At 64.9% G+C, this 57,671-nt stretch carries 48 protein-coding genes (1 of these 48 running past the window's edge); 22 read left to right on the top strand and 26 right to left on the bottom strand.

Features of this window, described 5'->3' with window-relative positions; genetic code table 11:
- Positions 1-123, bottom strand: the 5' end (the start) of a protein-coding gene (locus tag VZ068_RS00240) for an ATP-binding protein (protein ID WP_349656500.1). Its footprint begins 1,266 nt before the window's first position; only the first 123 of its 1,389 coding nucleotides appear in the window; it begins with the start codon at positions 121-123; its stop codon lies beyond the left edge, outside the window.
- Entirely contained in the window at positions 120-785 is a 666-nt protein-coding gene (locus tag VZ068_RS00235; RefSeq protein ID WP_259166551.1) for a response regulator transcription factor, read from the bottom strand. Before VZ068_RS00235 ends, VZ068_RS00240 begins: the two co-directional genes overlap by 4 nt.
- A 300-nt stretch (positions 786-1,085) precedes the next feature.
- Between VZ068_RS00235 and VZ068_RS00230 the strand changes: the two genes are divergently transcribed.
- Together VZ068_RS00230 and VZ068_RS00225 are read left to right on the top strand one after the other, a co-directional pair.
- Entirely contained in the window at positions 1,086-1,760 is a 675-nt protein-coding gene (locus VZ068_RS00230) for a response regulator transcription factor (protein ID WP_259166550.1), read from the top strand.
- The gene (locus VZ068_RS00225) at positions 1,757-3,121 is read left to right on the top strand and encodes a HAMP domain-containing sensor histidine kinase (protein WP_259166549.1); all 1,365 of its coding nucleotides are present in this window, start codon (positions 1,757-1,759) and stop codon (positions 3,119-3,121) included. Before VZ068_RS00230 ends, VZ068_RS00225 begins: the two co-directional genes overlap by 4 nt.
- Before the next feature lie 71 nt (positions 3,122-3,192).
- Here VZ068_RS00225 and VZ068_RS00220 read toward each other — a convergent pair whose 3' ends face one another.
- The 3 genes from VZ068_RS00220 to VZ068_RS00210 form a co-directional block, all read right to left on the bottom strand.
- Positions 3,193-5,139: a MacB family efflux pump subunit gene (locus VZ068_RS00220; protein ID WP_349656499.1), complete on the bottom strand. Its 1,947-nt coding sequence runs from the start codon at positions 5,137-5,139 to the stop codon at positions 3,193-3,195.
- A gap of 71 nt (positions 5,140-5,210) precedes the next feature.
- Complete coding sequence (locus VZ068_RS00215; RefSeq protein WP_259166545.1) at positions 5,211-6,401, bottom strand: efflux RND transporter periplasmic adaptor subunit; 1,191 nt, start codon at positions 6,399-6,401, stop codon at positions 5,211-5,213.
- The gene (locus VZ068_RS00210; protein WP_349656498.1) at positions 6,398-7,792 is read right to left on the bottom strand and encodes an efflux transporter outer membrane subunit; all 1,395 of its coding nucleotides are present in this window, start codon (positions 7,790-7,792) and stop codon (positions 6,398-6,400) included. The genes VZ068_RS00215 and VZ068_RS00210 overlap by 4 nt, the downstream gene beginning before the upstream one ends.
- Positions 7,793-8,214: 422 nt before the next feature.
- Between VZ068_RS00210 and VZ068_RS00205 the strand changes: the two genes are divergently transcribed.
- From VZ068_RS00205 to VZ068_RS00195, 3 genes are all read left to right on the top strand, one after another.
- Positions 8,215-8,793 (top strand): methyltransferase domain-containing protein, encoded by a 579-nt coding sequence (locus VZ068_RS00205; RefSeq protein WP_349656497.1) that lies wholly within the window; start codon positions 8,215-8,217, stop codon positions 8,791-8,793.
- Positions 8,794-8,798: 5 nt separating this feature from the next.
- Positions 8,799-9,407, top strand: a complete 609-nt coding sequence (locus VZ068_RS00200) for a VTT domain-containing protein (protein ID WP_349656496.1) — start codon at positions 8,799-8,801, stop codon at positions 9,405-9,407.
- 501 nt (positions 9,408-9,908) lie between these two features.
- A complete protein-coding gene (locus VZ068_RS00195; RefSeq protein WP_259166538.1) occupies positions 9,909-10,121 on the top strand; it encodes a hypothetical protein in 213 nt (70 codons plus the stop codon).
- Positions 10,122-10,210: 89 nt separating this feature from the next.
- On the opposite strand, the gene VZ068_RS00190 is transcribed toward VZ068_RS00195, so the two are convergent.
- Positions 10,211-10,447, bottom strand: coding sequence for a hypothetical protein (locus VZ068_RS00190; protein ID WP_349656495.1), 237 nt, complete (start codon positions 10,445-10,447; stop codon positions 10,211-10,213).
- Here VZ068_RS00190 and VZ068_RS00185 point away from each other — a divergent pair.
- Positions 10,446-11,111: a VacJ family lipoprotein gene (locus tag VZ068_RS00185; protein ID WP_259166537.1), complete on the top strand. Its 666-nt coding sequence runs from the start codon at positions 10,446-10,448 to the stop codon at positions 11,109-11,111. The genes VZ068_RS00190 and VZ068_RS00185 overlap by 2 nt on opposite strands.
- A gap of 131 nt (positions 11,112-11,242) precedes the next feature.
- On the opposite strand, the gene VZ068_RS00180 is transcribed toward VZ068_RS00185, so the two are convergent.
- Positions 11,243-12,544 (bottom strand): DNA topoisomerase IB, encoded by a 1,302-nt coding sequence (locus tag VZ068_RS00180; RefSeq protein ID WP_349656494.1) that lies wholly within the window; start codon positions 12,542-12,544, stop codon positions 11,243-11,245.
- Positions 12,545-12,600: 56 nt separating this feature from the next.
- Between VZ068_RS00180 and VZ068_RS00175 the strand changes: the two genes are divergently transcribed.
- The 5 genes from VZ068_RS00175 (at position 12,601) to VZ068_RS00155 (ending at position 20,490) form a co-directional block, all read left to right on the top strand.
- Positions 12,601-12,981 carry an I78 family peptidase inhibitor gene (locus VZ068_RS00175; protein ID WP_046962772.1) on the top strand — a complete coding sequence of 127 codons (381 nt, stop codon included), beginning with the start codon at positions 12,601-12,603 and terminating at the stop codon, positions 12,979-12,981.
- A 202-nt stretch (positions 12,982-13,183) separates the two neighbouring features.
- Positions 13,184-17,656, top strand: coding sequence for a glutamate synthase large subunit (gene gltB / locus VZ068_RS00170; RefSeq protein ID WP_349656493.1), 4,473 nt, complete (start codon positions 13,184-13,186; stop codon positions 17,654-17,656).
- Between the two features lie 278 nt (positions 17,657-17,934).
- A complete protein-coding gene (locus VZ068_RS00165; protein WP_349656492.1) occupies positions 17,935-19,416 on the top strand; it encodes an FAD-dependent oxidoreductase in 1,482 nt (493 codons plus the stop codon).
- 17 nt (positions 19,417-19,433) lie between these two features.
- Positions 19,434-20,000, top strand: coding sequence for a hypothetical protein (locus tag VZ068_RS00160; protein ID WP_349656491.1), 567 nt, complete (start codon positions 19,434-19,436; stop codon positions 19,998-20,000).
- Positions 20,001-20,088: 88 nt separating this feature from the next.
- A complete protein-coding gene (locus VZ068_RS00155) occupies positions 20,089-20,490 on the top strand; it encodes a hypothetical protein (protein WP_349656490.1) in 402 nt (133 codons plus the stop codon).
- Positions 20,491-20,574: 84 nt separating this feature from the next.
- Here VZ068_RS00155 and VZ068_RS00150 read toward each other — a convergent pair whose 3' ends face one another.
- Entirely contained in the window at positions 20,575-21,633 is a 1,059-nt protein-coding gene (locus VZ068_RS00150; protein WP_259159025.1) for an NAD(P)-dependent alcohol dehydrogenase, read from the bottom strand.
- Positions 21,634-21,936: 303 nt separating this feature from the next.
- On the opposite strand from VZ068_RS00150, the gene VZ068_RS00145 reads away from it, so the two are divergent.
- The 4 genes from VZ068_RS00145 to VZ068_RS00130 all read left to right on the top strand — a co-directional run bounded on the left by VZ068_RS00145 (position 21,937) and on the right by VZ068_RS00130 (position 27,061).
- Positions 21,937-23,013: a glycoside hydrolase family 5 protein gene (locus VZ068_RS00145; RefSeq protein ID WP_349656489.1), complete on the top strand. Its 1,077-nt coding sequence runs from the start codon at positions 21,937-21,939 to the stop codon at positions 23,011-23,013.
- 757 nt (positions 23,014-23,770) lie between these two features.
- Positions 23,771-24,763: a glycoside hydrolase family 5 protein gene (locus VZ068_RS00140; protein WP_349657790.1), complete on the top strand. Its 993-nt coding sequence runs from the start codon at positions 23,771-23,773 to the stop codon at positions 24,761-24,763.
- A gap of 497 nt (positions 24,764-25,260) precedes the next feature.
- Positions 25,261-26,367, top strand: a complete 1,107-nt coding sequence (locus VZ068_RS00135) for a glycoside hydrolase family 5 protein (protein WP_349656488.1) — start codon at positions 25,261-25,263, stop codon at positions 26,365-26,367.
- A 250-nt stretch (positions 26,368-26,617) separates the two neighbouring features.
- Positions 26,618-27,061, top strand: a complete 444-nt coding sequence (locus VZ068_RS00130) for a PepSY domain-containing protein (protein WP_259159018.1) — start codon at positions 26,618-26,620, stop codon at positions 27,059-27,061.
- Positions 27,062-27,332: 271 nt separating this feature from the next.
- Here the strand turns inward: VZ068_RS00130 and VZ068_RS00125 are convergent, their stop codons facing one another.
- Both VZ068_RS00125 and VZ068_RS00120 read right to left on the bottom strand, forming a co-directional pair.
- The gene (locus VZ068_RS00125; protein WP_349656487.1) at positions 27,333-29,159 is read right to left on the bottom strand and encodes a M28 family metallopeptidase; all 1,827 of its coding nucleotides are present in this window, start codon (positions 29,157-29,159) and stop codon (positions 27,333-27,335) included.
- Between the two features lie 55 nt (positions 29,160-29,214).
- Positions 29,215-29,871 (bottom strand): hypothetical protein, encoded by a 657-nt coding sequence (locus VZ068_RS00120; RefSeq protein ID WP_259159014.1) that lies wholly within the window; start codon positions 29,869-29,871, stop codon positions 29,215-29,217.
- A 97-nt stretch (positions 29,872-29,968) separates the two neighbouring features.
- Here VZ068_RS00120 and VZ068_RS00115 point away from each other — a divergent pair, with 97 nt between their 5' ends.
- Together VZ068_RS00115 and VZ068_RS00110 are read left to right on the top strand one after the other, a co-directional pair.
- Complete coding sequence (locus tag VZ068_RS00115) at positions 29,969-31,267, top strand: peptidoglycan DD-metalloendopeptidase family protein (RefSeq protein WP_259159011.1); 1,299 nt, start codon at positions 29,969-29,971, stop codon at positions 31,265-31,267.
- A 500-nt stretch (positions 31,268-31,767) separates the two neighbouring features.
- Entirely contained in the window at positions 31,768-33,297 is a 1,530-nt protein-coding gene (locus tag VZ068_RS00110; protein WP_349656486.1) for a S41 family peptidase, read from the top strand.
- A 561-nt stretch (positions 33,298-33,858) separates the two neighbouring features.
- On the opposite strand, the gene VZ068_RS00105 is transcribed toward VZ068_RS00110, so the two are convergent.
- From VZ068_RS00105 to VZ068_RS00095, 3 genes are all read right to left on the bottom strand, one after another.
- Positions 33,859-34,845 (bottom strand): D-2-hydroxyacid dehydrogenase family protein, encoded by a 987-nt coding sequence (locus VZ068_RS00105; RefSeq protein WP_349656485.1) that lies wholly within the window; start codon positions 34,843-34,845, stop codon positions 33,859-33,861.
- Positions 34,845-35,162 (bottom strand): DUF1820 family protein, encoded by a 318-nt coding sequence (locus VZ068_RS00100; RefSeq protein WP_259159004.1) that lies wholly within the window; start codon positions 35,160-35,162, stop codon positions 34,845-34,847. The genes VZ068_RS00105 and VZ068_RS00100 overlap by 1 nt, the downstream gene beginning before the upstream one ends.
- Positions 35,163-35,248: 86 nt before the next feature.
- Positions 35,249-35,941 carry a rhomboid family intramembrane serine protease gene (locus tag VZ068_RS00095; protein WP_046962787.1) on the bottom strand — a complete coding sequence of 231 codons (693 nt, stop codon included), beginning with the start codon at positions 35,939-35,941 and terminating at the stop codon, positions 35,249-35,251.
- Between the two features lie 218 nt (positions 35,942-36,159).
- On the opposite strand from VZ068_RS00095, the gene VZ068_RS00090 reads away from it, so the two are divergent.
- Both VZ068_RS00090 and VZ068_RS00085 read left to right on the top strand, forming a co-directional pair.
- Entirely contained in the window at positions 36,160-37,500 is a 1,341-nt protein-coding gene (locus VZ068_RS00090; RefSeq protein ID WP_349656484.1) for an outer membrane protein transport protein, read from the top strand.
- A 284-nt stretch (positions 37,501-37,784) separates the two neighbouring features.
- Positions 37,785-38,486 (top strand): 2OG-Fe(II) oxygenase, encoded by a 702-nt coding sequence (locus VZ068_RS00085; RefSeq protein WP_349656483.1) that lies wholly within the window; start codon positions 37,785-37,787, stop codon positions 38,484-38,486.
- Between the two features lie 252 nt (positions 38,487-38,738).
- On the opposite strand, the gene VZ068_RS00080 is transcribed toward VZ068_RS00085, so the two are convergent.
- Complete coding sequence (locus tag VZ068_RS00080) at positions 38,739-39,833, bottom strand: PA0069 family radical SAM protein (protein ID WP_259158996.1); 1,095 nt, start codon at positions 39,831-39,833, stop codon at positions 38,739-38,741.
- Positions 39,834-39,972: 139 nt separating this feature from the next.
- Here VZ068_RS00080 and cls point away from each other — a divergent pair, with 139 nt between their 5' ends.
- From cls to VZ068_RS00065, 3 genes are all read left to right on the top strand, one after another.
- Positions 39,973-41,433: a cardiolipin synthase gene (gene cls, locus VZ068_RS00075; RefSeq protein ID WP_259166519.1), complete on the top strand. Its 1,461-nt coding sequence runs from the start codon at positions 39,973-39,975 to the stop codon at positions 41,431-41,433.
- A gap of 72 nt (positions 41,434-41,505) precedes the next feature.
- Positions 41,506-41,775 (top strand): hypothetical protein, encoded by a 270-nt coding sequence (locus tag VZ068_RS00070; protein WP_349656482.1) that lies wholly within the window; start codon positions 41,506-41,508, stop codon positions 41,773-41,775.
- Positions 41,776-41,786: 11 nt separating this feature from the next.
- Complete coding sequence (locus tag VZ068_RS00065; protein WP_349657789.1) at positions 41,787-42,554, top strand: pyridoxine 5'-phosphate synthase; 768 nt, start codon at positions 41,787-41,789, stop codon at positions 42,552-42,554.
- A gap of 527 nt (positions 42,555-43,081) precedes the next feature.
- On the opposite strand, the gene VZ068_RS00060 is transcribed toward VZ068_RS00065, so the two are convergent.
- The 12 genes from VZ068_RS00060 to dnaA all read right to left on the bottom strand — a co-directional run bounded on the left by VZ068_RS00060 (position 43,082) and on the right by dnaA (position 57,671).
- Entirely contained in the window at positions 43,082-43,489 is a 408-nt protein-coding gene (locus tag VZ068_RS00060) for a biopolymer transporter ExbD (RefSeq protein ID WP_349656481.1), read from the bottom strand.
- 671 nt (positions 43,490-44,160) lie between these two features.
- Complete coding sequence (locus VZ068_RS00055; RefSeq protein WP_039411682.1) at positions 44,161-44,574, bottom strand: biopolymer transporter ExbD; 414 nt, start codon at positions 44,572-44,574, stop codon at positions 44,161-44,163.
- Between the two features lie 3 nt (positions 44,575-44,577).
- Entirely contained in the window at positions 44,578-45,000 is a 423-nt protein-coding gene (locus VZ068_RS00050; RefSeq protein ID WP_005912447.1) for a biopolymer transporter ExbD, read from the bottom strand.
- Between the two features lie 46 nt (positions 45,001-45,046).
- The gene (exbB, locus tag VZ068_RS00045) at positions 45,047-45,808 is read right to left on the bottom strand and encodes a TonB-system energizer ExbB (RefSeq protein ID WP_029218134.1); all 762 of its coding nucleotides are present in this window, start codon (positions 45,806-45,808) and stop codon (positions 45,047-45,049) included.
- An 85-nt stretch (positions 45,809-45,893) separates the two neighbouring features.
- Positions 45,894-46,451 carry an energy transducer TonB gene (locus VZ068_RS00040; RefSeq protein WP_016901836.1) on the bottom strand — a complete coding sequence of 186 codons (558 nt, stop codon included), beginning with the start codon at positions 46,449-46,451 and terminating at the stop codon, positions 45,894-45,896.
- Between the two features lie 266 nt (positions 46,452-46,717).
- On the bottom strand, positions 46,718-47,914 hold the full coding sequence (locus tag VZ068_RS00035; protein WP_349656480.1) for a tetratricopeptide repeat protein: 1,197 nt from the start codon (positions 47,912-47,914) through the stop codon (positions 46,718-46,720).
- Between the two features lie 279 nt (positions 47,915-48,193).
- Positions 48,194-49,000: a M48 family metallopeptidase gene (locus VZ068_RS00030; RefSeq protein WP_259158917.1), complete on the bottom strand. Its 807-nt coding sequence runs from the start codon at positions 48,998-49,000 to the stop codon at positions 48,194-48,196.
- 204 nt (positions 49,001-49,204) lie between these two features.
- Complete coding sequence (locus VZ068_RS00025) at positions 49,205-50,041, bottom strand: CPBP family intramembrane glutamic endopeptidase (protein ID WP_259166516.1); 837 nt, start codon at positions 50,039-50,041, stop codon at positions 49,205-49,207.
- 67 nt (positions 50,042-50,108) lie between these two features.
- Complete coding sequence (gene gyrB, locus VZ068_RS00020; RefSeq protein WP_349656479.1) at positions 50,109-52,553, bottom strand: DNA topoisomerase (ATP-hydrolyzing) subunit B; 2,445 nt, start codon at positions 52,551-52,553, stop codon at positions 50,109-50,111.
- A gap of 254 nt (positions 52,554-52,807) precedes the next feature.
- Positions 52,808-53,914 carry a DNA replication/repair protein RecF gene (gene recF / locus VZ068_RS00015; protein ID WP_349656478.1) on the bottom strand — a complete coding sequence of 369 codons (1,107 nt, stop codon included), beginning with the start codon at positions 53,912-53,914 and terminating at the stop codon, positions 52,808-52,810.
- Positions 53,915-54,961: 1,047 nt separating this feature from the next.
- Positions 54,962-56,062: a DNA polymerase III subunit beta gene (gene dnaN, locus VZ068_RS00010; RefSeq protein WP_005991691.1), complete on the bottom strand. Its 1,101-nt coding sequence runs from the start codon at positions 56,060-56,062 to the stop codon at positions 54,962-54,964.
- 277 nt (positions 56,063-56,339) lie between these two features.
- A complete protein-coding gene (gene dnaA, locus VZ068_RS00005; protein ID WP_349656477.1) occupies positions 56,340-57,671 on the bottom strand; it encodes a chromosomal replication initiator protein DnaA in 1,332 nt (443 codons plus the stop codon).

Below are 57,671 nucleotides of genomic sequence, written 5' to 3'. Positions count from 1 at the left end.
CCAGGTACTTTCCAGATTGAGCGAGAGCAGCGTCAGCACCAGGGCAATGACCGCGACCCAGCACAGGGCGATGACGCTGACGATCACCATGAACAGCTGCGCGGTGATGGACTTCGGCCTCACGCGCCCGGCTGCCCCACCACATACCCCAGGCCGTGCACGGTCCTGATCAGGTCCTCGCCCAGCTTGCGCCGCAGCTGATGGACGAACACCGCGATGGTGTTGCTCTCCAGCTCGCTGCTCGGCCCGTACACCAGGTCCTGCAGGCGGTCGCGGGTGAGCACGTGCCCGGGCCGTTCGATCAACGCCAGCAGCGTGCGGTACTCGTGCGCGCTCAGCACCACATCGACGCCACCCCGGCTGACCGTGCGACGACTGCGGTCGACCTTGACCTCGCCGAAGCTGAAGATCGGCACCACGCTGCCCTGGCTGCGGCGGATCACCGAACGCACCCGTGCCCACAACTCATCGAACTGGAACGGCTTGACCAGGTAGTCGTCCGCCCCCGCATCCAGCCCGACGATGCGCTCGCTCAGCTGGCCGCGCGCGGTCAGGATCAGCACCGGGGTGGCATCGCAGCGCGCGCGCATGCCGCGCAGCACCGACAGCCCGGAGTCACCGGGAAGCCCCAGATCCAGCAGCACCGCCGAATACGGATGCTCGACCAGCACCGCGTTGGCCGCGGCCGCATCCAGGACATGGTCCACATCCCAGCCGCCCTGCCGCGCACCATCGCAGATGGTGTCGCCCAGCATCGCGTCGTCTTCGACAAGGAGCAGTTTCATTCCGTCCGCGTGCGTGCGCAAAGTGGGGGGCCAGCATTCCAGGGCGGGTTTAATTCTGCATTAAGACGCCCGGCGATCGGAGCGGCGCGCCGTGGCCCGGCTGCAGCGCGACAGGGCGCGCAGGATGTGTCCCCGCCAGCCGGCGCCGCTACGGCGAGCCCAGCGGCACTCCAGCACGCTTCCTGCCCGCCTGCCCGTCGCAGCGGCATCAGGGTAGCCTGGGGCTCCGGCGTGCCAGGACATGTTCAAGACAGGTCGCTGGTGTAGAAGGACGGGGCCACCGGCGGCGGGAGGAAGCTCATGAAGGTACTTTTGGTCGAGGACGAACCGGAGATGGCATCGGCCATCCGTGACGTCCTGGCGAACTACAGCATGCTGGTGGACCACGCGCCGACGCTGGCGGCCGCCGACAGCGCCGCCGCCCTGGGGAGCTTCGACGTGGTGATCCTCGATCGGCAATTGCCCGACGGCGATGGCCTGCGGTTTCTGAAAACCCTGCGCGAGCAGGGCAACGTCACCCCTGTCCTGGTGCTCACGGCGCTGGGCGAGTTGTCCGAACGCGTGGTCGGCCTGGACGTCGGCGCCGACGATTACCTGGCCAAACCCTTCGCCGTGGAGGAGTTGGTGGCCCGGCTGCGCGCACTGGCGCGTCGCCCGGCGCATCTGCAGACCGATATCGTCACCGCCGGTGCCTTGTCCTACGACTTCGTCAACCGGGCCGCGACCATCGATGGCGCCGTGCTGGATCTCAAACGCAGGGAATTGCTGGTGCTCGAAGCGCTGCTCAAGCGCTTCGGTCGCATGGTGCCGCGCGCGGCGCTGATGCAGGCGGTGTTCTCGATGGACGACGATGTGCAGCCGAACGCATTGGACACGCATGTCTCGCGCTTGCGCAGAAAGCTCTCCGATGCGCAAAGCGCGCTGGCGATCAATGTGGTGCGCGGGGTCGGCTACATGTTGAGCGCGCAGGCGTGACATCCCGCCCGCCCTCCTTGCGCTGGCGCCTGGTCCGGGGCCTGGCGGCGGCGCAGACCGCGATGATCGCGGTGGCAGGCCTGGTCATCTTCCTGCTGGTCATCAAGGCGACGGTGGAGTTTTCCAACGGCAATGTGGCCTACGAGTCGCAGACCCTGGAGACGCTCACGCAGTCGGTCGCGCGCGATCGGCAGGGCCGGCTATTCATGCGTGCAAGCGCCGACATGGCCGCGCTGCGCGCCAAGTCGACCGGTCTGTGGTTCGTGATCAGGGACACCCACGGGCAGAGCGTGTCCGAGGGCACGCCGCCGTCCAGGATCCGCGCGGCGCTGTCGCTGCTGCCGCTGGTGGAGTCGGCAACCTTCGATGTGGCCGGTGCTTCCAGCACCGACAATCGCGCCAGCGTGGGCTGGGTGGAGACCGACGCCGGACGCGTGCAGATCGCGTTCTGGGGGCAAGGGCCGGTGAGTGCGTGGGAACTCATGCGGCTGGCATCGCCGGTGTTGTGGCAGACCCTGCTGATCATCGCGCTGGTCGCCGTCTCGACCATGCTGGTGATGCCGTTGGCGGTCAAGCGCGGCCTCAGGGGTCTGGATACGGCGGCTCAGGAGGCCAGCACGATCGATTTCCATCGCACCGGACAGCGCCTGACCCTCAGCGAAGTCCCCGCCGAGGTCGCCCCGTTCGTCACCGCCATCAACGATGCGTTGCAGCGCCTGGACACGGCGCTGGCCAAGCACAAGCGCTTCATCGCCGATGCTGCGCACGAGTTGCGCACACCGGTGGCGATCCTGACCACGCGCCTGTCTGCGCTGCCGGCCGGCCCCTTGCGGACACGGCTGATGGAAGATGCCGTGCGGCTCGGCGCACTGACCGGGCAGCTGCTGGACATCCAGCGGCTCGACTCCGGAACCATGGTGTTTTCGCGTCTGAATCTGGCGGCGATCGCAGAACGGGTGGTGCTCGACCTGGCACCGCTGGCATTCGCAGCAGGCTACGAGGTGGCCTTCGAGACCGATTCTGCGGTGGTGCACGTGGATGGCGATGAAGTGTCCATCGAACGTGCGCTCACCAACCTGATCCAGAATGCGATCAGCTATGGCGGACGTCAGGGAACGATCACGATCCGGGTTTCGGCAGCAGGCACGGTGGATGTGGCCGACGAAGGACGCGGGGTCAAGGATTCCGAGCGCGAACGCATCTTCGAGGCGTTTCATCGCGACAGCAAGGACGGCCGTGGCGCGGGCCTGGGACTGGATCTGGTGCAAACCATCATGCGCCACCACGGCGGCAGCGTCCTGCTGGTCCCGGATACCGCCGCAGGCGCCTGCTTCCGACTGGTGTTTGCGGCGGCGGCGTAGCGCCGGCAGCCCTGCGCCATCTGACGTGGATGACGGCCGCGGCGGGCCGTCTTCGTCCACGTCACCGCATATCAGCTGCGCGCCAACGCCTTGATCGGATCCAGGCGTGCCGCACGCCGCGCCGGCAGGAAGCCGAACACCACGCCGATCGCCGTGGACACGCTGAACGCACCGATGATCGACCACTGCGAGAACACCATTCCGAAACCCGGACTCAACCAGCCAACGAGCACGCCCGTACCCAGGGCCAGCGCCACGCCCAGGGTGCCGCCAACCAGGCAAACCAGCGTCGCTTCGATCAGGAACTGGCGCAGGATGTCGGACTGACGCGCCCCTACCGCCATACGCACGCCAATCTCCTGGATCCGCTCGGTTACCGACACCAGCATGATGTTCATCACCCCGATGCCGCCGACCAGCAACGAGATGAGCGCAATGGAGGAGATCAGCAAGGTGATGGTGCGAGTGGTCTGCTCGACGGTCTTGCGCACGCTGTCGGAATTGGACAGGAAAAAATCCCGGCGCCCGTGCCGCTGCAGCAGCAGCGCGTCGATACCACGCTCGGCTACCTCGCTTGGCACCTGCGTCGACACGCGCACCGTCAGGCTGCGCACGCGCGTATCGCCGGACACGCGCGCCATCGCCGTGGTGTAGGGCAGCCACACATTGAGCGCGCTGTCGCCGGCAAACGCTGCGGTCGGCCTGGCGGCGACGCCGACGATCCGCAACGGCACCGATCCCAGCAGAATCACCTTGCCCAACGCCGATGCGCTGCCTGGAAACAGCGCACGCGCGGTGGCCTGGTCGATGACCGCCTCCGGCGCCCTGGCCCGGATGGCATGCGCATCGAAGCCACGCCCATGCGCGAACGCGTAACCACGTACCCTGAAAAACTGCTCGCCGACACCGGTGATGCTGGCGACATCGTGGCGCCCATAACGCAGACCAGCGCTGGTGGAGATCGATGGCGTAGCGCTGTCCACGTACTCCAGCCCGGCGATCGCTGCGGCATCGTCGGCGCTCAGCGTCCGCACCGCGTCGGCATCACGATCGCCGAGGCTGGTCCCGGGCATGACCTCGATCGTATTGGTGCCCAGCGCATCGATGTCGGACAGGATCGAGCGCCGCGAACCTTCGCCAAGCGCGACCACCGACACCACCGACGAAATGCCGATAATGATGCCCAGCATGGTCAGCAAGGTACGCAGACGGTGGTTGAACATCGAACGTAGCGCCATCTGGCCGGCTTCGCCAAAGCGTCCCAGCAGGTCCGCCAGGCGCCCCGCCCTGTCGGCGACCGGCGCGTCCCTGATCGCGGCGGCAGGGGTCGCCGGGCGCAGCTGGCGGTCGGCCACGATCCGGCCATCGCGAATCTCGATCACGCGTTGCGCGTGCGCCGCCACCTCAGGGTCGTGCGTGACCAGAATGATGGTGTGGCCTGCCGCATGCAGCTCCTGCAATATCGCCATGACCTCCTTGCCGCTGGCTTGATCCAGCGCACCGGTCGGCTCGTCGGCCAGAATGACTTCGCCGCCGTTCATCAGCGCGCGGGCGATCGACACGCGTTGCTGCTGCCCACCGGACAGCTGGCCGGGCCGGTGGTGCAGCCGCGTCCCCAACCCCAGGCGCTCCAGCAACGCCTGCGCGCGAGCACGGCGTGCATCGGCCGCGGTACCGTTGTAGATCGCAGGAATCTCGACATTGCCGATCGCATCCAGCTCCCCCAGCAACTGATAGCGCTGGAAAATGAAGCCGAAATGGGCACGCCGCAAACGCGCCAGGCTGTCCGGATCGAGTTGACCGATGTCCTGCCCGGCGACTTCGTAGCTCCCGCGCGTCGGGCGATCCAGGCAGCCCAGGATGTTCATCAGGGTGGATTTGCCCGAGCCCGATGGACCCATGATGGCGACCATCTCGCCGGCATGGATGCGCAAGGTGACATCGCGCAGGATCGCAACGCTGCCGTCGGCAGACGGAAACTCCTTGCAAAGCGCGCTGACTTGCAACAGGGCGGGCATGACTCAGGCTCCAGTGGATGATCGGGAACAGGCATGGGATGCGCGCCTGCCCGTTCCGGTACGGCGGCGCATCAAGGCGTCTGCACAGGCAGATCGACGTCGCTGGTGATTACCCTCTCACCCAGTTCAAGGCCTGCGGTCACCTGCGCGTTGATGCGGTTATTGAGCCCCACACGAATGCGTCGCACCTGCCGCTCACCATCGGCGGTCAGCACGTGGACCACGTAGCTTCCATCGGCAGTCCGCTCGCCCAGCGCGCCACTGGGGATCAGGCGTGCAGCGCGTGCGCGCGCCAGCACGATCGTGGTCTGCGCGGTCATGTCGATGCGCAGGATGCGCTGCGGGTTGGGCACATCGAAGATGCCATTGAAGTACACCGCGTTGTTGCCAGCGCTGGTCGCCTGGCCTGTCGATGCGCCGGTGGCATCGCTGGCGATCGTGGTCGGGCCAGGCTCCAGCGCAGACAGCACTGCCCGATAGCGGGTGTCGGGGTCGCCCAGCAGGGTGAAATAGACGCCCATCCCGGCCGACACCCGGGTGACATCGGCTTCTGAGATCTGCGCCTTGACGGTCATGGTGTCCAGACGTGCGAGCTTGATGATGGTCGGTGCGCTCTGGTTGGCGTTTACCGTCTGCCCCTGCTCGGTGACGATCGCCACCACCTCGCCATCCATTGGCGCCACCACCCGCGTGTAGCTCAGATTGAGCTCGGCGGTGCTTGCTGCAATCGTGGCTTGCTCGCGCTCCGCGCGTAATGCCTCCACATCCGCACGCACCGTCGCCAGTGCAGCTTCCGCCGCCTCGGCATCGACCCTGGCCACCGCATCGTCGGCCATCAATGCACGCTGGCGCCGGTCTGCCAGGGTGGCCTGACGCAGGCTCGCCAGCCGTGCGGTCAACCTGGCGTCCGCGCTGCGCACTTGCGCCTGCGCGGTGCGCAGCGCGTTCTGCTGCGGCAACGCGTCGATCTCGGCGATCGGCTGCCCTTTCTTGACCGAATCTCCGAGTTTGACGTGCAGCGCCACCACCTGGCCGGTGACCTGCGCGCCAACGCTCACCAACTGCGAGGCGTTGATTTTGCCAGTCGCCAGCACGGTCTCTTCGATATCTCCAAGCACCACTGCCGAACTGGCCACCTGCGGTGCGCTCGCTGGAGTAAGGAACTGCAGCTTCACCAGCCAGCCGACCAGCAGCAATGCAGCGACGATCAACCACCAGCGGTAGCGCCGCAGGCGCTGCAACCACGGCATCGGGCGGCTCATGGCGCGATGCCTCCCTGCGTGGATACCTGCATCCATTCACCACCCAGCACGCGATAGGCGGTCACCAGGTTGCTGTCGCGTAGCAGCGTGGTGTCCAGCATGCCCTGCTGCGCCGCATACAACGCTCGCTGCGCATTCAACAGGTCCACCAATCCGGTCTGCCCGCGCTCGTATCTGGCGGCGGCGATGCGCGCCTGCTTGCTTGCGGCATCGATCAGTTGCGTCTGTGCCTGCAGTCGCCCGGCAATACTGCTACCGATGGCCAACGCATCGGCCACATCGCGGAATGCGGTCTGCAGCGTCTTCTGGTACTGCGCCTGGGCTATCTGGGTATCGAGCTCGGTCACCTTCAGGTTGGCGCGATTGGCGCCGTGATCGAACAGCGGCAACGCTGCGGAGGTGGCGATGTTCCAGCTACCTGCGCCAAGCAGCGTGGACAACGCCGTGCTGGCAGTGCCATAGCTGCCGGTCAAGGCGATGCGGGGAAAGAACCGCGCGCGTGCAACGCCGATATTGGCATTGGCGCCGATCAACGCATGCTCTGCGGCCATGACATCGGGGCGACGCAGCAGCAATGATGAGGGAACGCCGGCCGGCAACGGACCGTTGAGCGATAGCACTGCCTCGCCACGCGCATCACGCGCGTCGGTATCGGGCAACAGCGTCTCGGGCACCTCGACACCGGCCAGCAGGGTCAGCGCATTGCGGTCCTGCTGGAGTTGCGCGTCCAGGCCAGCCTGTTCGGCGCCGATCTGCGCCAACGCGGTGTCCGCCTGCGCCAACTCCAGCCCACTGACCGCACCCTGGTTGTAACGGGCCAGCGTCAACTCGTACACCCGTTGCAGGTTGCCTGCGCTCTTGTTCACCAGCGCAAGGCGTTGCTGGTCCGCGTCCAGTCTCAGCCATGCAGTGGCCACTTCGGCGATCAGGCTCAGCGAGGCACTGCGTCGGTTCTCGTCGCTTCGCAGCACATCCTGCAGGGCCGCTTCTTTCAGGTTTTTCACCCGCCCAAAGAAATCCAGCTCATAGCTGGCAAACCCGAACGAGACCGAAAGTTGGGATTGCTGATGGCTGGCATCGGCCACGGTACCGTCCAGCGTCACTGTCGGCAGCGTGTCGGCATCACGCAACCGGTAGCTCGCCCTGGCGCGTTGCACATTGAGCATTGCAAGCGCCAGGTCCTGATTGCGCTCCAGTGCCAGCGCCACGGTATCGCGCAAGCGCGGGTTGACGAACACCTCGCCCAGCGCCTTGCCCGCGAAGCGATCTTCGGATGTCGCTTGCGGTTGCGGGAGTTGCGGCGATGGCCGCACGTAGCGCGGCGCCAGGTTGGCGCAGCCACCCAGCACCAGCAATACCATCGCCGAAGCGATGCTGGCTGAAAGTCTCATCGTGTTCTCATGGAGCGTTGTGCGGCAGCAACGCGCCCCGCTTCCATGCATGGCGAGGCGGCAGTGCAACGGCACAGGAAAGGAACTGATTGCCACGCATGCTGGCAGCGCTGTCTGTCGATAGCCTGTCTGCGGCCGTGTTCAGTTCAACGTTGCGCAGTGCATTCAGCCAACGTCAGCCAGCGTCGATCACTTGCAGCGTGGGTTATCTCGCGCAGTCGCAAGGGTCGAGCAGATGCAGCATTGCCGTCATGCGGTCGATGCTGATGCGTGGCTGAATTTCCGGCCATGGTCCGGCATTAACGACAGACTGCGGACAGATTGACGCCTTAGCGTTGTGGCGCCGAATGCGTGTCACCATCGAGCGGATGGCGATTGTGTCCCGCAGATTGGGCTCAACTCTTTCAACGCTGTGAGGATAGATGGCACGTTCGTATATGGCTTCGTTTTTTCGCGAATGGATCGCAGCTCCCTGCTCGGTTGCCGCGATCCTTCCCTCCGGGCCCGCACTCGCCTCCAGCATCACCTCCGAGCTCTCGGAACGTACCGGGCGCGTTCTCGAACTTGGCCCCGGTACCGGCGCATTCACCCAATCGATGCTCGACAAGGGCGTGCGCGAAAAGAACCTGTTCCTGCTCGAATACAACCAGACGTTCTCATCGTTGCTCACGCGCCGCTTCCCACACGCGACTGTGCTGCAGATGGACGTTTCCGATCTGGAAGCGTTACCCCGCTTCGATGGGGCCTACGTGGATGCCGTGGTCTGCGGTCTTGGCTTCTTGAACATGCGCGCACATCAGGTGGCCGCCATCGTGCGTGGTGCCTTCATGCATCTCAAGCCGGGCGGATGCATGTATCTGTTTACCTATGGCCTCAAATGCTCGGTGCCGGCGCATATTCTCGATGCGCTCGATCTGGAGGCGGTCAAGATCGGGCGGACCTATCGGAACATTCCGCCAGCGACGATCTACCGTCTGCAACGCCGCACCTACACGCGCTAGCCAACATGCAGACCAACGACGTATTGACGCTGGTGTTGAGCTTCGGCCTGCCAGGCGTGCTGGCGATGTCCTACATCGAAAAATTCATCCCGGTGGTGCCCTCCTATCTGATGCTGATGGTGATCGGCATGACTGCCGATGGCGTGCCGTCGCTGCTGGCGGTCTGGGGTATCAGCGTGACCGGATCGTTGCTGGCAACGGTCAGCTGGTACGAGATCGGCCGCGCGCTCGGCAACGATCGCGTGCGCACCCTGGTGCTCAACTATGGGCGTTTCGTGTTCCTGCGCATTGCGACCTACGACCGCCTTGCGCTGTCTTATCGCCGCAACGATTTCCGGGTCACGCTGGCCGGCCAGGCAATCCCGGTGGCGCGGATCTATCTGGCGTTGCCGGCGGGCGTGATCCGGGTGCGCTTCTGGACCTTTCTGCTGGCCGCAGCGCTTGGAATTGCCGGCTACAACGCGTGCTTTTTGCTGGTGGGCTTCTGTCTGCGCGGAACCGGACACGATCCGCTGGTCACCGGCATGGTGATCGCAGCAGCGCTGGTCGCACTGGAATGCGTGGTGTTCTTTTCGATACGCAAGAAATCACGCACCACGTCGATGAACGTCTAGCCGGTAGAGGTTGCGCTGCAGTGATGACATCGATCACTGGACTGGCTGCGCCCTATGTCCTTCCCCGCGCCAGCATCGATGGCCGTGCGTACGTACGGCGATGGAACGACGCACGGTGCTGACTCTGGCGTGCGCGCCGTAGCGGGGTTTCGGCAGCACCTCGAATGAAGCGTCTTTCCGGCCGTGCTGCGCGACGTCCATACGCCTTACGCGAATCCCGCACAGCGGCGCATCAGCGCTACCACCCCACGCCTCACCCATGGCGTCCATGCGTAGTGGATCGGGCCGTCCTGCGCCCGTTCGTCGAGGGGATTCGTGAACGCATACCTACCGGTGGCGAGCGATCAAAAAACTCTTAAAACGCGATCCGCAGTGAGTCCATAGGATCGCTTCCAGCAACTGCGCTGCAGTGCCCCAACCCGCTGCTTGCATCCATCTGGCCGCTCGCCAGATGCCGGTGCAGTGTCGGCCGACTGCAGCCTTCTCTCTTCGGAGCGCAGCATGTTTTCCCAACGCCCTTCCACCCTCTCCCGGCGGCCATCGCCCACCAGCAATCGGCAGGCATGGCACGACCTGCCGGACCTGCAGCATCACCACGCCAGGCGCCGGCGACTGACGCAACTGCGCTGGATGGCGGGCATTGCCGGCGGCGCAGTTGCTGCGTTGTGGGCCGGCCCGTTGCTGTGGTCGTGCATGTGCCGCCTGCTCGCATAGAGCGGTGACGCAGCTGGTCGCGGTTGTGTCGGGCGCCCCATCCCTTGCATCACTTCACCCTTCAAGGACCATGCAATGACGATTCCCCGTTACCTGGCGGCCGCCTGCACGCTGCTGTTGCTCTCGGCCTGCGCGAGCGGCCCCGCCGCGAAACACACATCGGTGCCGACGTCCATCGGCCCGGCACCGACGGCGACACTGGTGATGCCGCCAGCCTCGCCGCCTGCCTCCGGCCCATCCGCCCAGCCGATGGTGGCGAGCGCTCCCTCCCTCCGTCGCGACGCCGCGCAGGAGGTGCCGGATGCAGCGCGTACGGACCCTGCCATGTCCACGTCGGCCGCGGCGGCCACCGCCGCCGAGCAGGACGACCAAGCGCTGTACAGCGCGACACCGGTACGCGACCCGTGGGAGTCCTACAACCGCAAGATCCATGGTTTCAATCGCGGTGCCGACAAGGTGCTGTTCCGTCCCGTCGCGGTGGCCTACGACAAGGTCACACCCAGGCCGGTCAAGACCGGTATCAGGAACATGTTTGGAAACCTCGGCCAGCCAGGTACCGCCGTCAGCCAGGTGCTGCAGGGCCACCCGGTCAAGGCGGCGCAGTCACTCGGGCGCTTCGTGATCAATAGCACCGTCGGGGTCGCCGGGCTGTTCGATCCGGCCAGCCGCTTGGGCATGCCCAAATACAACGAGGACCTAGGACAAGCATTTGCGACATGGGGCTGGGATAACTCGCGCTACCTGGTGATGCCGCTGCTGGGACCCGGTACCGTGCGCGATACGCTAGGTCGTGTCGGCGATCAGCGGCTCACGCCGATCACCTACGTAGGCAATGCACGTATCGCCAACTCGCTGATCGGCCTGCAACTGGCCGATGGCCGCGCGCGCATGCTGCCGATGGACGCGATGCAACGCGATGCCGTGGACGACTACACCTTCGTGCGCGATGCCTGGGGCCAGCGCCGCCAGAAGCAGATTGCAGACGATTGATTGCTGCCAGTCCGCTGCATACGGCACCACGCGGCGGACGCGGCCACGCGCTGGATCCACCGCTGGCCAATCAGCGCCAGCAGTCTGTGGTTCGCGACCATCTCGCCAGCGCTCCGCACCCAACCGCAGCATCATGCAACACGCTTGCGGCGGCCGGGATTGCGTGTGGCTGGCGTACCTGGCGCGTTGGCCTTGCGTTGCTTGCTGCGCGAGTCGGTCAAAAAGCGCAGCGTGGCCGCCTCCCACTGCCGCTCGCCACGCACCCCGGTGGCCATCGCCTGCAAGTGGCCGGCGCGCCAGCCTTCGAATACGCAGGGGTCGATGTAGGCCTTGCGACACACCGATGGCGTGTTGCCCAGCGCATCGGCCACTTCGCGGATGACATCGTTCTGCACCTGCGTCAACGCACGTTCGCTCATGCGTTCGGGCAGCGGCAGCCGTGCCAGGCGTTGCAGCGCCGCCAGCGTGCCGCCCCAGGTGCGGAAGTCCTTGGCGGTGAAATCCTCGCCCATCGCCTCGCGCAGGTAATCGTTGACCTCGCCCGAATCCACCGGTTGCAGCTGGCCATCGTCGTCGCGGTACTGAAACAGCGATTGCCCCGGCAGTTGCTGACATTGCCGGATCAGTTTGACCAGCTGCTTGTCGTCCACTTCGATGTCGTGATCCTGGCCGCTCTTGCCGCGGAATTTGAGCCGCGCGCGTCCACCTTTCAAGAACTCCATATGCCGGTTGCGCAAGGTGGTCAGCCCATAGGAGCGGTTGCTGCGCGCATATTCGGCATTGCCCACGCGCACCAGCGTGTCGGCCAACAACGCCACCACGATCGCCAGGACCTTCTCGCGCGGAAATCCCGGCAACACCAGATCGCGGCGCAGCCGGCGGCGCAACTTGGGCAGCGCCTGGCCGAAGGCGATCACCCGTTCGAACTTGCCTTCGCCACGCACCTGCGCCCAATCGGCGTGGTAGCGGTACTGCTTGCGCCGCCGCGCGTCGCGCCCGGTGGCCTGCAGATGGCCATTGGGTTTGGCGCAGATCCATACCTCGGTGTAGGCCGGTGGAATGGCCAGCGAGCGGATACGCTGCAAGGTGTCCGCATCGGCGACACGCTGCCCGTCCGCACTGCGGTAACTGAAGCTCTTGCCGGCCTTGCGGCGGCTGATGCCGGGCTGCTGATCGTTGACGTAGGTGAGCCCGGCCGCGCGCGCGGTGGCCTTGGCCTGAGCGACGGCGGCCACGGTGGCGGCTGCGGCCGTGGCGACCACCGCACCGGTGGCGGCGGCGGCAAGCTTGCCGGCGGTGCTGGCCGTGGTTGCGGCATTGCGAAGAACACGTTTGGCTTTCATTGCGCACGGATCGAAGGACTGGCGCCGATTGTTGGGCCGCGCAGCGCTAGGCCGCGTCAACGCAACGACAACGCCGTGTGGGCAAGCCATGCCCGCAGCGCAACTTTGTGCTTATGCTTGGGCATCCCCCTTTGCTGGAGTCATCGATGCGCGCTGTCCTGCCTATTGCCCGCCTGGCTTGCACCTTGGTCGTGCTGACTGCATTGACTGCCTGCAACAAACCGCAACCCGATGAACAAGAAGCCGTTGCGGCCAACGCACAACAGGCGGCCGAGCAAGCGTCCGCGCCGGTGCCGGATGCAGCCCCGGAAGCGCCGCCGATCGGCAGCTGCGACGCCACCCAGGTGCAGTCGCTGGTTGGCCAGCCCATCACCGATGCAGTCGGCGAGCAGGCTCGCAGCGATGCCGGCGCCAAGTCGGTACGCGTGCTCAAGCCCGGCCAGATGGTGACGATGGAATTCAACGGCGAACGGCTCAATCTGGAAGTGGATGCCAAGAACGTCATCACCGCGGTGCGCTGCGGCTGAGCCTGCGCTGGCGCCTGTGATTGGACAGGCGCCAAGCCTGCTGGCACAAGGGATTGCAGCGGGTCTCGTTGCAGCTGTAACGGTGTATTGCGGCACCGCATCAACTGTGGTCTAGTCGATCATCCGGTGACCTCTTCGAAACGCTCCACGGATCGAGCGCTGCAACGTCGTCGCCGCTCTCCCAGATCGCAAAGAGGCAGACATGGCCCCCCGCACTCGCCAAGGGCTCAACGACTACGGTCTCTACAACAGCGCGCGCGACGAACGCGACGCCTGTGGTTTTGGCATGGTCGCCCAGTTGGACGACCAACCTTCCCGTTCGCTGGTGGACACCGCGATTGCGGCGCTCTCGCGCATGACCCACCGCGGCGGCGTGGCGGCCGACGGGCTCACCGGCGATGGCTGCGGCCTGCTGATCCGCAAACCCGATGCGTTCCTGCGCGGGCTCGCGCGCGATGCCGGCATCACCGTGGGCACGCGTTACGCGGCCGGCGTGGTGTTCCTGCCGCTGGAAGAGGCCGATGCCGCTCGATGTCGTGCCGAACTGGAAACCCAGCTGCACAGCGCCGGCGTGCACTTTCGCGGTTGGCGCGTGGTGCCTACCGACGACAGCGTCTGCGGCCAGCTGGCGCGCGACACCTTGCCGCGCATCGAGCAGGTGTTTGTCGATGCCGGCGCCGAGCAGAGCGAGGACGGCTTCACCCTGGCGCTGTTCCTGGCGCGCCGCCGCGCCGAGCAGCAGCTGCGCGAGGTCGAGAACTTCTACGTCACCACGCTCTCGCCCAACGGCATCAGCTACAAGGGCATGGTGCTGCCGGACAAGCTGAGCACGTTCTACCCGGACCTGCAGCGCAGCGACCTGTCCTCCAGCGCGATTGTCTTTCACCAGCGCTTTTCCACGAACACGCTGCCGCGCTGGCCGCTGGCGCATCCGTTCCGCCTGCTCGCCCACAACGGCGAGATCAATACCATCGAAGGCAACCGCCGCTGGGCGCAGGCGCGCAGCAAGGTCTGGCAGACCCCGCGCTTCGATATCGCGCAGTTCGACCCGGTGATCTCCATGCATGGCTCGGACTCGCAGAGCCTGGACAACATGCTCGAGCTGCTGATCGCCGGTGGCATGGACCTGCTGCAGGCGCTGCGCATCCTGGTGCCGCCGGCGACCCAGTCGCTGGAATTCAAGGACGCCGACCTGGCCGCCTTCTACGAGTTCTACGGCCTCAACACCGAGCCGTGGGACGGCCCGGCCGGCATCGTCGCCTGCGACGGCCGCTATGCCGCCTGCATGCTCGACCGCAACGGCCTGCGCCCGGCACGCTGGATGCTGACCTCCGACCGCCATTTCCTGGTGGCCTCCGAGGCCGGCGTGTGGGAACTGCCGGCCGAGCGCATCACCCGCAAGGGCAAGCTGGGCCCAGGCGAGATGATGGCGATTGATCTCAAGCGCGGCGACCTGCTGGACTCGGACGCCATCGACCGCATCAACCGCGCGCGCGCGCCGTACAAGCAATGGCTGCAGCAGGGCGTGACCTACCTGCAGACCGAACTGATCGACCCCTCGCTGGTGGAAGAACCCTTCAGCGAGCAGACCCTGCGCAGCTACCACAAGCTGTTCCAGCTCAGCACCGAGGAAGTGGAGCAGATCCTGCGCCCGCTGGCCGAGACCGAGCAGGAAGCCACCGGCTCGATGGGCGACGACACCCCGATGGCGGTGCTCAGCCGCCAGACCCGGCCGCTGTACGACTATTTCCGCCAGGCCTTCGCGCAGGTCACCAACCCGCCGATCGACCCGCTGCGCGAAGGCATCGCGATGTCGCTCACCACCCAGCTCGGCAAGGAGACCAACATCTTCCATGCCGGCGCCGAGACGGTGAACCACGTCATCCTCAACTCGCCGGTACTCAGCCAACGCAAGCTGCGCCAGCTGCTGAAGATGGAGCAGTACGTCGAGCGCAATCGCCTGATCGACCTGTCCTACAGCGTGGAGGAAGGCCTCAAGGCCGGCCTGGAACGCATCTGCCAGGAAGTGGAAGCGGCCGCGCGCGACGGCGCCGTCATGCTGCTGCTGTCCGACCGGTATCCCGTGCCGGACCGGCCGATGGCGCATGCGCTGCTGGCCACCGGCGCGGTGCACCACCACCTGTGCAAGGTGGGCCTGCGCTGCGACGTCAACCTGATCATCGAAACCGGCACCGCGCGCGATGCGCACCACATGGCCTGCCTGCTCGGCTTCGGCGCCACCGCGGTGTATCCGTACCTGGCCTACCAGACGCTGTTCGACCTGGGCCGGCGCGGCATCCTGCAGCTGAGCAAGGGCGGCGAGCAGTCGCAGATCGGCCGCCGCTACCGCAAGGGCATCTACAAGGGCCTGTCCAAGATCATCTCCAAGATGGGCATCTGCACCATTGCCAGCTACCGCGGCGCGCAGTTGTTCGAGATCGTCGGGCTGGACCCGGACGTGGTGGAGCTGTGCTTTGCCGAAACGCCCGCCCGCATTGGCGGCGTGGGCCTGGCGCGGCTGGATACCGAGGCGCGCGAGCTCACCGCACGCGCCTGGAACGACCAGCTCAAGCCGGAAGTGGGCGGCCTGCTCAAGTACGTGCACGGCGGCGAGTACCACATGTACAACCCCGACGTGGTTATGACGCTGCAGCGCGCCACCCGCACCGGCGATGCCGGCGACTGGCAGAAGTACGTCGACGCGGTGCATGCGCGCCCGGCCTCCACGCTGCGCGATCTGGTCCAGCTCAAGCGTGCCGATACCCCGACCCCGCTGGACGAGGTCGCCCCGGCCAGCGATGTGCTGCGCCGTTTCGATACCGCCGCAATCAGCCTGGGCGCGTTGTCGCCCGAAGCACACGAGGCGCTGGCCATCGCGATGAACCGCCTGGGCGGGCGCAGCAATTCGGGCGAAGGCGGCGAAGACCCGGCCCGCTACGGCACCGAGAAACGCTCCAAGATCAAGCAGGTGGCCTCGGGCCGTTTCGGCGTGACCCCGGAATACCTGGTCAATGCCGAGGTGCTGCAGATCAAGGTCGCCCAGGGCGCCAAGCCCGGCGAAGGCGGCCAGCTGCCCGGCCACAAGGTCAACGAACTGATCGCGCGGCTGCGCTATGCCAAGCCCGGCATCGGCCTGATCAGCCCGCCGCCGCACCACGACATCTATTCCATCGAAGACTTGGCCCAGCTGATCTACGACCTCAAGCAGGTCAACCCCACCGCACTGGTGTCGGTGAAGCTGGTCGCGCATGCCGGCGTCGGCACCATTGCCGCCGGCGTGGTCAAGGCCGGCGCCGACCTGATCACCGTGTCCGGCCACGACGGCGGCACCGGCGCCAGCCCGGTCAGCTCGATCCGTTATGCCGGCGTGCCGTGGGAACTGGGCGTGGCCGAGTCGCACCAGGCGCTGGTGGCCAACGACCTGCGGGCACGCACCATCCTGCAGACCGACGGCGGCCTGAAGACCGGCCTGGACGTGGTCAAGGCCGCGCTGCTGGGCGCCGACAGCTTCGGCTTCGGCACTGCGCCGATGATCGTGCTGGGCTGCAAGTACCTGCGCATCTGCCACCTCAACAACTGCGCCACCGGCGTGGCCACCCAGGACGAGCGCCTGCGCGCGAACTACTTCACCGGCCTGCCCGAGCGCGTGGAGCATTTCTTCCGCCTGCTGGCCGAGGAAGTGCGCCAGTGGTTGTCCTACCTGGGCGTGCGGTCGCTGGACGAGATCGTGGGCCGCACCGACCTGCTGGAGCAGCTGGACGTCGCTCCGCGCGCCGGGGTCAAGGTCGACCTGTCGCGCCTGTTGACGCATGCCCGCTACGACGGCAGCCATTGCGCGGCCCAGCGCCTGTACGAATCGCCCGACAGCCTGGCCACGCAGATGGACGGCCTGCTGGCCGATGCGATCGCCAACAAGACTGGCGGCGACCATCGCTTTTTGATCCACAACACCGACCGCTCGATCGGCGCACGCCTGTCCGGCGCCATCGCGCGCGTGCACGGCAACCACGGCATGAGCGATGCGCCGTTGAACCTGCGCTTCCGCGGCACCGCCGGGCAGAGCTTCGGCGCGTTCAACGCCGGTGGCCTGCAGCTGGAGCTGGAAGGCGAGGCCAACGACTATGTCGGCAAGGGCATGGCCGGCGGCCGGCTGGTGGTGCGTCCACCGCGCGGTGCGCGCTTCGAGGCGCGCAGCACGCCGATCGTGGGCAACACCTGCCTGTACGGCGCCACCGGCGGTGAGCTGTTCGCGGCCGGCCGCGCAGGCGAGCGCTTTGCGGTGCGCAATTCCGGCGCGCTGGCGGTGGTGGAAGGCGCAGGCGACCACTGCTGCGAGTACATGACCGACGGCGTGGTGCTGGTGCTGGGCAAGGTCGGCCTGAACTTCGGCGCCGGCTTCACCGGCGGGCTGGCGTATGTGCTGGATATCGAACGCGACTTCGTGGACCGCTACAACCACGAACTGATCGACATCCACCGCGTCTCCGCCGAGGGCTTCGAGAACCACCGCCAGCACCTGCACACCCTGATCAGCCGCCACCGCGAGTTGACCGGCAGCATCTGGGCGCAGCAGATCCTGGACGAGTTCCGCGACTACATCGGCAAGTTCTGGCTGGTCAAACCCAAGGCCGCCAGCATCGAGTCGTTGACCGAGTCGCTGCGCCGCGCCGCCTGAGTTGTGCTCCCCTCTCCCGTTCGCGGGAGAGGGGTCGGGGGTGAGGGCCGGTGGCCCGCAACCCTCATCCGCCCCTTCGGGGCACCTTCTCCCGCAGGCGGGAGAAGGACTGCAGTCGCAATGCTGGCAGCACATCGTCAGAGTCGTCGCAGTACTCCCCTCTCCCGCTGGCGGGAGAGGGGTCGGGGGTGAGGGCACAGGCCCCGCCGCCCCTTTTCCGCCCCTTCGGGGCACCTTTTTCCGCACGCGGGAGAAGGGAATCAGCCACGGATTTTCTTATGAGCCGCAAGCAAGCCTTCCAATTCCTCGACCTGCCCCGGACCATGCCCACGCGCATTCCGGTGGAGCTGCGTACCTCCGGCGACTGGGGCGAGCTGTACGGCAAGTTCGACAAGGCCGACGCGCAGTACCAGTCCGGCCGTTGCCTGGATTGCGGCAATCCGTACTGCAGCTGGAAATGCCCGGTGCACAACGCCATTCCGCAGTGGCTGCAGCTGGTACAGGAAAACCGCATCGAGGAAGCCGCCGCGCTATGCCATTCCACCAATCCGCTGCCGGAAGTGTGCGGGCGGGTGTGTCCGCAGGATCGCCTGTGCGAAGGCAGCTGCACGCTGGAGGAATTCGGCGCGGTCACCATCGGCGCGGTGGAAAAATACATCGTCGATACCGCCTTCAAGATGGGCTGGCGCCCGGACCTGGGCAACGTGCAGCCGAGCGGCTGGCGGGTGGCGGTGATCGGCGCCGGCCCGGCCGGCCTGTCCTGCGCAGACCGGCTGGTGCGTGCCGGGATCGAAGCAGTGGTCTACGACCGCTATGAGCAGATCGGCGGGCTGCTGCAGTTCGGCATCCCCAGCTTCAAGCTGGACAAGTCGGTGATCGGCAAGCGCCGCGAGATCCTGGAAGGCATGGGCGTGCAGTTCCGCCTGGGCGTGGAGATCGGCCGCGACATCAGCATCGAGCAGTTGCTGGGCGAATACGACGCGGTGTTCCTGGGCACCGGTGCCTACCGCTATACCGATGGCGGGCTGCCCGGGCAGGATCTGAAGAACGTGCTGCCGGCGCTGCCGTTCCTGGTGCAGAACAGCCGCATCGTCAGCGGCAACGACCCGCACGGCCGGCCGATCGCCGGCTGGGAAGACCAGATGGCGCTGCCCGACCTCAACGGCAAGCGCGTGGTGGTGCTGGGCGGCGGCGACACCGGCATGGACTGCGTGCGCAGCGCGATCCGCCTGGGTGCGGCCAAGGTCACCTGTGCGTACCGCCGCGACGAGGCCAGCATGCCGGGCTCGGCGCGCGAGGTGGCCAACGCGCGCGAGGAAGGCGTGCGCTTTTTGTTCAACCGCCAGCCGCTGTCGATCGAATCCGGCGCCGACGACGAGGCCATCGGCGTCACCGTGGTGGAAACCAGGCTCGGCGAACCCGACGCCAGCGGCCGCCGCAACGCGATGCCGGTGGAAGGCAGCGAATCGCTGCTGGAAGCGGACGTGGTGATCATCGCCTTCGGCTTCTCGCCGACCCTGCCGGACTGGTTGGCCTCGCAGGGCGTGGAAGCCGGCAGCAACGGCCGCATCGTCGCACCGTCCGACGACAACGGCCGCCTGCCCTACCAGACCAGCAACCCGCGCCTGTTCGCCGGTGGCGACTGCGTGCGCGGCGCCGACCTGGTGGTCACTGCCGTGGCCGAAGGCCGCGATGCGGCGGGCAGCATCGTGCAGCTGCTTGGGGTCAAAGCGCAGGTCAAGGAGCCGGCTGCGGCGTGAGTCGTTGAGGGCCATATATGGATCGCGCCTGGCTCAACGAGGCAAAGAGTCTTTCGTATAGAGATCCCGAAGTCGCGCTTCGAGAGCTGCGTGAGATCGAATTAGCAATTGGGCCGGACGTTCCGCCTCGTATTCGACATTTACGCACCAACGAGTTCAAAAGTGCACGAGAGTACAGGCAGGCTGCGCTCTTTAGCTTAGGCATGTCACGTAACCTTGGAGTGCACGTGCGCTTCAGTCCCATCGAGGCATCGGATTATGATTTCATTGCAACCTGGGAAGAGAGAAGTACACGACACTTTGCCCCGATTCAACTGAAGGAGCTGGTTCCGGAATCACTGAACAGCTCGTCCAACATTCAAGCAATCATCGATGGCTTGACAAAATACTCTTCAAGCTCACTTACTGTTGGCATATTCCTAAATCGCCGAGGCACCTTTGATCATCGGGAGCTGCGGATTCCAACTCTTCGGATCGGCGCGCTATGGTTTGTTTTCACAACAACACAAGATCAATCGCAGTGGATACTATACGGAGATATCTTGGGCCAAGCCCACGCGACTACGTTTGAGTATCCGACGTAATCTCTCGCTCCAACTGGGGTCCGCACGTTTGATCTTAATAAGAATCAGCACAAACCAAACCTAGGCTCGGGTCGATTTTAATTGAGACATGAAGAGATTGAGTTTACGTAGCTTGCCCAGCTCAGTTTTAACTGAATACACATCAGTTTCAAAGATTTTTTATGAGAAAAACAGCTGCATCGTGCATTTGACTGCCGCTGCCTCAAACAGGACTGTCCAAATTATTTTCAGTGATGTTGTCGGCGTAAAGATATTGGACGAACGAGACTTCTCCGAATTTTGGCGCTGCAACATGGAATCATTTGATGAGATAAAGGGAGCGATCGTCTCACAGGTTACTTCTGGTGGATGGAGCCAGCACGATGAAATACTTCAGTCGCATGTTCCAACAGGGTTTTACGGCGAAGTCATGGAATTTTTTATCGCGGACCACTATGAGTGCATTAACGTTCTATGCGCAAAGGAACCCTGTGTCCAAATCGTTGATTAAGCCATCGGCGAAATACCAGAACTACTACCGTCTGCATCGGACAACGACGCAGACGGTAGCATTACAGCTCTACGCAACAACTAATCAGGCCGCCTTGTCCAACGTCGCCATGTCGATCACGAAGCGGTACTTCACGTCGCTCTTGAGCATGCGCTCGTAGGCGGCGTTGATTTCGTCGGCGCGGATGGTTTCGATGTCCGAGACGATGTTGTGCTTGGCGCAGAAGTCCAGCATTTCCTGGGTCTGGCGGATGCCGCCGATCAGCGAGCCGGCCAGGGTGCGGCGCTTCATCACCAGGTTGAACACCGCCGGCGACGGGTGCGACTCCTCGGGCACGCCCACCAGCACCATCGCGCCGTCGCGCTTGAGCGCGTTGAGGAACGGGTCCAGGTTGTGCGGGGCGGCCACGGTGTTGAGGATGAAATCCAGGGTGTTGTACTGCGCCGCCATCTGCGCCTCGTCCTTGGAGATCACCACCTCGCTGGCGCCCAGGCGCATTGCATCGGCGCGCTTGCTCTCGGAGGTGGTGAACAGCACCACGGTGGCGCCCATCGCCTTGGCGATCTTCACGCCCATATGGCCCAGGCCGCCCAGGCCGACCACGCCCACCTTCTGCCCCGGGCCCACCTTCCAGTGCGCCAGCGGCGAGTAGGTGGTGATGCCGGCGCACAGCAGCGGCGCCACGGCGGCCAGATTGTCGGTGTGGGAGATGCGCAGCACGTACTTCTGGTCGACCACGATATGGTCGGAGTAACCGCCGTAGGTGTTCTCGCCGCCGCCGAACATCGGCCCGTTATAGGTGCCGGTGAAGCCGGCTTCGCAGTACTGCTCCTCGCCTTCCTGGCAGGAGGCGCAGCTGCGGCAGCTGTCGACCATGCAGCCGACGCCGGCCAGGTCGCCAACCTTGAAGCCGGTGACGGCGTCACCGACGGCAGTCACACGGCCGACGATCTCGTGGCCCGGCACGGACGGATACCGCGTGTTATGCCATTCGTTGCGGGCGGTATGCAGGTCCGAGTGACACACGCCGCAGTAGGCGATTTCGATCTGGACATCGTCGGGACCGGGCGCGCGGCGTTCGAACACGAACGGGGCAAGCGGCTGGTCGGCGGCTTGTGCGGCAAAGGCGTGGGCTTGGCTCATGGGGTCAGGACTCCGGTGTTGCGTCGTCCGCGCAGGAGTCGGACGACAAAAGCGGTGATTCGCCGGAACAGCGGCCTCTCGCACGCCTGTGGCGATGCATGTTGGCTGTTCTGCAGCGAACGCTACCGAGCCGGCATGATACCGGCTGCGCCCGTTTGCACGCGATCAACGCTGCGTTGCACGCGTGAATGGTCTGCTAACGCCCAAGCTCCTAGGCTGACCAGGCAGCGCCTTGCCCTGCACCATCCCAACTGGCCGTGCCCTCCCCCTGCGGCCACCACGTCGATGCCGAAGGAGGCTTCCATGTTCCGCGCTCCCCCGAAATTCCCGAGTCTGCGTCGCGTCGCACTTGCACTGACCTTGCTGGCTGCGATGCCGTTGGCGCACGCCAAAGAGCCCGATGGTCCGAAGAAGCAGTCCGCCGGCTTGAAATATGTCGGCGTCAACCTATCCGGCGCCGAGTTCAACTCGCGCAAGAAGCCCGGCACCTTGTTCAAGGACTACACCTATCCGGCCGCGTCGGATTTCGCCTATTTCGCCGGCAAGGGCATGAATACGATCCGCCTGCCGTTCCTGTGGGAGCGCCTGCAACCCGAACTCAACGGCGAGCTGGATACCGCGCAGCTCGGGCTGATCAAGAAGTCGCTCGAAGCGGCCAAGGCGAACAAGCAGTTCCTGATCCTGGATCTGCACAACTATGCCAAATACAACGGCAAGCGCCTTGGCACCGACGAGGTGTCCGCTGCCGCATTGGCCGATCTGTGGCGCCGGCTCGCGCTGGAATTCAAGGACGACAAGGCCGTGATCTTCGGGCTGATGAACGAGCCCAACGGCATCTCCGCAACCGACTGGGCGGGAGCCGCGCAAGGCGCGATCAACGCGATCCGCAAGACCGGCGCCCGCAATCTGATCCTGGTGCCGGGCACGGCGTACACCGGCGCGCACAGCTGGCGCAGCAATAGTTATGGCGGCTCCAACGCCAAGGCGCTGGCCATCCTCAAGGACCCCGGCAACAACCTGGCCTTCGAAGCGCACCAGTACCTGGACAACGACTACAGCGGCACCAAGCCGCAGTGCACCAGCGACAGCGTCGGCGAAGAAAAGCTGCGCGGCTTTACCGACTGGCTGCGCGAAAACAAGCAGAAGGGCTTTCTGGGCGAATTCGGCACCGCCAACAATCCGGTCTGCGACAAGGCGCTTGAAGGCATGCTGACCTACATGGAAAACAACAGCGACGTGTGGCTGGGCTGGACCTGGTGGGCTGCGGGCGCCTGGTGGAAGCCGGATTACTTCTTCACTGTACAACCGGGCAAGGACGGCAGCGACAAGCCGCAGATCAGGATTCTGAGCAAGTACGCACGCCGCGCCGGCAAGCACTGAGGGCAGCGGTCCAAGCGGCAGGACGCGGGCGATGCTGTGCAGGTCGCCCGCTTTTTTTTGCGCCGCGTTGGAGTGTCCACGGCTGGCGCTGGTTGTTGGGCGGCGCAGCAGCAGATCGATGGCATCCAGGCGGTGGACGAAAGTCGGCGCGATGGGGTCTCGGTGCATCGATGATGCACGTCTGGCTTCGATGGGGGTCTCGGTGCATCGATGCTGCACGTCTGGCTTCGGTGGATGCAGCTGTCGTTGTCACCGGGGGCGCTGACTCTTGAAGATGGACGCACCGCGATCGAACACGATCATGGCAGTGCATCGCGCGCTACACCCGCAACGCACGCTCACCCCACTGCGTGCGTCGTGGTTGCAGTGCTAGGCGCATCCGTGCAGGAACGTGTCATGCGTGTAGCTGCATGCGGTCGTTGGCGCAGCTCCTGTCATCGCATCAACGCCGATGCATTGATGCGACCAATACCATTGCGAAGTTGCAGCAGCGCTGCGGATTCAAGGCATTCTCGCGACGCGCGCGATGCATCGAGAAAACAGCTCGCAACTGCGAAGCACTGCACAGCTTGATGCAGTGATACCTCGCATCCGTAGTTGCGCGCCGCAGATGCGCATAGGCTGGTGATCGATGCGTTGTGCTTGCGAGCAACTGCGATGCAACGCATCTCCCCCCCGTAGATGCTTCAGGAGTTCCCCCATGTCCCTCTCCCCCACCTGGCCGCGCCAGCTGCTGTGCTGTGCGCTGGCCGCGCTATTGCTGGCCGCGCTTCCACGCGCGCAGGCGCAAAGCGGTGCACTGCGTTATGCAGGCATCAATCTCTCCGGTGCCGAAATCGCCTCGGCAAGACGTCCCGGCATCGTCAATGTCGACTATCGCTATCCAACTCCGGGCGAATACCAGCACTTCGCCGACACCGGCATGAATGTGGTGCGCCTGCCCGTGTTGTGGGAGCGACTACAACCCAAGAACCAGGGCGCGCTGGAGCCCGCACAGCTCGCGCTGATTCGACAGGCCGTGGCCAATGCCAAGGCAGCGCACATGGTGTTGATCGTGGATATCCACAATTACGCCAAGTATTACGGGCAGAAGATCGGTACCCAGCGCGTGCCGATCGCCACCTTCACCGACCTGTGGCGGCGGTTGGCCGTGGCGTTCAAGAACGATGACGCGGTGATCTTCGGGCTGATGAACGAGCCCTACGACATTGCGCCGCAGAACTGGGCTGCCGCCGCACAGGCAGCGATCGACGGCATCCGCGCCACCGGCGCCAACAACCTGATCCTGGTGCCTGGCGCGCTGTGGTCCGGAGCGCACAGTTGGTATTCCACCATCGCCGGGCAATCCAACGCAGTTGCGCTGGCCAGTATTCGCGACCCGCTCAACCGTTACGCCATCGAGGTACACCAGTATCTGGATACCGATTCCAGCGGCACCAGCGCCAGTTGCGTGAGCGCTACCATCGGTGCGGAGCGCCTGCGCAGTTTCACCGGTTGGCTGCGCAGCCAGCGCAAGCGCGGATTCTTGGGCGAGTTTGGGTCATCCAGCAATCGCACCTGCATGCTCGCGCTGGACGGCATGCTGCGTTATCTGGAAGCCAACCGCGATGTCTGGTTGGGCTCCAGCGTCTGGGCCGCTGGCGCATGGTGGCGCGCCGATTACCCGTTCACGCTGCAGCCGGATGGCAACGGACGCGACAAACCGCAGCTTCCCATCCTGAGCGCGCATGCGCGTCGCATCGCGCGCTGATTCACCCAAGCTCGCCTGGAGCGATCAGGAAAACCTGGTGAGAGGCTGCCAGGCCGTTGCCGGCACTCGGGAACCGGCGTGTAGAGGTGCTACACGCCGGTTCCGGCCGCAGGCCGCAGCGTCTTGCAGGCGCATCGCCACTAGGTGAATTGCCCTGTTCAGCGGTGCCCTCCCAGCGACGGCACCGCATTGATTGCGATGCGTCATGGCTGCGCCACTGCGATGGCGCCACGCAAATGACGCATCGCTTAATAACGCCGGTATCTCGGCACATACCGGTACGTATCCGGTAAACCCAACAGTTTATTGATAACCGGTATGCACGCATAAACGCGCGCTTCCTTATTAAGTGCGCATTGGTTCGCACTTTTCGGCTAAATCGCTGGAATACCGCGCTTTGGCACACGTGATGCATTGCAACACACAGATGCAGCGCAACTTGCGCCGATCGCACGCCATCGGGGCGGCGACGCATCTTCCCCGTCAGGAGTTGCTTCATGTCACGTCCGTCCTTCTCACTACGCCATCTTTCCCTGTGCGCCCTGTGTTTCATGTTGCTGGCCGGATTGTCGTCGGCGCATGCGCAAACACGCGCGCTGACTTACGCCGGCGTCAATTTATCCGGTGCAGAATTCGCATCCTCCAAAAAACCCGGCGTGCTCAACAAGGATTACATGTACGCCTCGGCCAGCGATTACACGTATTTCGCCGGGGTCGGAATGAATACGATCCGCTTGCCCATTTTGTGGGAACGTCTGCAGCCCAGCGCGCGCGGCGAGCTGGATCCGGCGCAGCTGGCGCTGGTGCAGCAGGCAGTGGCGCGCGCCAAGGCTGCGGGCATGTATCTGGTGATCGATATCCACAATTACGCCAAGTACTACGGTTACAAGATTGGCGGGCCGGAAGTGCCGGTGGCCACCTTTAGCGACCTGTGGCGCCGTCTCGCATTGGCATTCAATGGCGATAATGCGGTGATCTTCGGGTTGATGAACGAGCCCAATAATATTTCCTCCAGCCAATGGGCTGGTGCCGCGCAAGCCGCCATCGATGCAATTCGCAGAACCGGTGCCAACAATCTGATCCTGGTACCGGGCGCCTCGTGGACCGGGGCGCACAGCTGGTACTCGCCCACCAGCGATGGCTATTCCAACGCCGTTGCGCTGGCGTCCATCTACGACCCGCTCAACCGTTACGCGTTCGAAGTGCATCAATACCTGGACGCCGATTCCAGCGGCACCAGCAGCGTCTGCGTCAGTTCCACTGTTGGCGCCGGGCGTTTGCGCAATTTCACCGAATGGCTGCGCACCAATGGCAAGCGCGGTTTTCTGGCCGAGTTCGGTACCGCCAATAATCAGGTCTGCAACGAAGCGCTGCAGGGCATGCTCGGCTACATGGAGAGCAATGCAGACGTGTGGTTGGGTTGGACGTGGTGGGCGGCCGGTTCGTGGTGGAACCTGTCCTACGCCTACAACGTGCATCCGAACAAGGACGGCACCGACAAACCGCAGATGACCATCCTCTCGCCGCAGGCCGCACGCGCAACCCGTGCACCCGGCACCACCGCCGCACGTCTACCTGCCTCCACGGCACGCACCAAGCGCTGAATACGCGCCACGAGATGACAAGCCGCCGCAAGGCGGCTTTTTCGTTGGGGCTGCGCGAGCGGCCGCAGCCGCTACGTGTCCCGCAGTGCGGACTTGCTGGAATTGAAATGTAAATCCGCAGTGCAGAAGCGATGAAGGGCGACACCAGGTTTCAGTTAACTGAATTTCCCTGATCGAATCGTCCCTGTTTTCACCCGGCTACGATCCCGAGGCAGCCAGCATGGCGGCACTTCACAGCAGGAGCCTACCCATGGCACGTCGCATGATGACCACCGCGCTGATCGGCGCATTGACGCTTGTTTCGCAGGGCGCGTTCGCGCAGGACGCCGCCAAGCCGGCCAAGGCCCTCACCTCCAATGAGGTGACCAGCATGTTGACCGCCAAGGGCTACACCAAGGTGCACGACGTCAAGTTCGAGCACGGCGTGTGGACTGCCGATGCCCGCAGCGGCGATGGCAAGGATGTGGATGTCCACATCGATCCGGTGACTGGCCGCGTCTATGGCGACCAGACCACCTCGCGGCTGAGCGAAGCCGACGTCCGTGCGGCATTGTCCACCGGCGGCTACGCGGACGTGCACGATCTCAAGTTCAAGGATGGCCTGTGGAAGGCCGATGCAAAGCGCAACGGGCAAAAGGTCGAGCTGCACGTGGATCCCGACGATGGGCACGTGGTCAGTGTCGACAACGATTGAGTGCCTGAGGGCGCGCGTCGTCGGGCGGGTAGGGCAACGCGCTGGTTGAGCTGCGCGCCGAACAGCAGTTTTAGCCCGTACCGACCCTGATCTGGATCCCGGCGATGCCGCGAGTGTGTTTCAGCCAGCTCGCTACCGTTCCGCACGAAGCATGGATGAAAAGCAAAGGGCCTCCAATCGGAGGCCCTTTGTCATGCAGGCAGTCGCCTAGGCTGCGACCGCTCGCACAGCGGCGCGATCTGCATTGCCCACCGCAGCAGCGGCAAGCGCCTCACCGCGCAGGCGCGGCGTCGTTTGCGTCCGAATCCTTGGCCTTGTTCGGCTTGGCATTGTTCGGAGCGTTCTCGGCTGCGCCCGGCTGCGCTGCCGCCGTGCCGGTGCCCGGCTTGCCGGCCAGCATACGGTCGCGTGCAGCCTTGAACGGGTTGCCGGGGTACCAGTTCGGCCAGCGGTCGCCGGCGGCGACTTCCTTGCCCACGCCGTACACCGCTTGCAGGTCTTCGATGGTGCCGTCTAGTTTCCATGTGGCCGCATCGTACTCATCGCCGGGGGCGTGGTAGCGATGGCGCCCGTAGTCTTCGGCTGCCGCACGTCCGGCAGCGGTGCCACCCTCGCGCAGGTCTTCGCCGCCGTCGGCATACAGCGCCGGCACGCCGGCCTTGGCGAAGTTGAAGTGGTCCGAGCGGAAGTACGAGCCGCTTTCCGGCGTGGCTTCGGCGTGCAGCGTGCGGCCCTGCATCGCGGCGATCGGCTTGAGGATGTCTTCCAGCTCCGAGCTGCCCATGCCGACCACGGTGACATCGCGTGCGCGCCCGGCCACCGACATCGCATCCAGGTTGATCACCGCCGCGATCTTGTCCAGCGGAAAGCTCGGGTTGGCCACGTAATACTTGGAGCCGAGCAGGCCGGATTCTTCCAGCGTCACCGCCACGAACACCACCGAGCGGGCCGGCTTGGGGTCCTGATGCGCGAACGCATCGGCGATTTCGAGGATGCCGGCCACGCCGGTGGCGTTGTCCACCGCGCCGTTGTAGATGTTGTCGCCACTCTCGCCCGGATGCTTGCCCAGGTGATCCCAGTGCGCCATGTACAGCACCGCCTCGTCGGCATGGCTGCTGCCTGGCAGCACGCCGACCACGTTGCGCGAGGTCTTCTCGGCAATGCTGCTCTTCAGGTCCACCGACCAGCTGGCCTTCAACGGCACCGGCTTGAAGCCGCGCTTGCTGGCGTCCTTGTAGGCCTGGGCCAGATCCAGCCCGGCATTGGCGAACAGCTGCTTGGCGGTGTCGGCGCTGATCCAGCCCTGCACCGGCAGGCGCGGATCGGGGTCGTCCTTGGCCGGCAGATCGTATTGCGGGCCGGACCAGGAGTTCTTGACCACATCCCAGCCGTAGCTGGCGCCGAGTGTGTCGTGCACGATCAATGCTGCCGCTGCGCCCTTGCGCGCGGCCTCTTCGAATTTATAGGTCCAGCGCCCGTAGTAGGTCATGCGCTTGCCGTCGAACAACTTGGCATCGTTGGTATGGAAGCCGGGGTCGTTGACGAACATCACCACCGTCTTGCCTTTCCAGTCCTGGCCGGCGTAATCGTTCCACTGCTGCTCGGGCGCATCCACGCCGTAGCCGACGAACACCAGCTCGCTGTTGTCCAGCTTGACCTCGGCCTGGCCGGTGCGCGTGCCCACCACGATGTCGGTGCCGAAGGCGAGGGTGCGGGTCTGCTCGCCGCTGCGCAGGCTGGGCGCGGTGGCCGCATCGGCGGTGGTTTCCACCATCGGCACGTCCTGGAACCAGCTGTCGCCATTGCCCGGCTGCAGCCCGATGCGCTGCATCTGGTCGCGGATATAGGTCACGGTCTTTTCTTCGCCAGGCGTGCCCGGTCCGCGTCCTTCGAAGTCGTCCGAGGCCAGCGTCTTGACCAGTTCGGCAAAGTCGCCGCCGGTCAGCTCGGGCGAGAACGCGTGCCGGCTGACCGGTGCGCTGGGCGTGGCATCGGCCGGCGTCTGCTCGGCCGGTGCGGACGGCGTGTCGGCCGATTCGCGTTTGCAACCGGCCAGGGCCAGGGTCGCGGCCAGGCACAACAGGATCTTGCGGGGCATCGGAACTCCTCGTGCGACGGAGTTCCGATCTTAGAACGTGCGTGTGGTGAGCGCGTCAGTCCTTGGGTGCCACGTCCGAATCGAAGCTACGTGCGGTGGCACCGGTGACCGCGCCGACCTTGGCGGTGCGATGCACATACAGATCCACCTCACGCTCGAAGTGGAGCGGGCCATCGACCACTGCCTTGGGGCCGATCACCACGCGGGGTTTGCGCGAGGGCTTGAAGGAAAAGCCGAAGTTCGGCTTGGTCACCTCGATGCCGCCGCGCACATGCGAGCCCACCCCGACGGTGATGTCGCCATTGACCGTCTCGATGCCCTTGCCGAGGTCGGTTCCGACGAGGCCGATACTGCCGTTGACCGTTTCCACGCCGCCGCTGACCTGGCTGCCGCGCTCCACCAGCACGCTGCCGTTGACCGTTTCCAGCCCACCGGACACGATGACCTTCTGGCCCAGGGAAATCGCGCCGTTGACCGTGGACACATCGCCGGTGCGGGCGCCATCGCCGATCTTGATGCCACCGTTGACCGTTTCCACATCCTTGGTCTGCGCACCGGCGCCGATCTCGATGGAGCCGTTGACCGTTTCCAGGCCGCCGTAGGTCTTGCCGGCCTCGGCGCTGATGCGGCCGTTGACCTTGCTGATGTCATCATCGGCCCAGGCGGTCGAGCAGGCCAGGGACAATGCCAGAAGGAGAGACTGGGGCTTCATGCTGAACCTCGCGCGGTGGCGGCTGTCTTGGGCGTGGCGGCGATCACACCATGCTTGGCTACAATCGCGCACCTGCCTGAAGTCACTGGATCGTTCGTTGGCCCCTTCGCCCGCACCGCTGTCGCGTCCGCCGCTCGTCTCCGCCACCGGCGTGGGGCGCAGGTGGCTGGCTGCGAGCGTGCTGGCCTGCATGCTGCTCGGCAGCGTCGGCGCGGGCGCGCAGAACCAGCGCGAGACCGAGCGCAAGCTGCAGCAGCTGCGCGACGAGCTCAAGACCATCAGCGCCGACCGGCGCGAGCTGGAAGGCAAGCGCGGCACCGCGGCCCAGCAACTGCGCCAGGCCGACGAAAAGGTTGCCAAGACCGCGCGTGCCCTGAGCGAAACCGAAGCGGCGATGCGCGCACAGGAACACCATCTGTCCACGCTCCAGCAGGACCGTGCGCAATTGCAGCGCGGCCTGCAGAACCAGCGCACGCAGCTGGCCGCATTGTTGCGCGCCGCCGACCAGGTGGGCCGCAACGCACCGTTGAAGGTGTTGCTGTCGCAGGACACGGTCGGCGATGCCAACCGCATGCTCGCCGATCACCGCTATGTGCAGAACGCACGCGCGCAGCGGATCCATGCGCTGACCACGCAACTGGATGCCCTGGCCAAGGTGGAACAGGACATCGCCACCCGGCGCCAGGCGCTGGATGCCGCGCGCGCGCAGCAGAAGGCGCAGGCCGCCACCTTGCAGAAGGACCGTTCGCAGCAGGCGGCCACCGTGGCGCAGCTGGACGATCGCTACAAACAACGCGCCGAGCGCGAAAAGGCGCTGGGCCAGGATGCCAAGTCGCTGGAGCAACTGCTCGCCAATCTGCGTGCGGCCGCGGCCAAGGCCGAAGCCGAACGCCGCGCGGCTGCAAAGCGCGCCGCCGCCGAGGCCGCGGCGCAGGCCAAACGCGGCAAGACCGATCGCCCGGAGCGCCCCGGCAAAACCCCGCCCAAGGTCATCGCCAGCGCACCTGCACCCAAGGTCGGAGGGCTCAGCTGGCCGGTGTCGGGCAATCTGCTGGCACGCTTCAATGCCACCTTGCCCGATGGGCACACCAGCAAGGGCGTCTTGATCGGCGCGCCCAAGGGCAGCACGGTCACTGCGGTGGCCGACGGCACGGTGGTGTTCTCCGACTGGATGACCGGCTACGGCATGATCCTGATCGTGGACCACGGCAACGGTTACATGAGCCTGTACGCGCACAACGACACCTTGCTGCGCGATGCCGGCGCGGCGATCAAACGCGGCGAGGCAGTGGCCAAGGTCGGCAGCTCGGGCGGGCAGGGCGTGCCGGCGCTGTACTTCGAGTTGCGGCGCAATGGGCAGCCCGTCGACCCATCAAGCTGGTTGCAGCGGCGTTGACGGTGGCGTGTGGTGCGCGCGTGCAGACGCTGCGCATCGCACCGAGCGCAAACGTGCTGCAGGGCGTTGCCGAAGTGGTTGATCAGCGTGGATTGGTTCTGGCCCAGCGCCTGGTCATTGCATCGACCAGGCTTTGCCGGCCAGTGCGTGGCAGCGGTATTGCGCGGATGCGGCCTGCCTGGCCGCTGCGACAGGCCGACCGATCCCGGTGATCCGGCAGCGCCATGGTGTTCGCAGACATCGCGGAGCGTGCGTACACCGCGGTCGGTCGCTGACGCGCGGATGCGGAGTCAGACGCCATGGCGCTGGCCACACGCCAATGGCAGATGCCTGCCGGCGCCAGGGCGCCGCACATCCACCTTTCAAGTCGGCCGCCAGCTGGCCGCCACCGAACTGCCTCTGCAGCCGGCGCGCAATTCAACGCGGATTTACCGCTGCTTCGCGCATAATCCGGTCAGCTCCGTCGTGCGGGGCGTCTTGTCTCTTTGCCGGAGTGCTTCATGCGCGTAGCCGTTCTGTCCGTTGCCCTGTCGCTGGCGTTGTTCGCCTCACCCGGTTGGGCGCAGAAAGCCAGTCCCGCCGCCGCCCAGGCCACTGCGGACGATCCGGAAGCCAACGAAGCCGCCGTCTCCAAGGTGCCGCTGGACGAGATCCGCCGCTTCGTGGCGGTGTACAACGCAGTCAAGCAGGCCTACGTCGACCCGGTCGAAGACAAGAAACTGATGCATGCAGCCGTGCGCGGCCTGCTCTCGGACCTGGACCCGCACAGCACCTATTTCGACAAGGAAGATGCCGAAGCCTTCGACGAACAGGCCACCGGCGCCTACGACGGCATCGGCGTGGAGCTGTTGCAGCAACAGGACAACACGCTCAAGGTGATCGCGCCGATCGACGACACGCCGGCGGCGCGCGCCGGGATCCGCGCAGGCGATGTGATCGTGGCCATCGACGGCAAGCCGATCGATGCCAGCAAGGCGATGGAACCGCTGCGCGGGGAATCCGGCAGCAAGGTCACCTTGACCATCGTGCGCGACAAGGCGCCCAAGCCCTTCGATGTGACCCTGCAGCGCCAGACCATCCGCGTGGCCAGCGTGCGCAGCAAGTTGCTGGAGCCGGGCTATGGCTACATCCGCATCAGCACCTTCCAGGCCGACACCGGCGCCGACTTCCAGAAGAACCTCAAGCAGCTGCAGGCCGGCGGCAAGTTGCGCGGCCTGGTGCTGGACCTGCGCAGCAACCCGGGCGGGCTGCTGACGTCGGCAGTGCAGGTGGCCGACGACCTGCTGGACAAGGGCAACATCGTCAGCACCCGCGGGCGCATCTCGATCAGCGACGCCAAGTTCGATGCCACCCCGGGCGACCTGCTCGGCGGCGCACCGGTGGTGGTGCTGGTGGACGCCGGCTCGGCCAGCGCTTCGGAAGTGCTGGCCGGCGCGCTGCGCGACAACCAGCGCGCGCGCATCATCGGCAGCCGCACCTTCGGCAAGGGCTCGGTGCAGACCGTGTTGCCGCTGGATAACGGCGACTCGGTCAAGCTCACCACCGCGCGCTATTACACGCCCAGCGGCAAGTCGATCCAGGCCAGCGGCATCGTGCCTGAAGTGCAACTCGCGCCCGAACCGCAGCCGGGCGACGCCGACGTGCCGGCCAGCCTGACCGACTACAGCGAAGCCACCTTGCCGGGCCACCTGCGTGGCGACGACGAAGGCGAGGAGGGCTACAGCGCCGGCGACGTGCTGCCGGGCGATGGCCCGATCGCCGCGGCCCTGTCCGAACTCAAGCAGCCCGGCTCAGCCGCCAAGGCGCAAACCGCGCTCAAGGCAAAAGCCCAGGCCGCACAGAAGGCCAAGGCGGCCACCAAGGCAGCCGCCGAGCCCAAGCCGGCGGCAGCGCGCCCGGCGGCGACCGACAAGGCCAAGCCAGCTGACCCAGCCAAGCCGGCCGCGCCTGCGGACAAGCAGCCCCCTGCCGAACCGGCCAAGCCAGCCGCGCCTGCGGACAAATCGGCACCGGTCGAACCGAGCAGGTAAGCGCCGCCCGCAGATGCGCGTGCGATCGGCCGGATGCGGATCGCACGCGTGCCATCCGCAGCGTGTGCGCCCCTGTGCGCAGCGTGTCCGAGCAGACCTGCCGATGCGTCGCAAAACAGGCAATCCGTGCTGCGGTCATCGCGTTTGACGCTGCCTGCGCTGGCGACTGCAGTGCAGAACACGCCTATTACGCGTGGTGTGGGGAACGTCCGTAATCGTGTACGTGAAGGAGAGCACCAGCGGTATGCATGACGCCGCTTGCCAGAGGCTTGATCGCCATGCGGATGGAATGTCTTGGCACGCTACGCCCGGATGGGTCTGCGTGAGCAGGCGCGCGTTTGCAGCGTTCAATCGCTTGCTCAGACCTGCGTTGATCGCGCCATCATCGCTGCTTGAGGATTGGCCGATTGCGCGCGTTGGGTTGGGCATGCAGCGTTCGGCAGACGCCCTGAAACTCCCGCGCGCTTGCAAACCCGTCCATGCGTTCCCGTGCGAGTCGCTGACGGCATCCGTGTGTCTGGTTCTTCGCGCATGCATGCTGGGACTCACCGCGCAAACGCGCTAGCGCGTCATCGCCAGCACTTCCGGATTGACCAGATTGCGCGGCGTGCCGGCGGCGAACGCCAGCACATTGTCGAAGGCGGCGTCGAAATACAGCGCGTAGCTGTCGCGCTCCACATAACCCAGGTGCGGTGTGGCCAGCAGGCGCGGGTGCTGCAGCAGCGGGTCGCGCGGGTCCAGCACCGGCTCGCGCTCGAATACATCCACCGCCGCCTGCCCGGGCCGGCCGGCATCCAGCGCGGCCAGCAATGCGCCGGGTGCGAGTAATTCGGCGCGACTGGTGTTGACCAGCAAGGCGTCGGTGCGCATGCGGCCCAGATCCTGCGCAGTCACCTGGTGGCGCGTCTGCGCAGTCAGCCGGCGATGCAGCGACAGCACATCGCTGCGCTCGAACAGCTCCTGGCGACTGCCCGCAATTGCATACCCATCGCGCGCGGCCTGCGCGCACGACGCTTCGCCGCCCCACACCAGCACCTGCATGCCGAACGCGCGCCCGAACCCGGCCACGCGTTGGCCGATCCGCCCATAACTCCAGACACCCAGGGTGCGGCCATGCAGCGATCGGCCCAGGTCGGGGTCGCCGGTCGCCTGCCAGCGGCCCTGGTGCAGGGCGCGCTGATACTCGCTCAGGCGGCGACTGGCCGACAGGATCAGCGCCCAGGTCAGCTCGGCCGGCGCCACCGGCGAGCCAACGCCCTCGGCCACCGCCACGCCGAACTCGGTGCAGGCGGCCACATCCACATGCGTGCCCACGCGTCCGGTCTGGCTGATCAGCTTCAGCCGCGGCAACCGCCGCAACAGCGTCGCATCCACGCGGGTGCGCTCGCGGATCAGCACCAGCGCCTCGGCTTCGACCAGGCGCTCGGCCCATTCGTTGGGATCGGTGGCCAACGCGCCGAGCACCTGCACATCGTGCCCCTCCAGTCGCTGCAGACAGGGCAGGTGGCGCACCGCGCCCTGGTAATCGTCGGGCACCAGGATGCGCATCAACGCGGCTTGGTCGGCACCGGAAAGGTCACCACCTTGTCGCCGGTGGTCGCATCGCGGATCACCGACTGGCCTTTCTTTTCCACTTCTTCGATACGCACGATACTCTGCATCGGCAGATGCAGGGTCCTGGTATTGCCGAACTCTTCGCGCAGGCGTTCTTCGGTGGGGTCCACCACCAGGCCGTCGTGCACGTCGAACACCAACTCGCCGATCTGGTTGAAGCCCCACAGATGGCTGCCGGTCACTTCGTGCGCGTAGAGCTCGTACACCTTGCCGTGATTGAGAAAGGTGACTTTGTACAGGGGCTTGGACATGCGCCGATTATAGGCGCGCCATTGCCCTGGACGCAGCGCAGCGCGCCGGCAGGTGCATGCCTCCGCGCTGTGGCGCTTGCCGCGCGCTAAAACCCGTGGCGCTTGCGCAAGCGTCGCGCGATGGCCGCGCGCACATACAGCCCGTAGACGATGCCGAACAGGAAGCCGGCGATGTGCGCCGACCACGCCACCATGCCGAAGGCCGGGCCGATGTAGGCGAACACCACCTGCAGCAGGGCCCAGGCACCGATCAGCAGCGGCGCCGGCACGCGGATGAATTCCAGGAACAGCCCCAGCGGCAGCACCACCCCCAGCTTGGCGCCGGGAAACAACGCCAGGTAGGTACCGATCAAGGCCGATACCGCGCCGGAGGCGCCGATGATCACCCGGTCCGGCGTGCCGATCGCAAAGATCGCCGCAAGGTTGGAGGCCGCGCCGCCGACCAGGAACAGCAACAGCAAGCGCCACGGCCCCAGGATGCGCTCGGCCGGCAACCCGAAGATCAGCAGGAACACCAGGTTGCCGAGCAGGTGCGACCAATCGGCATGCAGGAACAGCGCCGTGAACAACCGCAGCACGCTGCCGTCGCGCAACGTCGCCCACCAGTCGCCCAGGTTGGACACGCCGCTGGACAGCGCGCCCCAGTCCAGCCACAGCGTATTGCGCGCTTCGCCCGGTCGGCTGATCGACCACAGATAGGCCAGCCACACCGTGGCGAACAACAGCGGCACCGCCCAGCGCGGGGTGGGTTTCTTGCGGGAGGGGAGGGAGACGAACATCGGAGTCGCACAATAGCCGGTCCACGGGCCTGAACCCAGACCCAACCCAGCCGCGTGTTCAGGACCAAGGTCGTTATTGTTCGGTTAATCGTGGTGGGTATACTGCGTACGGCGTCGTATGTCGGGGGGGGGTCTCCGGCGCGCTCCAGGCACTGGATTGGTGCTGGGCGCGGGCGCTGAACCGACCATTGCAGTCTTTATCCGGAGAGCTACAACTCATGTCTACCGCTTCCACTCTCAGCCGCGCCACCCTGCTGGCCGTTGGTATCGCTGGCGTTCTGGCCGTTGGCCAGGCACACGGCGCCGCATTCCAGCTGAAGGAAAACAGCGCCAAGGGCCTCGGCCGCGCATTCGCAGGTTCGGGCAGCGCCCCGGACGACGCCTCGATCATCGCCAACAACCCGGCCGGCATGCGCCAGCTGGACGGCCGCCTGTTCCAGGCCGACGTCAGCGCCATCAGCTTCTCGGCCAAGTTCGATCCCGACACCGCCAACTATGCCAACGGCGCCCCGGTCTCCGGCGGCAACGGCGGCGATGCCGGCATGATCGCGCCGGTCCCGGCGATGTATTTCCATGCGCCGTTCGGCGAGAACAACAACATGCACCTGGGCACCTCGCTCACCGTGCCGTTCGGCTTCAAGACCGAATACGACCGCGACTGGGCCGGCCGCTACCACGGCACCAAGACCGAGCTGCAGGCGATCGACTTCAACGTTGCCTTCTCCTACGACGTGAACCCGTACGTGTCCTTCGGCGCCTCGGTGTTCGCCGAGCGTCTGGACATCGACCTGGCCAACGCGGTGGACTTCGGCAGCATCCTGGCCGCACGCCGCGTGCCGGGCTTTGCACCGGGCAGCGCCGACGGCTACTCGCGCATCAAGGGCGACAGCACCGAAGTGGGCTTCACCCTCGGTGGCTTGTTCAGCATCGACGAGAACACCCATATCGGCTTCAGCTACCGCTCGGAAGTGGAGCACAAGATCACCGACGGCACCGCCGACTTCACCACCCCGCCTAACGCCGCTGCCGTGCTGGCCGCTGCCGCACCGGGCACCTTCGTCGACACCAAGGGCCGCGCCACCGTCAAGCTGCCTGCCAGCGCCACCGCCAGCTTCACCCACAACGTGAACGAGCAGTGGTCGATCATGGCCGACGTCACCCGCACCGCCTGGAGCAAGTTCGACCAGGTGACCGTGGACTTCGCGTCCAACCAGCCCGACAGCGTGCTGGACTTCTCCTACCGCGACACCACCTTCGCCTCGATCGGTGCCGACTACCGCATGAGCGACACGCTGACCCTGCGTGGCGGCCTGGCGTACGACCAGACCCCGACCACCGCCGAGCACCGCGACGTGCGCGTGCCCGATGCCAGCCGCAAGTGGGTCTCGCTGGGTCTGAGCTGGCGTCCGTCGCAGCAGGCCGAATACAACTTCGGTTACACCCACCTGTTCACCAGCGACCCGACCAGCGATACCCGCAGCGCCACCGGCGACCGCCTGGCAGGTAGCTACAAGGTGAAGGGCGACGTGCTGGCCGCTTCGATCAACTACAAGTTCTGATCGTCGCAATCGGCGTTGTACGATGAAAAACCCCGCTTCGGCGGGGTTTTTCTTTAGGGGCTGTTGCCAGGCCACTGGCGCTGCGATCCAATCACGGCATCCATCACCGCCATGCCGACGCGATCGAGCAAACACGCACTGCGTAACTGCGAGTGCGTCGAGGACGCACGCCTCGCGGTCGAAACCGCGCCTCGAGCACGCGCATCGATTGCCTGCACCGTGCGTTGCTGCGCCCTGCACGGCAGGCTGTGCAGGCCACGCTGCAGATTGCTATGGTCGTGCGCATGAGCCAACCCGACTTCATCCAGATCACCGACAACGCCGTCTCGGCCGCCGATTGCGCGGTAATCGTGCAGCGCATGCGCGACAGTCGACAGCTGCATCCGGGCCGCATCGGTGGCGGCGTGTTTCCCGAACTCAAACACAGCCGCGATCTGCGCATCAGCGGTGTGGCCGAGTGGGCCGAGGTGGAAAGCCGCCTGCAACAAGCGGTGTTCGAAGGCGTGCTGACCTATCTGCGGCAGTATCCGCAGGCGCTGATCTCGCCGTTGATGCTGCAGGTCACCACCGCCGACGGCACACCGCATCGGCTGGTGGCCGAGGATATCGCGCAGATGAGCGACCAGGCGCTGGGCGATCTGGCGCGCACCTGCCTGCGTCCGGGCGCGATCAACCTGCAGTGGTACACCGCCGACCAAGGCGGCTATCCGTATTGGCATTGCGAACTGTATCCCCGCGATGCCAGCGCCGACACGCTGCATCGGCACCTGCTGTGGACGCTATATCTCAACGAAGACTTCGAACAGGGCGAAACCGAGTTCCTCTTCCAGCAACGCAAGGCCCGACCGCGCACCGGCAGCCTGCTGATCGCACCGACCGCGTTCACCCACACCCACCGCGGCAACCGTCCGGTCGGCGGCGACAAGTTCATCGCCACCAGCTGGATCCTGTTCCAATCGGCGCAGGCGCTGTACGGCGGGGAATAGGGAATCGGGATTGGGGAATCGCAAGGGCAACGGCGGCGCTGCGTTGCTGTGTCCTGGCGGCTTTCATGTTTACAGCTGATTGCCACTGCCGGAACAGCCGTCTGGGGTGACACGCATTGCCGTGAGGAGCGACAGCGACGTTTGGCAATCCGCTGGATCGGTCCCGGCACCATCGGCAGCGCATGGCGGGAATCGGACTGATCGGTCGCAACGCCATTGCCGTTACCAATCCCGACTCCCCAATCCCCGCAACTAAAACAACTGCCCCTGCGGCGAGTCGGGCACCGGTCTGGCCGGGGCGGCCGGGCGGCGGAAGGCGCTGCAGTCCAGTGCCGGCATCGTGCGGGTTTCGAACCCTGCGCGGCGATGCGCCAGCGCGAAGCGGCGCGCCAGCAGGTCGGCATAGACGCCTTGCCCACGCAGGCGGGTGCCGAAGGTGCTGTCGTAGTCCTTGCCGCCGCGCAGCTGCTGGATGGTGCTCATCACATGCGCAGCGCGCTGCGGGTGATGGGTCTGCAGCCAGTCGCGGAACAACGGCGCCACTTCGTGCGGCAGTCGCAACAGCACGTAGCCGGCGCTGCTCGCGCCCGCGTCGGCGGCAGCCTGCAGAATCGCTTCCAGTTCATGGTCGTTGATCCACGGGATCACCGGCGCGGCCATCACGCCTACCGGCACGCCGGCCTCGTGCAGGGTGCGCATCGCACGCAGACGCGCATGCGGTGCGGCAGCGCGCGGCTCCAGCTTGGCCGACACCTGCGAGTCCAGCGTGGTCACCGAAAAATACACGTTGACCAGGTTCTCGCGCGCCAGCGGTGCAAGCAGATCCAGATCGCGCGTCACCAACGCATTCTTGGTGATCAGCGTGAACGGGTGCCGCGTTTCCCACAGCACCTCGATCAACTGCCGCGTCAGTGCGTGCTTGCGCTCGATCGGCTGGTACGCATCGGTGTTGATGCCCAGCGCGATCGGGCTGGGCACATAGCTCGGCCGCGCCAGTTCGCGCCGCAGCAGTTGCGGTGCATTGGTCTTGGCGAACAGCTTGGTCTCGAAATCCAGACCGGGCGACAGATTGAGATACGCATGCGAGGGTCGCGCAAAGCAGTAACTACAGCCATGCTCGCAGCCGCGGTACGGGTTGACCGACTGCGAGAAGCCGATATCCGGCGACTGGTTGCGGCTGATGATGCTGCGCGCGGTCTCCTCGGTGACCTGCGTGCGCAGCACGCCCGCAGCGAACTCCTCGCTGTCGTCCACGTGCCAGCCATCGTCCACCGCATGCTCGGTGGTGACCTCGAACCGTCCGGGCAGATAACCGGTCGCACCCCGGCCCTTGATTGCGCTTGCCATCGGCGCATCGTACGGCCGGCAGGTCTCATCCGCCGCGACGGGGCGTTCGACCGGATGAAGCTTTCAGGCCGCTACCCAGGCACCACGGCATTGGCGCCACGGTCATCGCAGCACGGCGTGGGCGCCGTAGAATCCGCCCATGCTCGCACTTGCTCAGGGCGCGTGGGATTGGCTGGCCAACATTCCCCATCTCGAAGCGCTCCTTCTTGCCGCCTACGTGCTCTACCTGCTGTGGATCGCCAGCTGGATCGTGCTGCAAAAGCGCGAGCCGGTGGCCACGCTGAGCTGGGTGCTGTCGCTGGCCGCGCTGCCGTACCTGGGCCTGCTGATCTACTACTGGCTCGGCCCGCAGAAAGTGAAACGGCAACGGCTGCGACGCGGGCGCTCGCGTTCGGGCATGGAGAGCTACAGCAGCGTCTGCCCGCCGGATGCCGATTGCACCGAGCTGGCCAAGATCGCCCAGTCCACTACCGGCCTGGCGCCGAGCAGCGCCACCGAAGTGCACTGGCTGGTGGATGGCGCGGCGACGTATGCCGCCATCATCGAGGCGATCCGCAGCGCGCGTGACCACATCCATGTGGAGTACTACATCTTCCAGCCCGACCACAGCGGCACCGCGATCTGCGATGCGCTGATGGAACGCGCCCGTGCCGGGGTGAAGGTGCGTTTGTTGATGGATGCGATCGGCTCGTCGGCAATGACCCGGCGCGCCCTGCGCACGCTGCGCGAGGCGGGCGTGGAGACCGCCTGGTTCCATCCGTCGCAGTTCCTCAAGCCGTTCAAGCGACCGTGGCTGAACCTGCGTACCCACCGCAAGGTGGTCGTGGTCGACGGCAGGATCGGCTTCACCGGCGGCATCAACGTCACCGACGAAGAGAACGAGCGGGTGCGCAGCGATGCGTATCGCGACCTGCATGTGCGCCTGCAAGGCCACGTGGTGCGTAGCCTGCAGCTGGTCTTCCTGGAAGACTGGCTGTATGCCACCCGGCAGGAACGCGCCGCCTTCCACGGCCAGAAGCTCTGGCCGGAGGACGTGCCCACGCGTGCACAGGGCACGGTGGACGCACAGGTGCTGGTGTCCGGCCCGGACTCCTCCTGGGAAGCCATCCACCGCCTGATGGTGGCCGCCATCCACGAGGCCAAGCACCGGGTCTGGCTGGTCACCCCGTACTTCGTTCCGGGCGAGGCCGCGCGCATGGCGTTGACCTCGGCTGCGCTGGGCGGCCTGGACGTGCGCCTGTTGGTTCCGCGCGTCAGTGACTCGCGCCTGGTGACCTATGCCGCGCGCTCGTACTTCGATGAACTGCTCGAAGCCGGCGTGCGCATCTACGAATACGGCCCGCGCATGCTGCATACCAAGGCGCTGCTGGCCGACGACGAGGTCTGCATTGTCGGTAGCGCCAATTTCGACAGCCGCAGCTTCCGGCTGAACTTCGAACTGTCGATGCTGTTCCGCGACCAGGCGGTGGCCGCCGAGCTGGCCGGGATGATCGACACCGACATGCAGCAGGCGCAGGAAGTGCGCTTCGTGCGTCACCGTCCGCTCTGGCGCTCGCGCCTGCCCGAGGCCTTCGCACGGCTGCTGTCGCCGTTGCTCTGAGCCGCCCCCGGTCCCACGTGGAACCGGAGCGGGCGCGGCGCTACACTGCCGCCACTCATTGGGGAGCTCGTCATGCACTGGCTGTTTCTGCTCATGGCACTGGGTGCGCTGGTGCTGGCCTTCAGCACGCCGCACGTGTGGTTGCTGGTGGTGTCGCTGTTGGTGGCGTTGGTGCTGCTGCTGTTGTGGACCCGTGGCTGGTTCGCCGCGCGTATGGACGATACCCAGCGCGATACCAGCAGCATGATCGACCCGGCCGAACTGCGCCGGCTGCGCGAGATTGCCGAAGCCCGCAAGGCCGCCGCGCTGGCAGCGTCCCGCGACGGCGAGCCGCAAGCCTAGTGAACGATGTCGTGACCACCCGGCTCAGCGTCAACGTCAACAAAATTGCGGTGCTGCGCAACTCGCGCGGTGGCCACGACCCGGACGTGGTGCAGGCGGCACGCACCTGCATCGCCGCCGGCGCGCACGGCATCACCGTGCACCCGCGGCCGGACCAGCGGCATATCCGCGCCGATGACGTGCTGGCGCTGAGCGCGCTCACGCGCGACCACGGTGTCGAGTTCAATATCGAAGGCAATCCATTCGCACCGCCGCGCACCGGCTATCCGGGGCTGCTGGAGCTCTGCCGCGCCACACGCCCGGAGCAGGTCACCCTGGTGCCCGACAGCGATGGGCAATTGACCTCCGACCACGGCTTCGATTTTGCGCAGGACACCACCCAGCTGGACGAATTGATCGCTGCGTTCAAGGCGCTGGGCAGCCGGGTCAGCCTATTTGTGGATGCCGGCAATCCACGTCTTGCCCACGCCGCTGCGCTGGGTGCGGACCGTATCGAGTTGTACACCGGCCCGTATGCGCACGCCTACGCACGCGGGCAGCCGCAGGCCGAACTGCCCCTGTTTGCCGACGCCGCGCGGCGTGCCACCGCTGCCGGGCTGGGAATCAATGCGGGACACGATCTGTCGCAAGCCAACCTTGGCGATTTTCTCGCCACAGTGCCCGGCGTGCTGGAGGTGTCGATCGGCCACGCGCTGATCAGCGAGGCCTTGTACGCGGGGCTGGACGCAACCGTGCGCGCGTATGTGCAGCTGCTACGTGGCGTTGAGACGTCGACGTAGGCAACTGCGCGGTTTTTCGTCGTCGGTAGCTGGTTTGCCAACGTGGCCCGGCGCACTCAGTGGTGGCGGTAATTGCGCGCGCCTTCCAAGGCGTCCAGAGCGCAGCAAGCAGTCGTCAGATGCGTGCGGATGGCGAGCTCAGAACCGGAATGCACTGAAGGGTCCATGATGCATCGGGTAGCAGCGCCGGCCTGGCGGCTGCTCACCAGATCTGTGACCGCTCCCGAACTGCGGGCTTCGCTCGCCACGTCGCATTGACGATTGGCCACAGACGGGCCAATGCATCGAAGAACGCCGGCTGGCATCACGCCAGGTGATGGACGCATCCCGGCGGCGAGCGGGGACCAACCCACACCGCGTGCGGCCGATATCTCGTAACCCTCTCAACGATGCGCCAGGCAGGCGTGCAGAGAGACGAGCGGTGGGTAGGTGCTTGCGCATCCATCGCAAAGCGGCTCGCGCAGCGCATCGAGCTACGCTGCGTGAGCCAGTTGGGCGCCTGCGCCACAAGCGCTATCTTGCGCCGGCTATTGCACGAAGGCGATGTGCTCCACCTGCGCGTTCTTGGCTGCTGCCAGCACCTTGGCCAGGACGGCATATTCGGCTTCCTGGCTGGCGGAGATGCGCAACTCGGGCTGATTGCCTGAGCTCTGGCGCATCTGTTCGATCAAACGCGGCTGCAGGTCCTGCAAGCTCACCGGGCTGGCATTCCAGAACACCTGGCCGTCGGCATCCAGCCGCAAGGCGATCGGTTCGGGCGGCTCCAGCTGCACGGACGGCTGGTTGGTGGGCTGCGGCAGATCCAGCGTCATCGTGCGCGTCACCATCGGTGCAGTAACGATAAAGATGATCAACAACACCAACATGACATCCACCAACGGCGTGACATTGATCTCCGCCAGTGGTCCCCGATTCCCTGCCGTACTGAAAGCCATGACTGCCTCCGGTGCTGTTGTGATCGTGGGTGCTACATGGCCGAGCATACACCTGGCAGAACGCGGTGGAAGAGGCAATGAAGTAAGCGCCAGCGCTTGAGTGCCTTGAACCTGGCGACGGCGCATCTGTGCAATGAATGGGGTGCCAACCTAAACGCGTGACCGACGGAACAGACGTGCTGGCCGGTGACGCCGACGCATGCAACGTCGGTGTACTGCGAACTGATGTCTAGTCAATCGCCCAAGCGTATTGCTCTGTGATCCGAACCCATTCGACGTCGCTGTCGAGCCGGCAGTCGTCCGGCTATGCGCAACGCCAGACCTGTATCCGCAGATGTGTCGCCTTGCCCGCAGTAGCGGTAGGCGCCGTGTATCCAAACCAGTCGAAAAATGGCGTGGATTAAGTAAGGATTATCTCGGCACGAGAAAGTGGCCTCGATTTTCCATTATCTGCAAGCACCCATCTTCCGTAACGAGGCACGGCTGCAGATTCTGGTTACCGCGCGTTGCCAAGGCGAATAATCAATCCATCTGCTTTGGCATGCAATCGCGTGGGTGAGATTGCAGCTCCTGGCGGCGAGCACGCAGCTCGCGGACATAAAAAAACGCCACCGTTTCCGGTGGCGTTGCAGTCGCGTCATGACTGTTGTGTTGCGGTATTGCAGATGCGTTTACTGCTGCATGAAGCCGATTTTCTTCATCTGCGAGTTTTTCGCAGCGGCCAGCACCTTCGCCATCACTTCGTACTCCGCATCCTGATTTGCATCGATGCGCAGTTCCGGCTGATTGGTCGGATCGGCCTGGACCACTTCTTCCATCTTCTGCTGCAGCTGATCAACCGGTGTCGGGCTGTTGTTCCAGAACACCTGGTTGCTGGCGTCGATCCGCAATTCAATCGGCGGCGGCGGCTCAGTCGTCTGCGGTGGCGGGTTGAGCACCCGCTGCGGCAGATCCACGGCGATCGGGTAGGTCATGATCGGCGCGGTCACGATGAAGATGATCAGCAGCACCAGCATCACGTCCACGAGGGGCGTGACGTTGATGTCGGCCATCGGCCCACGGCTTCCACCAGTACTAAATGCCATGGCTTACTGCCCCTTCACTTTGGTTGCAACGAAACCGACGTCCAGCATGCCCTGACCTTGCGCGATCTTGGTGATCTCGTTGATCGTACGCATCTTGGTCGTGCGGTCGCCGCGCAGGTTGAGCGGCGGCTGCGGGGTCTGCTGTGCAGCGGTGGACAGGCGCGACTCCAGGGCTTCCTTGGAAATCGGCTCGTCGTTCCAGTACAGCGACCCATCTTCCTTGACGGCCAGAGTGATCGGCGCGGCGCGTTTCTCCGCATCTTCCTTCTGGATCAAGTTGGCCTCTGGCAGCTCCACCTTGACCTTATGGGACATCAGCGGTGCCGTAATGATGAAGATGATCAGCAGCACCAGCATGACGTCCACCAGGGGCGTCACATTGATGTCGGCCATCGGGCCACCGCTGTTTCCACTACTGAAGGCCATAACGGGCTCCGTCTAAATCGTTGCGAAGGCGTTCTTTACAACCGGATTAGCGAACGCGCGAACCGGTGGCGAAGAAGTCGTGCAGGTCGTGGGCAAAGGTGTCGAACTTGGCGATCACCGAGCTGTTGACCTTGGAGAAGAAGTTGAACGCGAACACGGCCGGGATAGCGACGAACAGACCGATCGCGGTCATGATCAGCGCTTCACCCACCGGGCCGGCAACGGCGTCGATGGAGGCCGAACCGGTTGCACCGATCTTGATCAGCGCGCCGTAGATGCCCCACACGGTACCGAGCAGACCGACGAACGGCGCGGTCGCACCCACGGTGGCCAGCAGGGTCATGCCCGACTGCAGCTTGGTGCTTTCGCGGGTCACGGCCTGACGCAGGGCGCGGTCGACGAACTCCGAACGGCTCAGGCTCTCGCCCAGACCACCGGTGTTGCCTTCAGCACGCTGGTGGTGAGCGGCAGCCTGGGCTGCGTCCAGCGCGATCTTGGAGAACGGCTCGGAAGCCGGCTGCTCTTCCATGGCGCGGATGGCGTCCTGTGCATTCGGGGCATCCCAGAACGCGGTGGTGACGCGGTCAGCCGCGCTCTTCAGACGGGTGGCGCGGAAGATGTTGATGACAGTCCAGTACCAGGAGGCGGCGGACATGGCGATCAGGGTGATCAGGACGACCCAGGACACGGCGAAGTCGCCGGGGCTGGAGGTCATTTCGGTGATCAAGTGCTCGAAGCCCATCTGCGACAGAGCGGCCGACGGATTGGAGCCCCCTGCAGCGGCGGCGATAAAGAATTCCTGCAGCATGACGCTTACCTTTGTTGTGTGTGGTGATGAAGGGTGGAGCGAAAGGAAGACAGGATCCTGGGCCGGCCGTGGCCGGCCCGTGGGATCAGTTCAGAGCAAAGTTGACCGGGACGCGGACGCGTCCGGCGGCTTTCTGCCCGTTGACGGTGGAGGCGTTGAACTTCCACTTGCGTGCTGCGTCCATCGCGGCACGGTCAAGGTCGCGGTTGCGGCTGGACTTTTCGACCGACACGTTGGTCACGTTGCCGCTGGCATCCACATCCACGATCAGGATGACCTCGCCCTGGACGCCGGCACGGAATGCAGCCGGCGGGTACTTCGGCGGGTTCATGTTCTTGGACGAGATATCGACACTGGCGCCGATGTCACTCGGCGGTTGCGGCGGAGCCGGCGGGCTCGGCGGCGTGACGATATCGCTGGGACGCGGTTCGGGAACGTCGACGACCGGTGCTTCCGGCGGCGGCGGAACCGGTGACGGCTTCGGCGGCGACAGATTCTTGACCGGCGGTGGCGGCTTGTCTTCCGGCGGCGGCGGCGGCGGCGGCGGCGGGGGAGGAGGCGGTGCATCCACCAGGGTAACCATGGTGGTGCGCTCCTTCTCTGCCGGAGCCTTCGGCGCCACTGCAGGGATCAGCAACATCATCAGTGCAGTGAGGTGCAGGGCAATTACAAAAGCAATACCGATAATGCGGGCCCAGCTCAGACCCTGGTTCCCGGCATCATAGTCATGCCTGTGGATAACGAGTTGTTCCGTCATGCGCCAATGGCTCTTTCAGTGGGGGCCCGGATCACTGTGATGATCCCCAGGTTTTCGGACGGCTTTGACACCGCAGGAACTCCCAAGCTTATACCAATCCCGAGTCCTGTAACCACTAAAAACACAGGGATTTCGGGGGTTTATTTTCTTTTTTACTTCAGGTTGATGATCTTCTTGGCGTCTTCGGGTTTTTTGACGCCCTTGGCGATCGCCTGCTGCGCGGCCTGCTTGGCCTCCGGGATGCGACCTTCCGAATGCAGCACCTTGGCCAGATTCAGATAGGTCTCGCCGTCCTTGGAAAGCGGTGCGGCTTTCTGCCAGTTCTCGATCGCCTTGGGCACGTCCTCGCTGTAGTAGTAGGACTGGGCCAGCGCAAGGTATGTCTGATAATCAGGCTTGAGGATGCCTTTTTGCATACCCTCATTGATCACCGCGATGACGTCCTTTTCCTTGTTCTCGGTGTTGGCGTAGATGGAATACAACTGCTTGTATTCCTTTTCTTCGGTCAACTGCCCGGCAGCGCGCAGCTTGTCCATCACGCCAGCGGCCTTGTCCATCTGATCGGCCTGCATGTACATGCTGGCCAGATTGAGTTGGGCCTTCTTGTCGTTGGGCGTCTTGGCGGCCAGCGCCTCTGCAGCGGACACGGCTTCACCGGTCTGGCCAGCTTCGGCGTAGGACGCCATCAGCAACTGGTTCCAGGTGTCCTTCGGCTCGGGCGAAGCGGCGATGGCCTGCTTCAGGACCGGGATCGCTTCCTTGTAGCGCTCGGCCTGGTATAGCGCCTGGCCCTTGAGGATCAGGTCTTCCGGACGCTGCGACTTGCTCTCGTCCAGATACTTGTCCAGCGTGGCCAGGCCTTCTGCCTGCTGATCGTCCTGCATCTGCAGCTGGGCCAGCATCAACATCGACTGGAACTGGCCGTTGTTGTCCAGCGCATTCAGGCCAATGGCCTGCTGCAGGTACTTCTTGGCGCTGGCGGTGTCGTCCAGGTTGTAGGCGGCCTGCGCGGCCAACTGGGCGGCGAGCGCCTTGTCGGCTTCGTTGGCGGCGCTGTTGGCCAGGATTTCGTCGGCCTGGCTGCGCACGGCGGCGTAGTCTTCGCCCTTGTTGAAGGTTTCGATCAGCTTCTGCAGTTTGCTGCTCAACTTGGACGACGGCTTGATCGTCGGTGCCTGCCGGGTCGACTGCGGGTACAGCTCTTCGGCCTTGCCGCTGCCCTTGGACTTGCGCGCGGCACGCTCGGAGGAACGGTCCGACTGCGCGACCGCATCGGTGACCACCGCCCCGCCCAGGGACGCTGCGATGAACAGGGACAACAGGGCTTGCTTGCGGTTGAGCAGTTTCATGTTTCACCTCGGACGAGCCGCCGTTGGGCGGTACGAAAAGCGGAATGGACGCTGTACGAAAAATCTGAGCCGGCAAACTTAGCAGAAAGTCTCAGTTCCCGAAAACGGTTTCCATGTTGTGGTGCGGCAATCGGGACGTGGGGCGGTTGCTTAGGGCGGCTAACGGTAAGGCATCAGAAGTGAGCGGGCGGTGCGGGCTGCATGTCACTGTGCGCCTGCCGTAGCAGGCAACCGGACGGGCGCGCGCCGGCACCGGTTGCAGCGTCACGTCTATCAGGTCTAACCGCACTTTGGGGCGCGTCCAGCCTGGCGAGCCTGCTGGTACACCGGTTCGAGCTGGTTGACGTCGGCCTGCAGCTCGCGGATCCGGTTGGTCGGGTCGGGGTGGGTGGAAAGCCATTGCGGCTGGCGATTGCCGCTGGCAGCCATCATGTTCTGCCATAGCGTGACTGCCTGGGCCGGGTCGAAACCGGCCTGGGCCATCAGGCGCTGCCCCACCACGTCGGCTTCGCTCTCCTGGGTGCGCGAGCCGGGCAGCAGGAACACGGTCTGCGCAGTCATGCCGCCGACCTGATTCACCGCGCTGGCTGCGCCATCGCCGTAGGCCGCGCCAGCGAGGGCGCCGATGATGCCAAGGCCGGTCTGGGCGCCGAGCTGGCGGGTGATGCGTTCTTCGTGGTGGCGCGAAATGACGTGCCCGATTTCGTGCCCCAGCACGGCGGCCAGCTGGTCCTGCGTCTTGGCCACGGTGAAGATGCCGGTGTTGACCCCGACCTTGCCGCCGGGCAGGGCGAACGCATTGGCTTCGTCATCGACGAACAACGCGGTTTCCCATTGGGTCTGGCGCCACTGCGGCGGCAATTGCGCCACCAATGCATTGACCACGCACTGTACGTAGGCGTTCTGCCTGCCGTCGGTGCTGACTTTTTCCTTGGCCTTGGTCTGCGCGAACGACTGCGCGCCCAACTGGTCGAGCTGCTCCTGCGACACTCCACCCACCACCTGACGGCGGCCGGTCGGCGAGGTTGTGGTGGCACATGCCGTCAACGCGAGGACGGCAACAACGATCAACAGCCTGGCTTTCATTCGATCCCCCTGAATCAGGCGACCATTTTGGCAGGCTCGTCTTAACTTTTCGTCAAGCGGCCTGAATCGGCCAGCAAAACGCGGCGATCGGCGCTCAGGTAAACCTCATGGTGCGCCCTGCATCGCCGTATGCGCTGGGTACGCATGGATCAAAAACACCGACCGCGATGGCCTGGCGAGATACCACCGTGGCGCTGAGCCGGCTTATCCGATCCCGAAAAAGTACAGCGCGGCCAAGGCAGTGGCGTTATTGATACCGTGCGCGGCGATCGGCGCCCACAGCGTGCCGGTGCGCCAATACAGCCAGGCAAAGGCCGCGCCCATGCTGCCGTAGACCAGCCAGAGCTGGGCGATGGCGGCCGGGCCATTGCCGCTGATGCCGGGCACTTCATGCACCAATGCAAACAGTGCGCCGCTCAGGACGATTCCCAGCCACGGGCGGCCGGCAGCCAGCAGGCGACCGAACAACACGCGCCGGAACAACAGTTCCTCGTAGGCCGGGGCGATCACCACCGCGAACAGCGTCAGGGCCAACGGCCACTGCTGGATGGCTTCTTCCATCAACGGCAGGTTGGTCGGCACCGGCTTGATGCCCAGTGCCGAAGCCGCCACGCTGACCAGGTTGCTGAGCACAAAGACCGCCGCGGCGATCAGCGCGGTCCACCCCCAGGTGGACGCACGGCGCGTGGCGGCGCGCGAGTCCGCCTGCTCGGCGGACGTGGCGCGGCGACGCCAGAAATACAGAACCACTGCTGGTGTGGCAGTGCTGACCAGGGCAGTGAGCAATTGCACCATCACCCCGGGTTGGCCGATCGCGGCCATCACCTCGGCAGCGGAGGGCGTCAGGCCCTGCGCCTTGGCGGTCTGCGCATATCCGATACCCCGTATCGCCCCCCAGATCGCAAAACCGGCCACGCTCAGGCTCAGCAACAGGCCGACGGCGATCAGGACGTCGATGAAAAAACCGAGCAACACGGACGGCAGCGGGGGGCGGCCGGCAGCACCACACGGTGCCGGGGAGGGCGGAAGGTCTGTGCTCATCGTCGTCCTGCGAACACCGGGTCGCCGGCACAACGCCGTAGCGTTGCGCCGGTGCGACACAGGCGGCTCAGATATCCAGGTTGGATACCTTCAGCGCGTTGTCCTCGATGAAATCGCGACGGGGCTCCACCACATCGCCCATCAAGGTGCTGAAGATCTGGTCGGCGGCCACGGCGTCCTCGATACGGACCTGCAGCAGCCGGCGCGTGTCCGGGTTGACCGTGGTCTCCCACAGCTGCTCGGCGTTCATTTCGCCCAGGCCCTTGAAGCGCTGCACCTGACGGCCGCGCTTGGCCTCTTCCAGCAACCAGGCGTGCGCCTGCGCGAAGCTGGTGATCGGGTTGGTCTTGTTGCCACGTACGATCTGCGCGCCTTCGCGGATCAGGTCGTTCAGTGCCAGCGAGACCTCGCGCAGCGGACGAAGCTCGCCGCTTTCGAACGCGCCCATCGGCAACACCTGGGTGAATTCCTCGCCCATGTGCCGGCGGATGGCAACCAGCGTCGCAGCCGAGCTTTCGGTCGCCGGATCGAAACGCAACTGGTAGCGCGCAGTACCCAGGGTGCCGCGGTTGAGTACCGCCTGCAGCGCGTCCAGCGTGGGGTGCTGGTCGCCTTCGGCCTGCAGCTTGTCCACATCCAGTGGCGGCAGGTCGATCAACGCGGTGAGCAGGGCCGGGTCGTAACGGTGCGCATTGCGCGCGATCGCCTCGTTGGCGCTGGTGAACAGCATCAACAGCTTTTCCAGCGCCTCGCCGGTGATCGGCGGCTCGTCGGTGGCCGGGATCAGCGCCGCGCCTTCGACCGCGTTGCTGGCAAGATACGCATTGAGCGCTGCGTCGTCCTTCAGATACAGCTCGCTCTTGCCCTGCTTGAGCTTGTACAGCGGCGGCAGGCCGATGTAGATGTAGCCGCGCTCGATCAGCTCCGGCATCTGCCGGTAGAAGAAGGTCAGCAACAGGGTACGGATGTGCGAGCCGTCGACGTCGGCGTCGGTCATCAGGATGATGCGGTGGTAGCGCAGCTTGTCCGGGTTGTATTCGTCGCGGCCGATGCCGGTGCCCAGCGCGGTGATCAGCGTGCCCACCTGGTCGGAGGCCAGCATGCGGTCGAAACGCGCACGCTCGACGTTGAGGATCTTGCCGCGCAACGGCAGCACCGCCTGGTTCTTGCGGTTGCGGCCCTGCTTGGCCGAACCACCTGCCGAGTCACCCTCGACGATGAACAGTTCCGACAGCGCCGGATCCTTTTCCTGGCAGTCGGCCAGCTTGCCCGGCAGGCCGGCGATATCCAGCGCGCCCTTGCGGCGGGTCAGATCGCGCGCCTTGCGCGCGGCTTCGCGTGCACGTGCGGCGTCGACGATCTTGCCGGTGATGGCCTTGGCTTCGTTCGGATTCTCCTGCAGGAACTCCTGCAGGCGCGCACCGAAGGCGTTTTCCACCGCCGGGCGCACATCCGAGCTGACCAGCTTTTCCTTGGTCTGCGAGGAGAAGCTGGGGTCGGGCACCTTGACCGACAGCACCGCGATCATGCCTTCGCGCATGTCGTCGCCGGTCAACGCGACCTTGGCCTGCTTGGCGATGCCGTTCTGCTCGATGTAGCTGCTGAGCACACGCGTCAACGCCGCACGGAAGCCGGCCAGATGGGTGCCGCCGTCTTTTTGCGGGATGTTGTTGGTGAAGCAGTACATGGTTTCCTGGTAGGCGTCGGTCCATTGCAGGGCCACGTCCACCACGATGCCGTTGTGTTCGCCAGTCACCGAGATCACATTCGGGTGCAGCGGCGACTTCAACTGCGCCAGATGCTCGACGAAGCTGCGGATGCCGCCTTCATAATGGAAATCGTCGCGACGGCCTTCGCCGCGCTCGTCGATCAGCGCGATCTTGACGCCGGAATTGAGGAACGACAGCTCACGCAGGCGACGCGCCAGGATGTCGTAATGGAATTCGACATCGCTGAAGATCGCCACGGCCGGCTTGAAGCGCAAGGTGGTGCCGCGCTTGGTCGAGGCTTCCAGCTGCTTGAGCGGGTACTGCGGCTCGCCCAGCGCGTATTCCTGCTGGTAGTGGAAGCCATCGCGCCAGATGTCCAGCCACAGGTGCTCGGAGAGCGCGTTGACTACCGACACGCCCACGCCGTGCAGGCCGCCAGAGACCTTGTAGCTGTTGTCGTCGAACTTGCCGCCGGCATGCAGCACGGTGAGGATCACCTCGGCAGCCGAGACGCCTTCTTCCTTGTGGATGTCGACCGGCACACCGCGTCCGTTGTCGGACACCGCGACCGACCCATCGACCAGAATTTTCACCACGATGTCGTCGGCGTGGCCAGCCAGGGCTTCGTCGACGGAGTTGTCGACCACTTCGAACACCATGTGATGCAGGCCGGTGCCGTCATGGACGTCGCCGATGTACATGCCGGGGCGCTTGCGGACGGCTTCCAGGCCGCGCAGCACGGTGATCTTGCTGGAGTCGTAAGTGCCGTTGGGTGTCGTCGGGGTGTTTTGTTCGTCGGTCATGCGCGTGCCGTTAACTCCACAACACGGGCGCCAACGGCAACACGCCGCTTCGCACCGTGGGAAAAGGGGGATAGCCCGCGAATTATACCAGTCGGCCCGCTCTGGCCGTGGGCTTGGGACGGCAATCAACACCGCCGTCCTTATCTCCAGGTGAGAGCGGCCAGGACTCGGCGCGGCAGACCTCGTGTGTACTTCGGTCTCATCGCGCCCTCTGCAGCCGTCCGATGGCTTTTGGCAACGATCACCAGGCGCCCTCAGCCTGCTGCGACCTCGGCAGTGACGTTGCCGTGTTCCACGTGGAACCGATACAGCAGCTTGCCGGCGTCTGCGAGGCCTGGGGGGGTTTCCGTCGCGGTGATCAGCACTTGCGCTGGTGCTGCAGCAAGACGCTGCAAGACACCGGCCTGGTGGTGACGATCCAGTTCCGAGCCGAGGTCGTCCAGTGCAATCACCGGCCACTCGCCTCGCTCGTGGGCAAAATCCTCGGCCTGGGCAAGCAGGCAGGCCAGGGCAGTCAACTTGGCCTGTCCGCGCGACAGCGCATCCTTGCCCGGAAGCGCGTCGAAGCGGGGCGCCCAGTCGGCGCGATGCGGGCCTTGCGAGGTATAGCCGTTCTGGCGGTCACGTTCGCGTGCCAGCAGGAGCGCATCCGCCAACGGCACCTCGTGGCGCTTCCAACCCGGCGCAAACTCCAGCGCAGATAGCCCAAGCGAGGGCGCAATCGCAGTGGCGACCGGTATCAGGCGTTCCTGCAGGCGATCAAGGTAGCGCATACGTCTGGAGGTCAGCGTCTCCCCTGATTCCGCAAGTTCATGGTCCCAGGCATCGAGCATACGCGGCTGTGCCCCCTGCTTGAGCAGCGCATTGCGCTGCTTGAGTGCCCGCGCATACCGGCGCCAGAGGGCCAGGAAGTCGGGTTCCACGTGGAACAAACCCCAATCCAGGAACCGGCGGCGCGGCTCGGCGCCCCCGCTGATAAGGACATGGCTCCCCGGTTCGAACGTGACGACCGCCAACGCAGCGCAGAGCGAGCCAAGCTGCGCGACGTCTTCACCATCAAGCCGCCCCGTCCATTCCTGCCCGCTGTGACGTAGGCCTGCGCGCCGTGTGCGTTCACCGGGTTCTCCGGTTCGTTCGCGCCATTCGACAAAGACTTCCAGGTCGCTGGCGCCTTGCTGGATCAGCCCATCGCGTACCCGCCCACGGAAGCTACGGCCATAGGCCATCAGGTGCAGCGCTTCGAGCACGCTGGTCTTGCCCGCACCGTTGTCGCCGGTCAGCAAGTTCAGGGCGCTATTAGGGTAGAGCTCGACCGTCTGAAAGCGGCGAAGCCGATGAATGGACAACCGCACTACGTGCATCGATCAATCTGCTCCGGGCTGTGGTCCGGGTTCCCGGGCGGTGCGCAGGATACGTGATTGGCCCGACACACGTGCGAAGACCCAGCCCAAGCATCAGCGGGCAGCCTGGGGATAACTTGGGGACAAAAGTGCGGGTTGAACAGGCTCATCACTTTATCCACAGGTTGCCGGATCGAAAACAGCGGGTAAAACACAGGGTTTCGCACCGAAAAAAAACTGCAAAAACAACAACTTGACCTACTTTTGCGTGAAATCTGGCCCTACCATCACCACCAAGCTCTTAAGTTATTTCTATTTTTAAAAGCAAAGCTAGATGTGCATAACTCAAAAAGCACGTCGGGGCAGAGGGAATGGATCGAGGGGAGAGATTCCAGATGTCGGTTTTTGCTGAACATGTTCATCATTAGGCAGGGCGGTCGCACCGTGCAGGTGTCACGGCGGGTACGTCTTCGATCTCATTTTTCCCTGAGACAATTGCAATTGGTTGCCTCCAGTTGGCCGTGGTTTTCTGCAATTTCAATGCCATTGTGTCGTGTACTGACTGGGCAGACATGGGACTTGCGAAACTCCATGCATGCACTGTCGAACATGACCATGAGGGTGCGCTTACTTCAAGAAACGCAGAGCGCAGTCTCGACGTGCCTGTCCGGACGAAGGCAGTGCGAGAGCCACTGATCATGCCTTCGCAATGCAGCCTTCTCCAGCGCCGCCAACGTGCCCGGACACGCTTGCAACGCTCTCCCTGCAGAGCGGCTTCCGATACCGCAATTGCGGCTCGATGCAACTGAAGCGGTCAGTGACAAGGCGGCGCCCCCAGACCCACATGCCGCACACGTATGCATAGCGGACCCCGCGCCCGGACTCCGATCGTTCTTCAGCGGACCTGGCTAGGAGACCCATCGGCCGAGTCTTCGCCTGACGCGGCAGATCCCGTTGGCAGATCCCTGCCAGTCGCGTTTTTCAATCCAGCGGGGGTAACCCACCAAACTCCAGATACAAAAAAGCCCGACTTTCGCCGGGCTCTCATGTTCCACGTGGAACGCAGCGTCAGAGACGCAGCGGCATCACCACATGGCGCGACTTCTCGCTGCTCGCCTCACGCACCAGCGCGGACGAATTCGCATCCCGCAGCTGGATCACTACATGTTCGTCGCGCAGTGCCGACAGCGCATCCAGCAGGTAGTTCACGTTGAAGCCGATCGCCAGGTCGTCGACCTTGGTATCGGCTTCGATTTCTTCCTGCGCCTCTTCCTGCTCAGGATTGTGCGCGCTGATCTTTAGCTGGCCAGGCGACACTTCGACGCGAACCCCGCGGTACTTTTCGTTCGACAGAATGGCCGCACGCTGCAACGACGCGCGCAGCGCCTCGCGATCAACCTTGACCTCGCGATCGGCCCCGATCGGGATCACCGCTTCGTAATCCGGGAAACGGCCGTCGATCAACTTGGAGGTAAACGTCACATCGCCGCGTTTGACACGGATATGGCTGCGACCGACTTCCAGCTCGACCTCGCGGTCCGCTGCTTCCAGCAAGCGCAGCAGCTCGGTCACGCCCTTTCGCGGCACGATGATCTGGCGCTTGGCACCGCCGGCTTTTTCAAGCTCGGTTTCGCACAGCGCCAGACGGTGACCATCGGTGGCCACGCAACGCAGCAAGCCGTCGCGCAGGTCGAACAGCAAGCCGTTGAGGTAATAACGCACGTCCTGCTGCGCCATGGCGAACGCGGTGCGTTCGATCAGCTCCTTCAACGCCGCTTCCGGCACCGCGACGCGTTCGGTCGCTTCGACCTCGTCCACGGACGGGAAGTCGTTGGCCGGCAACGTCGCCAGGGTGAAGCGACTGCGCCCGGCCTGCACGGTGACCTTGTCGCCGGTCTGCGAGATGGTGACGCGGCTGCCATCGGGCAGGGCGCGCAGGATGTCGAACAGTTTGCGCGCCGGGATGGTGGTTTCGCCGTCCTGCGCGTCTTCCACCATCGTGCGCGAGATCATTTCCACTTCCAGGTCGGTACCGGTCAACGAGACCTGTCCGTCCTTCACCTGCACCAGCAGATTGGCCAGAACCGGCAGGGTTTGACGGCGTTCGACCACATTGACCACCTGGGCCAATGGTTTGAGGAAGGCTTCGCGCTGCAGTGTAAAACGCATGTGGTTCCGTGCCCCTATGCTTTAAAAGATAATGGAATAAATCAAAAGCTTGGTGGTGATGGTAGGGCCGTTTTCAGCGGATAACCACCATAACTGTTTGTTTCCAAAGACAATTTAGCGCCTGAAAGTCGTTGGACTAGTGCCCCTGGTCTGGCGGTAAAACCTGTGGATAGTTTTCCGTTCGACATTCAGGGCAACGTTATCCACAGATTCTCCCGCATTTGACCCCAACGTTTCCACGCTTTTCTCCAAGCGGGCCGTCAGGGCCGTCCACGGCCTACTCGCTGAGCTTGCGAATCAGCTTTTCCCAATCCTCGCGCAGCTTGCCGTCGGCCTCCATCAGCGTTCGGATCTGCCGGCAGGCATGCAGCACGGTGGTGTGGTCGCGGCCGGCAAACGCGTCGCCGATCTCGGGCAGGCTGTGTTCGGTCAGTTCCTTGGCCAGCGCCATCGCCACCTGGCGTGGGCGCGCCAGCGAGCGGGTGCGGCGCTTGGAGAGCAGATCCTTCATCTGCAGGCCGTAGTAGTCCGCCACGGTCTTCTGGATGTTGGGGATGCCGATCGCCTGCTGCTGGGCGCGCAGCAGGTCGCGCAGCGTCTCCTGGGCGAATTCCACGGTGATCGAGCGCCCGGTGAAGTTGGCGCGCGCCACCAGGGTGTTGAGCGCGCCTTCCAGGTCGCGCACGTTGGAGCGCATCTTCTTGGCGATCAAAAACGCCACGTCGTCGGGAATGTCGGCACCGCGCTCGCGCGCCTTGGCCAGCACGATGGCCGCGCGGGTTTCGAAGTCCGGCGGGTCGATCGCAACCGACAGACCCCAGGCCAGGCGCGACTTGAGCCGCGGCTCCAGGCCTTCGACCTCGCGCGGGTAACGGTCGCAGGTGAGGATGATCTGCTGACGGCCGTCGAACAGCGCGTTGAAGGTGTGGAAGAACTCTTCCTGCGTGCGGTCCTTGCCGGCGAAGAACTGAATGTCGTCGATCAGCAGCGCATCGATCTGCTGGAACTGGCGCTTGAACTGGTCCATCGCCTTGTCCTGCAGCGCCCGGATCATCGCGCTGAAAAACTGTTCCGAGCGCAGGTACATCACCTTGGCGGCCGGATTGGCCTGCCGCAACGCATTGCCCGCGGCGAACATCAGGTGGGTCTTGCCCAGGCCGGTGCTGCCGTACAGCAGCAGCGGATTGTGCGCACGATCGCCCGGCTTCTGCGCGGCCTGGATGGCCGCTGCCAGACCAAGCTGGTTGCTACGGCCTTCCACGAAATTGGCGAAGGTGTAATGCGAATCCAGGTTGCCTGCAAACGGCACGATCGGCGCGGCCACTGGCGCGCTGGTGGGGGCGATCATCGGTGCCGGCAGTGGCTCCGGCGCACGCGGGCGCGACCCCACCGCCAGTGCCACCTCGCCGTTGCCGGCGAAGTACGCCAGCAGTTCGCGGATCCGCGGCAGGTAACGTTCGCGCACCTGGTCGACGATGAAGGCATTCGGGGCATACAGCACGATGCTGTCGCCGCGGTCTTCGGCTTGCAGGGGTTTCAACCAGGTGTGAACGTCTTCGGGCGGGAATTCGGCTTCGAGACGTTCCAGACAGCGGGGCCAAGCATCCAT

The sequence above is a fragment of the Xanthomonas sp. 10-10 genome (assembly GCF_040182365.1).
GTDB lineage: Bacteria > Pseudomonadota > Gammaproteobacteria > Xanthomonadales > Xanthomonadaceae > Xanthomonas > Xanthomonas arboricola_F.
This window is presented reverse-complemented; position numbering and strand designations above follow the sequence as displayed.

What these genes read in the sequence shown, in the direction of transcription:
- VZ068_RS00235 (WP_259166551.1), bottom strand. Translation starts at nt 785, where the DNA reads ATGAAACTGCTCCTTGTCGAAGACGACGCGATGCTGGGCGACACCATC.
- VZ068_RS00230 (WP_259166550.1), top strand. Translation starts at nt 1,086, where the DNA reads ATGAAGGTACTTTTGGTCGAGGACGAACCGGAGATGGCATCGGCCATC.
- VZ068_RS00220 (WP_349656499.1), bottom strand. Translation starts at nt 5,139, where the DNA reads ATGCCCGCCCTGTTGCAAGTCAGCGCGCTTTGCAAGGAGTTTCCGTCT.
- VZ068_RS00215 (WP_259166545.1), bottom strand. Translation starts at nt 6,401, where the DNA reads ATGAGCCGCCCGATGCCGTGGTTGCAGCGCCTGCGGCGCTACCGCTGG.
- VZ068_RS00210 (WP_349656498.1), bottom strand. Translation starts at nt 7,792, where the DNA reads ATGAGACTTTCAGCCAGCATCGCTTCGGCGATGGTATTGCTGGTGCTG.
- VZ068_RS00205 (WP_349656497.1), top strand. Translation starts at nt 8,215, where the DNA reads ATGGCACGTTCGTATATGGCTTCGTTTTTTCGCGAATGGATCGCAGCT.
- VZ068_RS00200 (WP_349656496.1), top strand. Translation starts at nt 8,799, where the DNA reads ATGCAGACCAACGACGTATTGACGCTGGTGTTGAGCTTCGGCCTGCCA.
- VZ068_RS00195 (WP_259166538.1), top strand. Translation starts at nt 9,909, where the DNA reads ATGTTTTCCCAACGCCCTTCCACCCTCTCCCGGCGGCCATCGCCCACC.
- VZ068_RS00185 (WP_259166537.1), top strand. Translation starts at nt 10,446, where the DNA reads ATGTCCACGTCGGCCGCGGCGGCCACCGCCGCCGAGCAGGACGACCAA.
- VZ068_RS00190 (WP_349656495.1), bottom strand. Translation starts at nt 10,447, where the DNA reads ATGGCAGGGTCCGTACGCGCTGCATCCGGCACCTCCTGCGCGGCGTCG.
- VZ068_RS00180 (WP_349656494.1), bottom strand. Translation starts at nt 12,544, where the DNA reads ATGGCTTGCCCACACGGCGTTGTCGTTGCGTTGACGCGGCCTAGCGCT.
- VZ068_RS00175 (WP_046962772.1), top strand. Translation starts at nt 12,601, where the DNA reads ATGCGCGCTGTCCTGCCTATTGCCCGCCTGGCTTGCACCTTGGTCGTG.
- gltB (WP_349656493.1), top strand. Translation starts at nt 13,184, where the DNA reads ATGGCCCCCCGCACTCGCCAAGGGCTCAACGACTACGGTCTCTACAAC.
- VZ068_RS00165 (WP_349656492.1), top strand. Translation starts at nt 17,935, where the DNA reads ATGAGCCGCAAGCAAGCCTTCCAATTCCTCGACCTGCCCCGGACCATG.
- VZ068_RS00160 (WP_349656491.1), top strand. Translation starts at nt 19,434, where the DNA reads ATGGATCGCGCCTGGCTCAACGAGGCAAAGAGTCTTTCGTATAGAGAT.
- VZ068_RS00155 (WP_349656490.1), top strand. Translation starts at nt 20,089, where the DNA reads ATGAAGAGATTGAGTTTACGTAGCTTGCCCAGCTCAGTTTTAACTGAA.
- VZ068_RS00150 (WP_259159025.1), bottom strand. Translation starts at nt 21,633, where the DNA reads ATGAGCCAAGCCCACGCCTTTGCCGCACAAGCCGCCGACCAGCCGCTT.
- VZ068_RS00145 (WP_349656489.1), top strand. Translation starts at nt 21,937, where the DNA reads ATGTTCCGCGCTCCCCCGAAATTCCCGAGTCTGCGTCGCGTCGCACTT.
- VZ068_RS00135 (WP_349656488.1), top strand. Translation starts at nt 25,261, where the DNA reads ATGTCACGTCCGTCCTTCTCACTACGCCATCTTTCCCTGTGCGCCCTG.
- VZ068_RS00130 (WP_259159018.1), top strand. Translation starts at nt 26,618, where the DNA reads ATGGCACGTCGCATGATGACCACCGCGCTGATCGGCGCATTGACGCTT.
- VZ068_RS00125 (WP_349656487.1), bottom strand. Translation starts at nt 29,159, where the DNA reads ATGCCCCGCAAGATCCTGTTGTGCCTGGCCGCGACCCTGGCCCTGGCC.
- VZ068_RS00120 (WP_259159014.1), bottom strand. Translation starts at nt 29,871, where the DNA reads ATGAAGCCCCAGTCTCTCCTTCTGGCATTGTCCCTGGCCTGCTCGACC.
- VZ068_RS00110 (WP_349656486.1), top strand. Translation starts at nt 31,768, where the DNA reads ATGCGCGTAGCCGTTCTGTCCGTTGCCCTGTCGCTGGCGTTGTTCGCC.
- VZ068_RS00105 (WP_349656485.1), bottom strand. Translation starts at nt 34,845, where the DNA reads ATGCGCATCCTGGTGCCCGACGATTACCAGGGCGCGGTGCGCCACCTG.
- VZ068_RS00100 (WP_259159004.1), bottom strand. Translation starts at nt 35,162, where the DNA reads ATGTCCAAGCCCCTGTACAAAGTCACCTTTCTCAATCACGGCAAGGTG.
- VZ068_RS00095 (WP_046962787.1), bottom strand. Translation starts at nt 35,941, where the DNA reads ATGTTCGTCTCCCTCCCCTCCCGCAAGAAACCCACCCCGCGCTGGGCG.
- VZ068_RS00090 (WP_349656484.1), top strand. Translation starts at nt 36,160, where the DNA reads ATGTCTACCGCTTCCACTCTCAGCCGCGCCACCCTGCTGGCCGTTGGT.
- VZ068_RS00085 (WP_349656483.1), top strand. Translation starts at nt 37,785, where the DNA reads ATGAGCCAACCCGACTTCATCCAGATCACCGACAACGCCGTCTCGGCC.
- VZ068_RS00080 (WP_259158996.1), bottom strand. Translation starts at nt 39,833, where the DNA reads ATGGCAAGCGCAATCAAGGGCCGGGGTGCGACCGGTTATCTGCCCGGA.
- cls (WP_259166519.1), top strand. Translation starts at nt 39,973, where the DNA reads ATGCTCGCACTTGCTCAGGGCGCGTGGGATTGGCTGGCCAACATTCCC.
- VZ068_RS00070 (WP_349656482.1), top strand. Translation starts at nt 41,506, where the DNA reads ATGCACTGGCTGTTTCTGCTCATGGCACTGGGTGCGCTGGTGCTGGCC.
- VZ068_RS00060 (WP_349656481.1), bottom strand. Translation starts at nt 43,489, where the DNA reads ATGGCTTTCAGTACGGCAGGGAATCGGGGACCACTGGCGGAGATCAAT.
- VZ068_RS00055 (WP_039411682.1), bottom strand. Translation starts at nt 44,574, where the DNA reads ATGGCATTTAGTACTGGTGGAAGCCGTGGGCCGATGGCCGACATCAAC.
- VZ068_RS00050 (WP_005912447.1), bottom strand. Translation starts at nt 45,000, where the DNA reads ATGGCCTTCAGTAGTGGAAACAGCGGTGGCCCGATGGCCGACATCAAT.
- exbB (WP_029218134.1), bottom strand. Translation starts at nt 45,808, where the DNA reads ATGCTGCAGGAATTCTTTATCGCCGCCGCTGCAGGGGGCTCCAATCCG.
- VZ068_RS00040 (WP_016901836.1), bottom strand. Translation starts at nt 46,451, where the DNA reads ATGATGTTGCTGATCCCTGCAGTGGCGCCGAAGGCTCCGGCAGAGAAG.
- VZ068_RS00035 (WP_349656480.1), bottom strand. Translation starts at nt 47,914, where the DNA reads ATGAAACTGCTCAACCGCAAGCAAGCCCTGTTGTCCCTGTTCATCGCA.
- VZ068_RS00030 (WP_259158917.1), bottom strand. Translation starts at nt 49,000, where the DNA reads ATGAAAGCCAGGCTGTTGATCGTTGTTGCCGTCCTCGCGTTGACGGCA.
- VZ068_RS00025 (WP_259166516.1), bottom strand. Translation starts at nt 50,041, where the DNA reads ATGAGCACAGACCTTCCGCCCTCCCCGGCACCGTGTGGTGCTGCCGGC.
- gyrB (WP_349656479.1), bottom strand. Translation starts at nt 52,553, where the DNA reads ATGACCGACGAACAAAACACCCCGACGACACCCAACGGCACTTACGAC.
- recF (WP_349656478.1), bottom strand. Translation starts at nt 53,914, where the DNA reads ATGCACGTAGTGCGGTTGTCCATTCATCGGCTTCGCCGCTTTCAGACG.
- dnaN (WP_005991691.1), bottom strand. Translation starts at nt 56,062, where the DNA reads ATGCGTTTTACACTGCAGCGCGAAGCCTTCCTCAAACCATTGGCCCAG.
- dnaA (WP_349656477.1), bottom strand. Translation starts at nt 57,671, where the DNA reads ATGGATGCTTGGCCCCGCTGTCTGGAACGTCTCGAAGCCGAATTCCCG.